Origin of the sequence: Jiangella ureilytica (genome assembly GCF_004348545.1) — a bacterium.
GTDB lineage: Bacteria > Actinomycetota > Actinomycetes > Jiangellales > Jiangellaceae > Jiangella > Jiangella ureilytica.
On record NZ_SMKL01000021.1, the window covers coordinates 1 to 54,721 of the forward strand.

Below are 54,721 nucleotides of genomic sequence, written 5' to 3' on the forward strand. Positions count from 1 at the left end.
GGCGACTACGGTGCGCTGGCCGGCGAACTGGTGGGGTGGGTGGGTGCGGCGCCGCTACGTGAGCGGCTGCGGGCGGCGCACGTGCGGGCGCTGTACGCCGCCGGCCGGCAGGGCGACGCGCTGGCGAGCCTGGCCGAACTGCGTGCGCTGCTGGCCGACGAGCTCGGCGTCGACCCGTCCCCCGCCCTGGCCGAGCTGCACGCCGCGGTGCTCGCGCACGACCCGGCCCTGATCGGCGACGGCATCCGCTCGGCAACCGCCGCCGTCGCGGAGCGGCCCGGCCACCTGCCGGTGCCGCTGACGCCGCTGGTCGGCCGGGCCGAGGCGGTCGCCGACGTCGCCGCCCGGCTCGCCGCACACCGGCTGGTCACGCTGACCGGCCCCGGCGGGGTCGGCAAGACCCGGCTGGCCCTCGAGGCGGCCCGCTCGGCCGCCGGCCACCGCGACGGCGGCTGGCTGGTCGAGCTGGCCGGCCTGCGCGCGAGTGGCCCGGCGGCCGTCGCCGAGGTCATCGCGGGGATCCTCGAGCTGCGCACCGAGGCGGGCCCCGACCCCGTCGCCCGGCTGGCCGGCGCACTGCGGACCCGCGAGCTGCTGCTGGTCCTGGACAACTGCGAGCACCTGGCCGACGTCGCCGACGTCGCCGCCGCGGTCCTGCGCGCCGCTCCGGGCGTGCGCGTCCTCGCCACCAGCCAGGTCCCGCTCGGCCTGCCCGGCGAGGTCGTCGCGCCGGTCGCGCCGCTCGATCCGGCCACCGACGCCGTCGACCTGTTCCTGGCCCGGGCCGGCGCCGCCGCGCCCGGCCGCGAGCTCGACCGCGACACCGTCGCCGAGATCTGCCGCCGCCTCGACGGGCTGCCGCTGGCGCTCGAGCTGGCCGCCACCCGGGTCCGGGCGCTGGGCGAGCGCGAGCTGCTGGCCCGGCTCGACCACCGGTTCGAGCTGCTCGCCGCGGGGCAGCGCGGCGTGCCCGAGCGGCAGCGGACGCTGCGGGCGATGATCGACTGGAGCTGGGAGCTGCTCACCGAGCCGGAGCGGACGGTGCTGCGGCGGCTCGCGGTGTCGGCCGACGGGTGCGACCTCGCCGGAGCCGAGGCCGTCGCGGCCGGCGACGACCTCGCCGCGACCAGTGTCGCCGGCCTCGTCGGCCGGCTCGCCGACCGGTCGCTGGTCACCGTCGTCCCCACCGCCACCGGCCCGCGCTACCGGCTGCTCGAGTCCGTCGCGGCGTACGCGGGCGAGCGGCTGCGCGCGGCCGGCGAGCTCGGCACCGTCGGGCGGCGGCACCGCGACCACCTGCTGGCCCTCGCCGCCCGGGCCGACCGCGGGCTGCGCGGGCCCGAACAGCGGCACTGGCTGGACGTGCTCGACGCGGAGTCGGCGAACCTGCGCGCCGTCCTCGACGACGCCGTGCGCACCGGCGCCGCGGACACCGCGTTGCGGCTGGTCGACGCGCTCGGCTGGTACTGGTTCCTGCGCGGCCGGCTGGGTGAGGGACGGCGGTCGGCGGCGGCCGCGCTCGCGGTCGAGCCGGCCGGCGGCGACGGCGTCGACGGCGGGCTGCGCGCCCGGGTCGGCGCGTGGGAGGCCGGGTTCGCCGTCCAGCTCGGCGCGGATCCCGGCCTGGCCGAGTACGCCGAGGCGGCGCTGGCCCGGTTCGCCGGCACCGGCGACGACGCCGGGCTGGCCTGGGCGCGCTGGTTCCTGAGCCTCGGACTGGTGGGCGTCGGTGACGTGCCGGCGCACGTCCGGCGGGTGGCGGCGGCGCTGACGGCGTTCCGGCGGCTCGGCGACCGGTGGGGCCAGGCGGCGGCGTTGAGCCTGAGTGCCGACCTCGCCCGCCCGCTCGGGTCCGCCGACGCCGGGCTGCGGTCCGCCGACGAAGCGGCCGCGCTCTTCGACGAGCTGGGCGATCGCTGGGGACTGCTGCGGGTCACCGATACGCTGGCCGCCCGCGCGGAGATCGAGGGCGACTACGACCGCGCCGCCGCCCTGCACGACCACGGCGTCCGCATCGCCACGGAGCTGGGACTGGCCACGGAGCTCTCCTACCAGCTGGCCGGGCAGGGCCGCGTCGCGCTGCTGCGCGGTGACCACGCGGCCGCCGACGACCTGCACGAGCGCGCCCGGCAGCTGGCCGCCCGGCACGCGCACCGCCGGGGTGAGCAGTTCGCCGAGGTCGGGCTCGCGCTCTCGGCCCGGCGGCAGGGCCGGCTCGACGACGCCGAACGGCACCTGCGGACCTGGCTGGACTGGTGCCTCGACGCCGACGGCGACCTCGGTGCCGCCCTCATCCTGGCCGAGCTGGGCTTCGTCGCCGAGCTGCGCGGCGACGCCGAGGCGGCCCGGGCGCTGCACCTCGACGGCCTGGCCGCGGCCCGGTCGGCCGGCGACCTGCGGGCCATCGCGCTCGCGCTCGAGGGGCTGGCCGGCGTGCACGCGCTGACCGGTGATGGCGCGGGCGCGGCCGAGCTGCTGGCCGCGGCGGCCGCCGCCCGCGAGGAGTCCGGGGTGCCGCTGCCGCCGGCCGAGCGCGGCGACGTCGACCGCATCGCCGCCGCGGCGGCCGCGCTCCTGAGCCGAGCCGGCGATGGTCAGGCGATCCGCCGCCAGAGCTCCGGGTAGTCGACCACCAGGCCGTCGGCGTCCACCGTCAGGTCGGCGGTGAAGTCGCCGGACGAGTAGCGGTAGAGGCTGTCGGCCAGCCGGACGTAGCGCTGACTCACCGCCTCGGTGGTCAGGCCGCGGTCCACCTGCACGTAGACGATCCGCAGGTCCGCCGACGCCTCTCCGACCGACAGGCCCAGGCGGCGGATCGGCAGGGTGTTGGTGAACGGCGTCAGCGCGATGTCGACGTCGACGCAGCCGGCGAGGTCGGCCCGCTCGGCGCCGGCGGCGTCGTACCAGCGCTGGCCGTCGCGCCGCTCCAGCACCAGGTCGGGCTCACCGTTCGTCGTCAGCGTCAGCCGTCGCACGGACCAGTCCGGGCCGGCCTCGATGCGGTACGCCACCCGGGTCGGCCGCCCGTCCAGCGCGACGATCACCCCGTCGGCCCGCACCCCGTCGGCGCCGGCCCGCAGCATCAGGTGCTCGGTGGCCGGCCAGCTCAGCGCCGACCACATCAGCTCGCGTTCCACTCCGTCCCCGGTCATCATGAGGTCCAGGTTAACCACTAAACTAGTTACGTGGTTAGCGACCAGGAAGCGCCGGGTGCACTCGAGGACGTGCGCGAGCTGCTGAACAGCTGGCTGATCCCCAACGACACCCGCCGGCCCGACGACCGGTTCGACGCGTGGGCCGCCGCGCACGCCGTCACCACACCGGCCTACCGCGCCGCCGTCCGCGACCTCCGCGACGACCTGCGTGCCGTCCTGGACGGCCGGGCCGCGGCCGACGCCGTCGTCAACCGGTGGATCGAGCGGACCGCCACGCACCCGCGGGTCGAGGACGGCGCCGTCCGGTACCGGCACGACGGTGGCCCGGCCGGAGACCTGCTGGTGACCGTCGTGACGGCGATCGCCGACGGCCGCTGGGCCCGGCTGAAGACCTGCCCCGACTGCCGCTGGGCGTTCTACGACCACACCCGCAACGGCAGCAAGCGCTGGTGCCTGATGACCGCCGGCGGGCCGGGCGGCCGGTCATGCGGCAGCATCGCCAAGGTCCGCGCCTACCGCGCGCGTCAGGCCTCGGGCGCCTCGGTGCCGGGGATGGGCCCGGCCGGCGCCGGATAGCGCCCGCCCCACCACGCACCCCACCGCCCGGCCAGTTCCGCGTACGCCGCCTCGTCCAGTCCGTACGTGCTGAGCAGCGCCATCGCGGTCCCGGCCGGCTTCTCGGCGGTCGGCTCCGTGTACGCGACCACCAGCAGCCCGTCGCCCCACGCATCGACGGTGACGCCGAACTGGTGCGCCGAGCGGAACCAGACCTCGCCCTTGACGTCCTGCCCGGCGAGCCTCGCCTCGAACGCGCTGCCCGCCGGCTGGACGGCGACGCCGTCGAGCCCCAGTTCCGGAAGGAGCGGCGGCGCTCCGGCCGTGGTGCCGGCCAGGAAGACGGTGCGACGCGGCGCGCCGGGCTGGCGCTCGAGGAAGAAGCGGAGCTGCTGGAGGAACGTGGTCCAGCCCTCGGTGATGTCGTCGTAGTAGGCGTCCCATTCGGGGCTGACGCCGCGCGGCGCCCTGGTCAGCGTGACCCGGGTGCCGTCGCCGTCGGGCTCGAGGACGATGTGGTCGCCCTCCTGGACGCCGAGCGTGCGGGCCCCTTCGTCCTCGACGAAGCTCTGGAAGTAGATGAGGTCGATCTCGGCGTCGAGACCGGGGTCGTCCCAGCCGTGCCAGTGCCGGATCTTGTCCTTCTCGCGCAGCGCGCGCCACACCTCGTCGACGGGCGCGGCGACGGTGACCCGGATGACGGGCCGGTCCTGCTCGGTCATGGGATGGTCTCCTCGGTGGTGTCGTCCGTGGGCTCTGTGGCGGCCGGCGCCGGGTAGCCGCCGGCGACCAGCCGGTACGGCCTGCCGTCGCCGGTGTCGAAACGGGCGACAGTGCGGCGCACCGCCTCGGTCAGCTCGTCGGTGAAGGCGTGGACGTCGCCGGGCGCGCCGAAGCGCACCTCGGCCTCGATGGTGAACGTGAGCAGCCGCTTGCCGGACTCGTCGGCCTTGGCCTGCATGCGGGCGACGTCGCGCACGGCGCCGGCCGCGACGCCGACGAGGTGCTCGGCGGCGTACTGGTCCTGGATCTGGCTGAAGCGGTCCCGGTGGTCGCCGTCGCCGGACATGACCGCGGGGTCGACGACGAGCGCGCCCGGCTTGGCGCGCAGGATCCGCTCGACGCAGCCGCGCCGCTGGCGTTCCTCGACCAGCTCGACCAGCCCGGCCGCCTCGAGCACGCGCAGGTGGTAGTTGACCCGCTGCCGCGGCAGCCCGAGCGCCGCCGCCAGCTGAGTGGCCGAGGCCGGCTCGCGCAGCGCCGTCAGCAACTCGCGCCGCGGCGGAGAGAGCGCGGCGCGCACCTCGGCCGGCTCCTCGAGGTAGGTGATCGCGGCCATGCGACCCATCATCGAATTGACAGTTCAATTTGTCAATACGCGGACGCCTCCCACTCGCAAGTCGATGGTGGAGAAAACGTGGAGTCGGCGGCCGATATGTCCGATCGATACCGCGGTCACTCCAAGATCAACCTGGAGTGGTGGTGGGACGGGTCAGCCGGCGGACAGCGGGGCGCGGTCCGGGACCACCCCGCCGAGGCCGCGCAGCCACTGGTCCGGTGGGTCGGGCCACCAGCGCCCGGAGTGGAGGCCGGCCAGCAGGTCGCGGACGGCGGCCGCCGACGGCGCGGCCGGCACGACCCGGTTCGGCGAGGCGCCCGCGAGCACGCCGAACCACCAGTGCTTGGCGGTGTCGCCGAGCCCGTCCGGGTCGAGGACGACGTAGTAGTCCGGCAGCGCGGAGGCCTCGGTGCGCAGTGCGCTCAGCGCGGCCTCGACGGCGACCTCGAGCGTGCCGGTCGGCGCGGTGCCGTCGAAGAACCCGGCCCACGCGGCGCCGACACCGGCGAGCGGATCGAGATCGTGTACGACGTAGGCGGCGTGCGACTGGGCGGCCGCCTCGCGGACCCGCCGGCCACCGTCGTCGCCGGCCGCGTGCGGGACCGCCCGCACGTTCGCCAGCCCGTCGAGCGCGGCCACCACCCGGCCCGCCTGCTCGCCGACGATCACGACCACCGTGCTGTTCGGGCGTCCCACGCCGTCCATAGTAGGAACCCGCGGGCTTAGGCTGCCGCTCGTGAAGTACATGATGCTCATCTACGGGACCGACGAGACGTGGCAGCGGATCTACGACGGCGACAAGGCCGGCGCCGAGCACATGCGCGCCCACCGCGAGCTGACCGAGCAGCTCATCGCCTCGGGTGAGTACGTCACCTCGCAAGGACTCACCGTCGAGGCGGCCCGGACCGTGCGGGTGCGCGACGGCGTGCCCGCGGTGACCGACGGGCCGTTCAGCGAGGCCAAAGAGGTGCTGGCCGGCTTCTACCTGGTCGAGTGCGCGAGCGTGGAGCGGGCGACGGAGATCGCGGCGCTGCTGCCCGAGGCGGCCCTGGACCTCGTGGAAGTGCGCCGGGTCGTGGACCCCGCCGACATGTAGCCGGACACGGGGTCGTCGGGCCGGGCGCGCCGATGTACGGTCGCGCGCTCCCGCCGTCCCCGCACCGACTCCTCGGGGAGGCCGTCGGCCCCAGCTCGTCGCCGGTCATGCCCGGCTCCTCGTGTGTCACGCGGGTGCCTCCGGATCGAGCCCGAGTGCCGCACGCCCGCCGTCGACCGGCACCGTCGCGCCGTTGACGAACGAGGCGTCGTCGGAGAGCAGGTGGGCGACCACGGCGGCCACCTCGTCGACCCGGCCGACGCGCCCGACGGGATGCAGCTGGCGCAGCTGCGCCTCGACCTCGGCGGCCGCTGCCGGCGACAGCCCGGCGAGGTAGGCGTCGTAGCGCTCGGTAGCGATGGACCCCAGCGCGACCGCGTTGACCCGGACGCCCCGCGCGCCGTACTCGACCGCGAGCGCCCTGGTCAGCCCCTCAACCGCCGCCTTCGCCGTGGCGTACGGCAGCGACCCCGGCACCGCCCGCTGCGCCTGGTGCGACGACACGTTGACGATGGCCCCGCCCTGACCGTGCGCGAGGAACCGCCGGACCGCGGTGGTGCAGCCGACGAGCACGGGGTCGAGGTTCAGGGCGATGAGCCGCGACGTCTCGGCGGCGTCGGTGGTGTGGACGGACGCGTCGCGGAACACCGCCGCGTTGTTGACCCAGCCGGCCAGCGGCGCCGCGGACTCGGCGAGGTCGGCGGCATGCCAGGCGACGCCGGGGTCGGCGGCGCTGCCCGCCACCGCCAGCGCGCGCAGGCCGGCCGGATGGTCGCGCAGCCAGTGCAGCGCCGTCGGGTCGAGGTCGAGCGCCACCACCGTGGCGCCGGCGCCGAGCAGCCGCTCGACCACGGCCCGGCCGACCCCGCGGCCGCCGCCCGTGACCACATACGAACGATCCATACCCCCACCTTGCCACGGGGGTCCGACCGACTCAGGGCGGCGACGGCGGGTGCAGCAGCACCACCGGGATGACGCGGTCGGTGTTGGACTCGTAGAGCCGATAGCCCTTGTACGCGGCGAGCACGCGCGGCCACCACACCGCGCGCTCGTCCGGGTCGGCGGTGCGCGCCCTGGCCGGCCAGCGGCGGCCGCGCACCTGCACGATGACGTCGGGGTGCGCGACCAGGTTGGTGTACCACTGCGGGTGCCGGGGCCGGCCGCCCCACGACGCGATGACGACCAGGTGCTCGTCGTCGCGCAGGTAGAGCAGCGGGACGGTGTGCCGCCGCCCGGTCCGCGCGCCCGTGGTGGTCAGCAGCAGCATGTCGTTGCGCACCAGCCGCCGGCCGAGCAGCCCTCGGGTCGCCCGGTACAGGGCGATGTGCAGGCGGGACAGCCGGCGGGCGGTCTGGTCGCGCACGGCAGCTCCTAGGTGGGCAGGACGTCCTCGAGCGGCACGTCGGTGTCGGTGAGCCGGGCGACGTCGACCGGCTCGCCGGAGCGGATCAGCGCCTTGATCGGCTCGCCGACGTCCCAGACGTTGACGTTCATACCGGCGACGACCCGGCCGTCGCGCAGCCAGAACGAGACGAACTCGCGCGCCGCGACGTCGCCGCGGTACACGACCTCGTCATAGTGGTCCTTCGTCACCAGGCCGTGGAACTCCATGCCGAGGTCGTACTGGTCGGTGAAGAAGTAGGGCAGCTCGTCGTAGACGGCGTCGCCGCCCAGCATGGTCGACGCCGCGACCGCCGGTTGGTTCAGCGCGTTGGCCCAGTGCTCGACCCGGATGCCCGGACCCAGCAGCGGGTGGTCGGCCTCGGCGATGTCGCCCGCGACGACGATGGCGGGGTCGCTGCTCTGCAGCCGCGCGTCGGTGACGACGCCCGAGTGCACGCGCAGGCCGGCGCCGGCGGCCAGCTGCAGGTTCGGCGCCGCGCCGATGCCGACCACGACGGCGTCGGCCGCGAGCCGGGTGCCGTCGGCGAGGACCGCGCCGCTGACGCCGTCGGCGCCCACGGTGAACCGCTCGACGCCGCTGCGCGTGAGCAGGGTGACGCCGTGCTCGGTGTGCAGGCGGGCGAAGACCGTGGCCAGCTCCGGACCCAGCGGGCCGATGAGCGGCAGTTCCTGCGACTCGACGATGGTGACCTCGACGCCGGCCTCGCGTGCGGCCGCGGTGACCTCGAGACCGATCCAGCCGCCGCCCACGACGAGCAGCTTCCGGCTCGACCCGATGGTCGCCTTGATGGCGTCGGAGTCGGGGAGCTTGCGCAGGTAGTGCACGCGCTCGGCGTCGGCGCCCGGGAGGGTGAGCCGGCGCGGGCTGGACCCCGTGGCGAGCAGCAGCTTCGCGTAGCGGACGGTGCCGCCGTCGTCCTGGACGACGGTGCGCGTGCGAGGGTCGATCTCGATCACCCGGGTGCCCAGCCGCAGGTCGACGTCGTGTTCGGCGTACCAGCCCTCGTCGTGGACGAACGCGGCGTCGCGTTCGGCCTTGCCGAGGAGGTAGTCCTTGGACAGCGGCGGACGTTCGTAGGGGCGGTCCGGCTCGTCGCCGATGAGCACCAGCGGACCGGTGTATCCCTGGTCGCGCAGTGCCTCGGCGCCTTTGGCGCCGGCGAGCCCGGCGCCGACGATGACGAATGGCTGCTCGGTCACGACCCCACGCTAACGCCCTCTCCGGACGGCGGCGGCAGTACGGCGGCATCGACGGCGAGAAACCGCCAGACGTTGTCGGACCCGGCTGGTTGGATGCGGGACATGACCACTGCGTACGACACCGCCGCCGCCTTCACCGCGCTGCACCGCCCGGGTACGCCGCTGCTGCTGCCCAACGCCTGGGACCCGCTCAGCGCCCGCATCGTCGAGGCCGCCGGCGCGCCCGCCGTCGCCACCACCAGCGCCGGCGTGGCCTGGGCCCTCGGCGCCGCCGACGGCGACCACATCGACCGCGACAGCATGCTCGCCCTGACCGCGCGGGTCGTGGCGGCGGTGCGCGTGCCGGTGACGGCCGACATCGAGAGCGGGTTCGGCGCCACGCCGGCCGAGGTCGGGGTCACGGCCGGCGGCGTCCTGGCCGCGGGCGCCGCCGGGGCGAACATCGAGGACGTCCACCCCGGCGACCCGGCCGCGCTGCGCGACCCGAAGGAGCAGGCCGAGCGGCTGGCCGCCGCGCGTTCCGCCGCTGACGCGGCCGGCGTGCCGTTCTACGTCAACGCGCGCATCGACACCTACCTGCGCGCCGTGGGCGACCCCGACTCCCGGTTCGCCGACACCGTCGCCCGGGCGCAGGCCTACCTCCAGGCCGGCGCCTCCGGCGTCTTCGTCCCCGGCGTCGTCGACGCGCCGACGGTGACGCGGCTCGCAGCAGAGATCGACGGCCCGCTGAACGTTCTGGCCGGGCCGGGCGCTCCTCCGGTCGCCGAGCTCGCGGCCGCCGGTGTCGCCCGCGTCAGTCTCGGCTCGTCCGTCGCGGCCGCGGCCTATGCCGTCGCCCAGCGCGCCGCGAACGAGCTGTTCGAGCAGGGCACCTACACCGCGGTCGAGGGAGGGCTCGCCTACGGCGACCTCAACGCGCTGATGTCCTGACGGCCGATGTGCCGGCCGATGTGCCGGCCGTCGTCGCGCTCAGCGCCGGTAGAGCACCGGGTTCAGCGGGCCGGCCGCCGGCTCGCCGGGCCTGACGTCCGGCAGCGACGCGGCGAGGTTGCCCGCCTGGTGCTCGTTGACGGGCTCGGCGGCCACCATGTCCGCGTCGATGTAGATGACGGTCATCACCCGCCGCGGACCGGCCGCCGTGTTCGGGCCGGCGTGGTGGAAGGTCCAGCCCAGGTGGACGCTGGCGTCGCCCAGGGCGAACGGCTCGGTCACGACCGGCAGGTCCTGCTCGGCCAGCGCCACCTGCAGCGCCGCCTCGGACTCGTCGCTGATCGGGAGGTCGCGGCCGAACTCGAACCGGTGACTGCCGGCGGCGAACTCGAGCGGCCCCATCTCGAGCGGGGTCTCCTGCAACGGCAGCCAGATGGTGCAGCACCGGTCGGTCGCCAGCGGCCAGTAGTACTGGTCGGCGTGCCAGGGCGTGACACCGCCGCCGGGCTCCTTGTAGAGCGCCTGGTCGTGGTACAGCCGCACGCCGTCGACTCCCAGCAGCTCGGCGGCGATCCGGGCCAGCCGGCGCGAGTGAACCAGCTCCCGTACCAGGTCGCTGTGCTGCCAGAGGTTGCCGACCTGCAGGAATGCCTTGTCGTAGGTGGACCGCTCGGCCATCGGCAGGTGCATGGTGTTGAGCTCGATCACCTTCGCGGTGATCTCGGGCTCGTAGCCGGCGACGACGGACGGGTCGAGCACGCCGCCGAGATGGACGAAGCCGTCGCGCTCGAAGGCGGCGATCCGGCCGGGAGCGAGGTCGTAGGGGGTGTCGAGGGCGGTCGGCGAGGTGGTGGTCATCGGTCCTCCTGGGACGAGGGGTCTCGGCAGGGCGCCCACGTCCATGCTGCTGGCGCCGGCCCGCCGGCCACCACGCCGCCGGCACCGACTTCCGGTACTCTCCTGACCTCTCCGTCGGCCGATACGGTCGGCGGGTGATCGTCGGGTACTGCGACCGGCCGGGCGGCTGCGACGAGCTGCGCGCCGCCGCCACGGGTGTACCGGATCACGACGCACGACCAGCGCCACCGCGACGAGGTGCCGATCGAGCTCCACGACCCGTTCTGGTCGTGCCGAACAGCCGCGCGGCGATGAATGCAGGGGTACCCGCGGTGCGCCCGCGGCGCCGTATCGTCGAGGGATGCGCCCGGCCCTCGAGCACATCGGCACCACGGGCGGGCTCTCGTGGAAGCGGCACCTGTTCCGCAGCACCGCCTTCGCGTTCAGCTGGCACTTCCACCCGGAGGTCGAGCTGACGCTGATCACCGCGGGCACCGGGACGCGCTACGCGGGCGACAGCATCGAGCCGTACGAGCCCGGTCAGCTCACCCTCCTCGGCGCCGGTGTGCCGCACGCCTTCGTGTCGGCGGCGCCAGGACGGCACGAGGCGGTGGTCGTGCACTTCCGGGCGGACTTCCTCGGGCCCGGGCTGTTCGACGCGACGGAGTTCGCGGCGGCCGGGCGGCTGATCACCGCCGCCGGGCGCGGGCTGGAGCTGCCCGCGCCGGAGCCGACCGTCCGCCGGCTGACCGAGCTGGCGGCACGGACCGGCGCCGACGGCACGCTCGGTCTGCTCGACGCCCTGGTCCGGCTGGCCGACGGCGCGCCGGGACGGCCACTGGTCAGCGCCGGCTACCGCCCGCCCGGCCGCCCGAACAGCCGGCGCATGGACGACGTCTTCGGCTACCTGCACGCCCACTACGCCGAGCCGGTCGCCGTCGACGACGTCGCCGCCGTCGCCCACCTGTCCCCCACCGCGTTCAGCCGGTTCTTCCGCCGCGCCACCGGCCGCACGTTCACCGCGTACCTCACCGAGCTGCGCATCGGCGCCGCCTGCCGGTTGCTCGCCGACGGCGACCGCGCGGTCTCGGACATCGCCGCCTCGTGCGGGTTCGGCAACCTCTCGAACTTCAACCGGCGCTTCCGCGAGCTCAAGGCGATGACGCCGCGCGAATACCGCGCCCGGTTCCGCTGACCGGCGCGCGAGGGTGGGCCGACCACCACGATCACCCGGGCTCCACCACGACTGCAGGCGTAGGGCGACACGGGATCTCGTGCAGCACGTGATCATCTCGGACCGGGCTGTCGGAGCCGGGTGGCAGAGTGGAAACATGTACCGCGAACGCCCTTCGCGCATCCCGCACGCGGTGCTCTGGTCGTCGACGGTGCAGGTCGCCGAGACGCATCGGGTGCTGCCCGACGGCTGCCTCGACCTGCTGTGGACGGGCGGCCGGCTGACGGTCGCCGGGCCCGACACCGTCGCGCACATCGCGTTGTGGCAGCCGGGCACGCCGTTCGTCGGGCTGCGGTTCGGGTCCGGGGTGGGGCCGCGAGTGCTGGGCCTGCCCGCACACGAGCTGCGCGACCAGCGGGTCCCGCTCGACCAGCTCTGGCCGGCCGCGCAGGTGCGCCGGCTGACCGAGCGGCTGGCCGAGGCGCCCGGCCCGGGCGGCCTGATCGAGGCGTTCGCCCACGACCGGCTGGGCGCGGCGCCGCAGGCCGACCCCGTCGTCGAACGGGTGGCCGAGCGGCTGGGCCAGGGCGCCGCGGTCGGCGAGGTCGCACGCGAGGTGGGGCTGAGCGCGCGGCAGCTGCACCGCCGCAGCCTCGACGCGTTCGGGTACGGCCCGAAGACGCTGGCCCGCATCCTGCGGCTGCACCGGGCGCTCGAGCTGGGCCGCTCCGGCACGGCGGCGGCCGAGGCGGCCTACGCGGCCGGGTACGCCGACCAGGCGCACCTCTCGCGCGAGGTGCGGTCGCTGACCGGCGTCACCCTGACGTCGCTGGTGGCGTGAGCGGCGGCGCCGGCCGTCAGTCCGCCGGCAGCGCCGCGTACAGGTCGACGCCGTTGCCGTCCGGGTCGTGCACGACGGCGTAGCGCTGCCCCCAGAACGCGTCCCACGGGGCGAGATGGGACTCGTACCCGGCTGCGGTGAGCTTCTCGTGCATGGCGTCGACGCCGGCGGGGTCGCCGCAGTCGAACGCGAGGCTGGCGCTGCCGCCGTCGGGCGGGGTGAAGCCGGAGTCGAACGAGGCGATGGTCGCATGGGTGTCGAGGAGCAGCTTGACGCCCGGCGCGAGCGCGATCTCGACGTGCGGCGTGTCCTCGGCGCCGTCCGGCACGTCGAGGCCGAGGGCGCGGTAGAACTCCAGCGAGCGCGCCATGTCGGCGACGGGGAACCCGATGGCCGCGAAACGTGGCTGTGTCATGACGACGACGCTACGGCGCGGTCCGCGGACCGGTCTTGAAGGAATCGGACGCCGCTACGCTGGCGGCGTGGCCCACCCGCGGATGTACAGCGACGACGACCCCTACCTGGCCGAGCTGCGCGCCGCCTGCCTGCGCTTCCCCGAGGCGGCCGAGGTCGAGGCGTGGGGCCGGCCGACTTTCCGCGCGGGGAAGAGGATCTTCGCCGTCTTCGAGGGCAACGACGACCACCCGTTCGCGGTGATCTTCAAGCCCGAACCCGCCGAGCGGGCCGCGCTGCTGCAGGACCCGCGCTTCTACGTGCCCGCCTACTACGGCCCGAGCGGCTGGCTCTCCTTCGACTTCACGGCCGCCGACGTCGACTGGGCCGAGGTGGGCGAGCTTCTCGACGGCTCGTATCGGCAGGTCGCGCTCAAGCGCATGCTGAAGGCGCTGGACGGCCGCTGACGCGCACGACCGTGAGCGGCGTCAGCCGAGCTGGAAGCGCCAGAAGATCGCGATCGGCAGATCGCGATGGGCCGCATGCGTGGCCTTCGGCGCCCGGCCGTGCAGAAGCCACGGATCGGCGACGGTCCCGGCCGGGATCGGCTCGGGTGGGCTGCCGGGATCGGCCACGTCACCGAATCGCGGTTCGACGCAGCTTCGCACCTGGAGCCCCACGGGCAGCGCAGCGACCAGGTCGTCGCTGGTGTGGTGGCTCCACTGCGGAATGTAGCCCGGCATGCCGTCCGGCCTCACTGTGACCAGCGGGAAGCCGCGCACGCTGATCCGGGACGGCATCGCGTGCAGCGTCAGTCATGTGTCTCCTGTGCCGGCGGGTCATTCGCCGCGGTGTCAGTGACGGGGGCCCGCGGCGTTCAACCCGTTGTCGGTTCGCGCCGCCGCGCGCCCGCGCCATCCGTGGTCACCCCGGTCATGGCCGGGCGCCGGAGGTAATGTCGAAGGCGTGGCAGTACGCATCGAGCAGGTCGACCTGCCCGGCATCGGGGTACGGCACGACGTGCTCACCGAGACCGGCCGCCGCGTCAGTGTCCTGACCCACCGCTCCGGCGAGCGCACGCTCGCCGTCTTCGAGGTCGACGACCCCGACTCCTGCCGCGACCCGGTCACCCTCACCGAAGGCGAGGCCGAGGCGCTGGCCGAGCTGCTCGGCGCGTCGGTCATGCTCGGCCAGCTCTCGGCGCTGCGCGACGCCGCCGGCGTGTTCACCGAGCAGATCGTCATCGCCGCGGACTCCCCGTACGTCGACCGGGCGCTCGGCGACACCCGGGCCCGCACCCGCACCGGCGCCTCCATCGTGGCGCTGCTGCGCGACGGCAGCGTGGTTGCGTCGCCGGGCCCCGAGACGCGGCTGCGCGCCGGCGACACCGTGGTCGCGGTCGGCACCCGCTCCGGCCTCGACGAGCTGACGCGGATCATCGCCGACGGCGCGAACTGACCGCCCGCGGCACCGATGGCCGAGACCACCACGCTGCTGATCGAGATCGGCGCGCTCCTGCTGGGCATGGGGCTGCTGGGCCGCATCGCCGGTCGCGCCGGGCTCTCGCCGATCCCGCTGTATCTGCTGGCCGGGCTGGCGTTCGGGCACGGCGGGCTGCTGCCGCTGTCGGCGAGTGAGGAGTTCTTCGAGGTCGGCTCCGAGGTCGGCGTCATCCTGCTGCTGGTCATGCTGGGCCTGGAGTACTCCGCCGGTGAGCTGCTGACGAGCATCCGCCGGTCGGCGTGGGCCGGCGTGTTCGATGCGCTGCTCAACGCACTGCCGGGCGCGGCGTTCGCGCTGCTGCTCGGCTGGGGCCCCGTGGCCGCCGTCACGATGGCCGGCGTCACCTGGGTGTCGTCGTCGGGCGTCATCGCCAAGGTGCTGCGCGACCTGGGCCGGCTGAACAACCGCGAGACGCCGGTGGTGCTGTCGATCCTGGTCATCGAGGACCTCGCGATGGCGTTCTACCTGCCGCTGCTCTCGGCCCTGGTGGTCGGCGCCGGCCTGGCCGAGGGCGCCCGGACCATGGCCATCGCCGTCACCGCGGCGCTGGTCATCCTCTATGGCGCGCTGCGCTACGGCCGGGTCATCTCGACGCTGTTCTCACCGCGGCAGCGCGAGGCTCTGCTGCTCGGCGTGCTGGGGCTGACGATGCTGGTCGCCGGCGTGGCCGAGCAGGTGAACGTGTCGGCGGCCGTGGGTGCGTTCCTCGTCGGCATCGCGATCTCCGGCCCGGTCGCCGAGCATGCGTCGGAGCTGCTGACCCCGCTGCGCGACGTGTTCGCGGCGATCTTCTTCGTGTTCTTCGGGCTGCGGACCGACCCCGCCGACATCGGGCCGGTGCTGCTGCCCGCGCTCGCACTCGCCGTCGTCACCATCGGGACGAAGCTGCTGACCGGCTATCTCGCCGCCCGGCGGGCCGGGATCGGCGAGCCCGGACGGTGGCGGGCCGGGCTGGCGCTGGCGCCGCGCGGCGAGTTCTCCGTGGTCATCGCGGGGCTGGCGGTGAGTGCCGGCATCGAGCCCACGCTGGCGCCACTGGTGACGACGTACGTGCTGATCACCGTCGTGACCGGGCCGCTGCTGGCGCGGCTGCCGGAGACCCCGCGGTTCCGGGCGGCGCTGCGACGGCGGGCGCTCAGCCGAGACCGGGGAGCAGTACCGCCGCACCCGTGACCGCGTCGCCCGCGAGGTCCGCCAGGGCTTGGTCGGCGCACCCCAGCGGGTACGGCGTCGTGGTCACGTGCAGCCGGTGCTCGCCGGCGAGACGGAGGAACGCCCGGGCGTCGTCGCGGGTGTTGGCGGTGACGCTGCGCAGCTGCCGCTCCTGGAACAGGTGCCGCTCGTAGTTCAGCGGCGGGATGTCGGTGAGGTGGATGCCGGCGACGGCGAGCGTGCCGCCCCGGTCGAGGGCCGCGAGCGCCGGCAGGACCAGGTCGCCGACCGGTGCGAACAGGATCGCGGCGTCGAGAGGCTCCGGCGGCGGGTCGGCGGCGTCGCCGGCCGAGGCGGCACCCAGCTCGAGCGCCAGGGCCTGGGCGGCCGGGCTGCGCGTCATGACGTGGACGGTGGCGCCCCGGGCCAGCGCGACCTGCGCGGCCAGGTGGGCGCTGGCGCCGAACCCGTAGACGCCGAGGCGCCCGCCGGGCGGCAGCTCGGCACGCAGCAGCGCGCGGTAGCCGATGATGCCGGCGCACAGCAGCGGCGCGAGCTCGACGTCGTCGTACCCGGCGGGCAGCGCCAGCGCGTAGGCGGCCGGAACGGTGGCGTACTCGGCGTACCCGCCGTCGGCGTCCCAGCCGGTGTAGACCGACGCCGGGCAGAGGTTCTCCGCACCCCGGCGGCAGGAGGCGCAGGTGCCGTCGGTGCCGCGCAGCCAGGCGATCCCGACACGGTCGCCGACGGCGAACCCGCCGTCGGCGCCGCTCACCACCTCGCCGACGACCTCGTGGCCGGGCACGACGTGCGGGCGGTGCACCGGCAGGTCGCCCTCGGCGACGTGCAGGTCGGTGCGGCAGACGCCGCAGGCCAGGACCCGGACCAGCAGTTCACCGGGGCCGGGCTCGGGGACCGTCTCGTCGACGAGCGTCAGCGGCCGGGTCGCCATCGGCCCGGGCGCCGTGACCCGCCACGCGCGCATCGCGTCAGTCGAAGGTCAGCAACGCATCGACGTCGACGGACACCGGGAACGGCCGTTCGAGTGTGATGACGCCGGAGCCGCGGGCGACCTCTTTGTACGTGCCACCGACCAGCTCGTACGCGACGAACCGGCCGTCGTCGACCGCCGCCGGGTCGATCCGCGGCACATTCAGGTGCGCCTGCGCCCGCGGGAACATGACGACGTCCGGGCAACGCTCCGTCGGTGGGAACTGCGCCTCGATGGTCACGCCGATGTGCTGAAGGGCGACCAGGCCGTCGGGTGGCTGCGCGTCCAACCGGTTGGCGTCGGTCTCCTCGATCGCATCCCACTCCTCGACGGTCAGGAGCTCGTTGGGCACCGTGACAGTCGTCACCGGTTCCTCCTTCGCTCGATGTCGTTCTGACCGTCGATTCATACCGCCACGATACGCGGATCGGCACCTTCACGCGTGTGCCCGAATCCGCCGGCCCGGTTGCCCGGACCGGCAGATTCGTGGTTCAGAAACGTGCCCTACCGATCAGTTCCCCAGGCCGACGTGCGAACCGGGCAGCAGGACGTCCGCCTTCACCGGCAGGTGGTCCGAGGCGTCGGTCGTCACCACCGCGGCCGTCCGGGTGATCACGTCTTCGGACGTGAGGACGTAGTCGATGCGGGCGTTCGGGTCCTCGACCGGGTAGGTGTAGCCGTCGCCGACGCCGGCCTCCTCCCAGGTGTCGACCAGCTCGTCGACGAGTGTCCGGATCTCCGGCGTGTCCGGCCTGGCGTTGAGGTCGCCGAGCAGGACCACCGATTCCGACGGCTCGCCCATGAGCTCCTCGATGGCCGCGACCTGCTCCAGCCGCTCGTTGGCGTCGTTGTGCTGCAGGTGGGTGTTGTAGACCGTCACCCACACGCCGCGCACGTTGATGCGGGCGCGCAGCAGGCCGCGCTGCTCGTGTCCCTCGTACCGGGGCAGGAACGTGTTGTCCCACTCGCGGATGGGCCGCTCGCTCAGGATGGCGGTGCCGTACTGCCGCCGCGGCTGGCCGGGCTGGAGCGGGTCGAGGTCGAGGTTGGCGCCGTAGACGACGTGCATGTCCAGTTCGTCGGCCAGCCAGGCGGCCTGGTCGACGAAATCACTGCGCTCGCCCCAGTGCCGGTCGACCTCCTGCAGGCCGACGACGTCGACGCCCTCGGTCTTGATGACGTCGGCGACCCGCTGCAGGTTCAGCAGGCCGTCCGTTCCGACGCCGTGGTGGATGTTGAAGCTCATGACCGTCAGCGGCCGGTCGCGCGGCGACGGGCCGGCCGACGACGAGGCGGGCTGTGCGGTCGCTGCCATCAGTCCCAAGACTGCCAGAGCGGCGGTCAGTGCGGTGCGGAGCATGCGCATGGGGGATCCCTTCGACGTCACGGGGCACGTGCCGCCGAGCTTTCCCGCCGCGGATGACGTGTAGACGAACCTCCAGGAAACGGTCAGTCGATGAGCCCGTCGATCGGCGCGCCGGACCGCACCTGCCACGTCGGCACCCGCAGCACCTTCGTCACCGGCGGCAGCCCCGACTCCGGCACCAGGCCGGTCAGCAGCCGGCGCCGGCGCAGCAGCAGCCGCAGGTGGCGGGCGGCGTCCTCACCCGGCCAGCCGCGGTCGAGCAGCACGGCGATGCTCCCCGACGGCGTGCGCACCAGCACGTCGACGCGGTAGCCGTCGACGACGGCGTTCGGCTCGACCTCGGTGTGGCCGGCGGCCGCGAGCCGCTCGCAGAGCGCCTCGACGAGCGGGTCGGTGAAGACCGCGGACTCGATGGGCGCCGGCGGGTTCGGCCGCACGTGGAAGGACCGGACCGACGACATCCGGGCGAGCAGCGCCGGCAGCCCGGCCTGCCGCGACCAGAACCCGTGCTGCCCGACGGTGACGACGTGCGCCCGGGTGCGGGCGACGGCGCCGCTCCACAGCGCGGCCTGGCCCTGCGCCCAGCGGACCGTCTGGGCCGGCATGTCCTCGCCGGCCACCAGCGACAGCACGACGGCGTCGCAGTCGATTGGCTCGCCGTCGCCCACGCAGGCCACCGGCACCGGCTCGAACCGGAACAGCGACCGCAGCTCGTCGGCCTGTGCCCGGAACGGCGTGACCACGGTGACGGTGGCGTCGTCGGGGAGCTGCTCGCGCAGTTCCTTGACCGCCCACACGACGCGGTCGATCTCGGCCTGGTTGCGCCACGAGCCGCCGTTGGCGCCGCGCTCGGGCGTGCCGGTGACGTCCTCCCAGAGCAGCAGGGTGGCGTCGCCGGTCTCGGGGTCGAGCGCCCGGGGCAGCGCGCCGACGTCGGTGACGACGGTGAGCCGCCCCCCGTAGCAGTGCTCGTCGACGATCCGCGCGATGCCGGGGTGCGAGCCGTCGTGCTCGTCGAGCAGCAGCGGCTCCTCGACATTGGGCAACGCGGCGTCGTAGACGGAGTCGCCGCGGAACGACAGCCGCCGCTCGGCGAGGAACCCGGCGGAGAGACCGGCGGCCCGGCGGGCGCGGCGCAGCCGGTGGTCGCTGAGGCCGGGCGCGCGCAGCTGCTGGCGCGGGTCGCCGATGACCAGCGCCCGGCGCGCGCGGAACAGCAGCGGCAGCGCGGCCGGCACCGGCGCGCGGTGCGCGTCGTGGAGGACCACGAGGTCGAACATGCCGGCCTCGAGCGCCAGCTGCCCGGCGTCCTCGAGCGTGACGGCCCAGCCGCCCAGGTGACTGAGCAGATCGCGGTGGCTGGCCTGCCGGTTCCGGCCGCCCGGCTCCAGCGCGATGCGCCGTGCCTCGAGCCGCTCGCGGGCGGTCGCGGCCTGCTCGCCGACGACCACGGAGACCAGCTCGGCCGACAGCTCCGCCACCCGGGCCGCCAGCTCGCGGCCCTCGCGGTCGAGCGCGTCGTCGGTGACGGCGAGCACCTCGCGCTTGTCCTCGCGCAGCCGCTCCTCGGCCCGCGCGAACAGCAGCAGGGTGTCGTAGGCGGCCGGGTCGAGCAGCGCCTCGCGGATGGTGTCGCCGTCGGCACCGGCCTCGCTGACCGCGTGCACGAACGCGAGCACCAGGTTGCGCCGGCGCAGCCCGCTCATGAGGTGGGTCTCGGTGAGGGTGCGCGCGCGGTCGATCCAGTCGCTCAGCCCGGCGTCGTCGGTGCGCCACGCCGCGGCCAGCACGTCGGCCGGCACGCCGAGCCGCTCGGCCGCCGTCGCCCGCGCCGTCGTGGTTTTGCGCATGAGGATCTCGAGGTCGTTGCGCTCGTTCAGCCGGTAGCGCCAGGCCTTGACCTGGGCCTGCGTGGCGGCCAGCTCGGTGGCGACGGTGCCCCGGGCGCGGCCGCGCCGCTCGTCCTTGGTGGAGCGCAGCAGCTCGCGGACCACCTGCTTCTCCTCGGCCCGCGCCTGCGCGTCGCCGGTCTTGATGAGCAGGCCGGTGGTGAGGTCGCCGCACCGGCCGGCCAGCCGCTGCAGCGCGGCGTCGTCGGCCGAGGCCACCAGCACCTTCTGCCCGGCGGCGACCGCGGTGGCGACGACGTCGACGATGACGTCGTCGGCCCCGGTGCCGGGCGGCGCGGTGACGACGGTGAGCGGCCGCGACATGGCCGCGGCGACCACGGCCTCCTGGCTCTCGTTCAGCTCGGCCGGGAGCACGGGCGCGACGGCGGAGCGGGTGGTGGTGCGCATCCCGACCGGCTTGCCCAGAAACTCCAGCGCCGTGCCCGGCACGTCGTCCAGCCGCTCGGCCAACTCGCCCAGCTCGGCGCCGACGGCCTGCTGGGCGGCGCGGTCGGACTCGACGTACAGCACGCCGGCGGTGTTGTGCACGCCCGTGCGATTCGCGGCCTTCGGCTCGATGCCGCCCAGCGCGGCCGGGTCCAGCTCGTCCAGCTCGGCCAGCCCGAGCCGCTTGACCAGCTGGCGGATCGCCACCAGCATCTGGTCGCGGTCGCCGGCCTTCCAGCTCTGCCGCCAGGCCGCCAGCACGCCGGCCGCCTCTTGGTCGTCGAGGCAGGCCTGCAGCACCCCGGCGTGCGGCAGCACCGGGCCGGTGGGGCGCAGTGCCGCTGCCCCGCGGGCGTCGACGGTGACCTCGGCGCGGCGGACCAGCAGCGGCGCGACGGTCGACGTGGCGAGCGGATCGCCGGAGTTGCGGCGGCCGGCGCCCGCGAGCGTGACGAGCGGGTACCCGTACCAGACGTCGCGCTCCTTCCAGTCGAACGTGTCGACGCCGGCGGGCGCGAGGGCGGTCGTTTCGGCGCCGCTGAGCAGCAGCTCGGCGCCGTCGGACATGGGGAACCAGTCGGCGGCCTCGCCGGTGCGGCTGGGCATCGCCTCGGGCGACGGAGCCTCGGCGAGGCAGGCGCGGTAGTACGCGATGACCTCGCGCCAGCCCGGGTCGGCGACCTGGTCGCCGTGCTCGCCGTCGGACGCGCCGGCGCCGCCGGCGCCCGCGGCGGCGGGTGGCGCGATGGTCGCGGTGGCGCCGCCGCCCTTGCCGCCCTCGGGACCGCCGCCGCGCACGCCGTCGCCGTCGCCGTCGAGCAGGCTGAGCGCCCGCACCGCGGACCGCGCGATGACGTGGTTGCCGGCGACCGCGAGCGTCGACGTGGCCGGCAGCTGCTCGGCCGGGACGCCCTGATCGGTGAGCCGGGCCGTCAGGTACGTCGCGAGGTCGTCGGCGGTGACCCACGGGCCGAGGCCGCGCTTGACCCGTCCGGTGCGCAGCCCTTCGACGATCTCGCCGGTGAACCGCGACGTACCCAGCTGCGTGACCGGCTCCGCCATGGCGGCCGCCGGCTGCGGCACCTGCGAGGCCGAGATCACGTAGACGCCGGCCGGCTCGAGCATGACCTGGCGGCGTTGGACGGCGAACCGGTCGGTCTCGGCGCCCGGCAGGCAGGCGTCGAGGAGCACGACCTTGCTGGCGGCGCGCGACTCCTGCAGCTGGTCGCGCAGGAAGTCGGCCGGGACGGCGGTGCGCTCGAGATCGGCCGGGTCGGTGTCGGCGGCGGCCAGGTAGAGCCGGCCGTCGGCGGCGGACACCTGCGCGTACCCGGTGAGGTACACGATGACGGTGTCGGCCAGCGCACGCTCGTCGAGGAACGTCTCGACGGCCCGCATGATCTCGCCGCGGCTGCCGTCGGGGACCACCTGGCACGTGTCGACCATGCCCACGTCGGCACGCTCCAGGACCTGGCGCAGCTGCCGCAGCCCGGCCGCCGCCGTGGGCAGCAGCGGGTAGCCCGCGTGGTCGTACACCGCGGTGCCGATGAGCAGGGCCGCGCGGTCGCCCGCGGGCAGCTGACGGCGGTCCGGCACGACCGGCGCGACGGCGGAGTCGGCCGCCGACGGGAACCGCAGCGAGGCGTCCGGGGTGCGCCGCGACGACGCCGGGAGCGTGACGGTGGCCGGTCGGACTGCGACGAATCGATTGCGGGCATGATCGGTTCGCACATTCATCGACAGCTCGTTCATCAGGCTCCCTCGCGTCTGGCCTGCTTGGCGGCGAACACCCCGTTCACCTGCGGTTCTTCGCAGACTAAGTACGCATCGCGACGTATGTCGGATCTTGGAGCAATATGGTCCGAACACCCGATGGAGTACTCGGACGAGAGGATCGTGGTGATCTAGAAGGCGATCCCGTATAACCCTGCCGGTTATTCGATCATGGGAATTCGGGGCTGTCATCCCGAGCGGGGACCGTCAGTTCCGCGGTGAGCACTCCGGCCTGCAACCGGGTCCTGGCGCGAGCAGCTCCATGAGCGCCCACCGGCGACGTGCGCGCCCCCTCGCCGGCGACGCGTTCTCGGCGCACCTGCCGAACCGCCCTCGCGCGGGCCCCGCCAAGGCACGCTGGACACCATCCTCGAGGTGCGGTCAGCGCCGGCCCGGCTGCGCCAGCCAGTCGAGGGTCACCGCGGCGGTCCAGGACTGGTGCAGGCTGCCCAGCGGCTCGCCGGTGAACGGCTCGTAGTACTCGCCGAAGTCGCCCGCGGCGAGCTGCCGGAGCGAGGCCTCGCGCAGCCGGCCGGCGCCGTCGTGATCGCCTTGGCGTTCGAAGGCCCAGCCGAACAGCCACGACACGATCGGCCAGACCGGGCCGCGCCAGTACGCGCGCGGCTGCAGGCCGGGGTCCGACGGCGACACCGTCGGCGGGAGCGGGTGGGCCAGCGCGGGGTGGCCGCACCAGCGCTCGCCCCAGAACAGCTCGCGCTGGCGTTCGTCGGGGCCGCACAGCAGCGGCGCGAAGCCGGCCACCGTCTCGGTCTCGATCCACTCCCCGGAGCGGCGGTCGAGGTCGCGGGCGAGCCCCGTCGACGGCGACACCGTCGACAGCACGCCGGCGCGGAACCGGGCGGCCAGCTCGCGCAGCTCGGCCACGTCGCCGGCGGTGCCGGCCCCGAGCTCCTCACCGAGAACGGCCAGCTCGTCGCTGGCCACCGCGAGGATGGCCGAGGTGAACACATCGGCGACCCGGAAGCCGACCACGTCGCGGGCGGCGTCGTCGTCGTAGTCGACCCGGCGCAGCTGCTCGACCAGCCACAGGTAGCGGCCGTATTCGGCATCGGTGGGCCGCTCGCCCGCATCGCCGACGTGGTCGACGTCGGTGCGGACGAACGAGGGCAGCTCCGCACCGGGGACGACGGCGGCGTACGGCCGGTCCCAGCGCGGCGAGTTGTCCATGCCGCTCTCCCAGCCGTGGTAGATCTCGACCAGGCCGCGGCGGTCGGGGTCGCGCGCCGTCGCGAGCCAGCGGTGCCAGGCCAGCCAGGCCCCGAACGTGTCGCGGACGAACGCCTCGGCCTCCTCGCGCGCCGCTCCGCCGGCACGACGGCCGGCGTCGACGATGCGGCGCACCGCGACGGCGTGCACCGGCGGCTGGCAGATGCCCGACGTCCGGACGGAGCCGGGCGCGGCCGCCGCGGCCTGGGTGCCCCACCGCTCCGGGCCGGGGAAGTAGCCGTCGCCCTCGGAGAACACGATGTGCGGGATCATCCCCGTGGACCACTGGGCGCGCAGCAGCGTGCGCAGCTCGGTGACGGCGCGCGGCACCGACAGCTGGGCCAGCCCGACGGCGATGAGCGCGGAGTCCCAGCTCCACATGTGCGGGTAGAGCCGCGGCGCGGCCGCCGTCATGGAGCCGAGGTCGTTGCGGCGCAGCACCTCGGCCGCGCGGTCGCCGAGCCCCACGTCGCTGACCGGGACCAGCACCGCGCCTCCTTCACGCCACATCAGGGATGTCCGACCCGACCAGGTTTCGGTATCGTCCTGGTTTTGTCAACTCGCTGGACGTAAGGGGATGGCCCGTGACGGCGCTGCGCACCACCGGCCGGCCGGCGGCGACGCCCGGCAGCTCACCCGGCCGGCTGCTGCAGGTCATCCGGTCGCGCGACGACTGGACCCGCCAGCAGCTGCTGGCCGAGACCGGGCTGTCGCGCATGACGCTGTTCGAGCGGCTCGACCCACTGTTCCGGGCCGGACTCGTGCACGAGGCGGGCCCGGCCGGACCGACCGGTGGCCGCCCGGCGGCCCTGATCCGCTTCGCCGACCAGGGCCGCGTGGTCCTCGTCCTCGACCTCGACCACCACACCGCCCGGGTCGCCGTCACCGACCTCGCCGGGCGGAGCCTGCGCGAGCGCGAGCTGGCGGTCGACGTCGCCGGGCCACCGGACTCGGTGCTGACGACGGCGTGCGACGCGGGCGACGCGCTGCTGGCGGCGGGTGCGGCCGAGACGCTGGTCGGCGTGGGCGTCGCGCTGCCCGGACCCGTCTCGCCCGTCACGGGGCTGCTCCGCCCGGCGACGGTCATGCCCGGCTGGGACGGCTTCCCCATCGCCGCCGCCATCGCCGCCCGGTGGCCGGTGCCCGTACTGCTCGAGAACGACGCCCGGGCGCACGCCCTCGGCGAGGCCGCCGACCGCCCCGGCACGACGCCGCTGGTCGCGGTGAAGTACGCGCACGGCATCGGCGCCGGGGTCGTGCTCGACGGGGCACTGCTGTGCGGGTTCGACGGCGCGGCCGGCGACATCGGCCACATCCGGGTGACAGGTGATGACGCCGCTCCGCTCTGCCGGTGCGGGCGCACGGGGTGCCTGGCGGCGTTCGCGTCGGGCTATGCGCTGCTGCGGCGCCGCGGCGTCACACCGTCGTCGTCGGACGACCTGGCCGCGCGGCTGGCGGCGTCCGGCGACCTCCGCGACGGCGCCCGGCTGCTGGGCCGGACGCTGGCCGGGCTCGTGGCACTGGTGAACCCGCAGACCATCGTGCTCGGCGGATCGCTGGGACGGCTGCCGGTGGTGGTCGACGAGGTGACGGCGGCCGTGCGGGCCGACGCGCTGGAGCGGCTGACCGGCGACCTCGAGATCGTCGCGAGCACGGCCCGCCACCCTGCTGCCGTCGGCATGGCCGCGCTGGTCACCGGGCACGTCTACGCGCCGGCAGCCGTCGACGCGCTGCTCGCGTGAGCCGGAGGGGTCAGAGGGCGGAGCGGCGCCGGCGGGTCTGGCGCGCGGCCCAGTGGTCGATGACCGGCCGGGTCCAGAGCGGCAGCCGGTTGTTCAGCGTCGCGACGGGCGGGGGCATCTGGTGCCGGGCGTGGTAGGCGTTGACGGTGCTGCGGCTGACGCCGAGCAGCCGGGCGATCGCCGACGCCGTCAGCAGGGCCTCCGGGTCGAGCTCCGGCGCCGACAGCCCGACGACGACGGCGGACCGCGCCGCGATCTCGTCGATCGGCACCGCCAGGGGTTCGGCGGGGTTCAGCGAGAGCGTGCCCAGCGGGATGCACCAGCGCAGTTCCGGCCGCGCCTCGGGGCCCTCCAGCCAGGCCCGGTCCAGCAGGACGAACTCGCCGTCGTCGCGGGCGACGCGCAGGGCGCCCGCATAGCGCCGTCCGAACGTGACGTCCGTCGCACCGGGAACGGGCTGGCGAGAGGCGGTATAGATCCAGGATCCAGAGGTTCTCAAGTAGTTGCCGCCACCGGCCATGAGTTCGGCATCTGGCCAGGTCAGAGGCCGCAAGGCCACCTCGAGCTCGGCCCCTGCGTCGAGCATGAGAGCTCCCTCGGATTACAGCTATTGGTTGTAAAACCGGGCAAAGCCCGCTTACAGTAGCCGCCGATGACCGCAGACAGGAAGGGCCCCGAGTGACGAGACAATCACTGGGGCCGGTCGTGGCTGTAGCCGTCACCGCTTGTTGCCTCGCTTGGGGCATCACGGCGTCGACGGCCGCACCCGACCTCCGTGCCGAGTCCACGCCCTCCGTCGCGGAGGCGCAGGCCGACTTGGAGGCGGCGCAGGCTGCCTTCGAACAGGCCCAGCAGACGCGGCGGGCGGCCGAGCAGCGGGCCGAGCAGGCCAGCCAGGCCGCCGTCGACGCCCAGGCGGCCGCGGAGCAGGCCACGGCCCGCGCCGACCGCGCCCGCGGCGAGAGCACCGACGCCGCCGCGGCGGCCACGTCCGCCCGCGAGACGCTGGGCCGGCTAGCCGCGCACGCCTACATGACCAACACCGAGCTCAGCAGCATCATGCAGCTCGGCATCGGCGACCCCGAGGAGTTCCAGGCCCGGGCGGCCGGTGTCCAGGACCTCATGCGGGTCCAGGACGGCGTGCTCGCCGAGGCGGCCGAGTCGCAGGCCAACGCCACCGACGCCACCGCGCGCGCCGATGGCCACGCCGCCGCCGCGCAGGTGGCGGCCGACTCCGCCGCCCAGCTGAACGCCCAGGCCCAGGCCGCCCTCGACGAAGCCGCGACCGCCATGGACGAGGCCAGCGAGCAGCTGCGCACGATGCGCGACATCCATGCGGCCGCCGAGCAGGCGGCCGAGGAGCGCGAAGAGGCGCAGAACCAGCCCGACCGCGGCGAGGGCAGCGGCGGCGGTGGCGGCTCCACCGACAGCCCGCCGCCGTCGGGCAGCGGCGTCTTCCAGTACCCGTCGAGCGGCCGCATCACGTCGCCGTACGGCATGCGGGTGCACCCCGTGACCGGCGTGTACAAGCTGCACAGCGGCACCGACTTCGGCGCCGCCTGCGGCTCGCCGGTCTACGCGGCCTACCCCGGCACCGTCGAGTCGACCGGCTACGAGGGCGCCTACGGCAACCGCATCGAGGTCTCCCACGGCACCATCGACGGCATGGACGTCACCACGACGTACAACCACCTGTCGGCCTTCAGCTCCAGCCCCGGGCAGTCGGTGGCCGCCGGCGATCTCATCGGGCGGGTCGGCACCACCGGGTCCTCGACGGGCTGCCACCTGCACTTCGAGGTGCTGGTGAACGGCGACTTCACCGACCCGATGGCGTGGTTGCAGTAGATCCTCGTCGGTGGGGCTAGCCTCACCTCCGGGCACTGGTCAGCCCCATGGGGCCCGGCCGCGAACCTCCGTAGCGTCCTCACCATGCAGCAGCAACCACCCGGGCACCGAACCGGGAGCGTGAGGAATGTACGCGCTCCCACTGCGTAGTCTCCGCTCTCGCCGAGGGGGCTTCGCGGGCACCCTAGTGGCGCTCGCCTTCGGCGTCGCCATGATCATCGCCTGCGGCGGGCTGATGGAGACCGGGGATCCGCGCCGACGTCACGGCGCAGCGCCTGGCCGCGACCCAGCTGGTGATCACCGGCGAGGTCTGGTTCGCCACCAGGGGCCGCGCGGTGCGGGCGGTGGTCGCCGCCGGACTGACCGGAGGGGCGCTCAGAGCTCGCGCAGCGCGTCGCCGATGCCGCGGTGGATGGTCGGGTAGGCGTAGATCATGTGCTTCAGCTGCTCGACCGGGACGCGGCCGTGCACCGCGACGGCCAGCGCGCCGAGCACCTCGCCGCCGGTGGGCCCGGCCGACGTGGCACCCACCAGCACGCCCTGGTCGGTGTCGGCGACGAGCTTGATGAAGCCGTCGTTGCCGGCCTTGTGGATCCAGCCGCGCGAGGTGGACGGCACCTGCGTGCTGCCGGTGCGCACGGTGAGTCCGGAGTCGCGCGCCTGCGCCTCGGTGAGGCCGACGGCGCCGATCTCGGGATCGGTGAACGTCACCCGGGGCAGCGCGCGGTAGTCGGCCGGCGGGCCGTCCTGGCCGAGGATGTCGCGGATGACGATGTCGCCCTGGTACATGGCCAGGTGCGTGAACGCGCCGTGCCCGGCGACGTCGCCGACCGCCCACAGCCCGTCGCCGGCCCTCAGGCGGTCGTCGACCTCGACGAACTTCGCCGACGGGTCCAGCCCCACGGTGTCGGCCCCGATGGCCCCGAGGTCGCAGTAGCGGCCGACCGCCACCAGCAGCCGCTCGGCGCCGACCTCGGTGCCGTCGGCGAGCGTGACGGTGAACCGCTCGCCGTCGTGGCGCACCGACTCAGCACCCGAGCCCACCCGTACGTCGATGCCCTCGGCCTCGAGCACGCGGGCCGCCAGCTCGCCGGACTCGGGCTCCTCGCTGGGCAGCAGCCGCTCGGCCATCTCGACGACGGTGACCCGCACGCCGAACCGGGCGAACGCCTGCGTCAGCTCGAGCCCGACGGGGCCGCCGCCGAGCACGACCATCGACTCGGGCAGCTCCTTGATCTGGACGGCGTCGCGGTTGGTCCAGTACGGCGTGCCCTCGATGCCGTCGATGGGCGGGACGAGCGGCGCCGACCCGGTGCCGATGACCACCCCGCGGCTCGCCTCGTACACCGTCCCGTCGACCTCGACCCGGCCCGGACCGGCGAGACGCCCCCAGCCCCGGACGAAGCGTGCGCCCTTGCCGACGAGGCGGTCGACGGCGACCTGGTCGTTCCAGTCGTCGGTGGCCTCGTCGCGGATGCGCGCGGCGACCGGCGCCCAGTCGGGCGTGACCTCGGCGTGCCCGGCCATGCCGTCGACCCGCCGCGTCTCGGCCAGCAGGTCGGCCGCCCGCACCATCATCTTGGTGGGGACGCAGGCGTAGTAGGGGCACTCGCCGCCCACCAGCCGGCCCTCGATGCCGACCACGTTCAGCCCGTTCTCGGCCAGTGTTCCAGCGACGTGCTCGCCGCCCACGCCGAGCCCCAGAACGACCACATCGACCTGCTCGCTCATCGCACCTCCAGTCGTTGCCGCCGAGCCTATGTCGATTCGGGGACGCCTCGTTCGTCAAGGGTGATAGACAGCCACCGAGAGGGAAGGACGAGGCGTCATGAGGTACATGCTCATGCTGTTCGAACAGGACACCGACTGGGACGCGGTGCCCGAGGCCGAGCGCACGGCGGCCCTGGACGAGCACGCGGCGTTCATCGCCTATCTGAACAGCCGCGGCATCGAGCACTACGGCGCGGCGCTGCGGCCGTCGACGACGGCCACCACGCTGCGGCCGGCCGGCCCGGACCGGGACATGCTCGTCACGGACGGCCCGTACGTCGAGCTCAAGGAGAACCTGGCCGGCTTCTACATCGTCGAGGCGGCCGATCTCGACGACGCCGTCGAGATCGCCCGGCACTGCCCCACCGGCACCGGCACGGAGATCCGGCCGCTGTGGGACGCGACGAGCTGACGGACGCGGTCGCCGACGCGCACCGCCGGGGCTGGGGACGGGTCCTGGCGACGGTGGTGCGCGTCACCCGAGACCTCGATGCCGCGGAGGACGCCGTCCAGGAGGCATTCGCCGCGGCCCTCGAGCTCTGGCCGGATCAGGGCGTGCCGGCCGACACGACCGCCTGGCTGACCACGGTCGCCCGCAACCGTGCCCTGGACGCGCTGCGGCGGGAGCGGACGCTGGCCCGCAAGCTGCCGCTGCTCATCGTGCCCGGCGACGACGCACCGGCGGACGTGGAGCCGATCGAGGACGAACGGCTGCGGCTGATCTTCACCTGCTGCCACCCGGCGCTCGCCCTGCCGGCCCGGGTCGCACTGACGCTGCGGCTGGTCTGCGGCGTGCCGACGCCGGACGTCGCCCGGCTCTTCCTGGTGACTCAGCCGACCATGGCGGCCCGGCTGACCCGGGCGAAGAAGAAGATCCAGGCCGCGGGCATCCCGTACCGCGTGCCGGCGGCGCACGAGCTGCCCGACCGCTTGCCCGCGGCGCTCGCCGTCGTGTCGCTGCTGCTCACCGAGGGCCACACGGCCTCGCGCGGCGATTCGCTGCGGCGCCCGGAGCTGGTGCGGACGGCGACGGAACTGGCCGAGGTGCTGGCGGAGCTGATGCCGGACGAGGCGGAGGTGCTGGGCCTGCTCGCGACGGTGCGGCTGGCGGCGGCCCGGAGCGCGGCCCGGCTGGACACCGAGGGTGGTCTGATGCCGCTGTCCGCACAAGACCGTTCGCTCTGGGACCCGGCGCTGATCGAGGACGGGTGTGCGCTGGCCGGGCGGGCCATGCGGCGATCGTCGCCGGGACGGGCCGGTCCGTACGCGCTGCACGCCGCGATCGCCGCGGTGCACTCGGAGGCGCCGTCCTACGAGGCGACGGACTGGACGCAGGTCGTGGCGCTCTACGACCTGCTGCTGGCCGTGGCGCCGTCACCCGTGACGGCGTTGGCGCGGGCGGCCGCGTGGTCGCACGTCGCCGGGCCGGCCGCGGCTCTGGACGAGGTGACGGCGCTGGCCGCCGACCCGCGGCTGCACGGGTACTACGGCGTGCCGGCGGTCCGCGCCGACCTGCTGCGGCGGCTGGGCCGGAACGCCGAGGCGGCGGCCTCCTTTGCGGAAGCCGCCGCCTCGACCGCCAACGACGTGGAGCGCTCCTACCTGCTCGCTCGGGCCGCCGACCCGGCGCTGTAGCGCCGCCGGAACTTCTCGACCTGGCCCGCGGAGTCCAGGACTCGCGCCTTGCCCGTGTAGAACGGGTGGCTGGCCGACGAGATCTGCACGTCGACGACGGGGTAGGTGTTCCCGTCCTCCCACGCGACGGTCTGCTCGGTACGCGCGGTCGAGCGGGTCAGGAACGCGAGGCCCGCCTCGGCGTCGCGGTAGACCACCGGCCGGTACTCGGGGTGGATGTTCTTCTTCACGACGACCTCCTTCTGAATGTCATTCTCAACAACGCCACGGCGGGCCGCGGCATTCCCCGAGGCCGGGGCTCGGCCGGTATCCTCGAACCGTGCCGACCTACGAGTTCCGCTGCCGCGCCTGCGGCTCGACCTTCGACGTCGTCCGGCCCATGGCCGCGGCGAGCGCCCCGGCGCCCTGCCCGGCCGGCCACGCCGACACCGTCAAGCTGCTCACCACCGTGGGGCTGTCCGGCCGCGCCGGTGCCGCTCCGGCCGGTGGCGGCGGCGGATGCTGCGGCGGCGCCTGCGGCTGCGGCTGACCCGCCGGGCCGCCACGATTCTTGCGTGGCACGCATAATGGCTTCCCCCGTCGCTCTGCGCGTGCTTGACTGAGAGTGATTCTCAGGCAAGGGCGTCGAGGGGGCCGCGCCATGAACCACCAGACCATCGTCATCAACTGGGCCGAAGAGGCCGACCGGCTGTGCGCCGCCGTCGCCGACGACGCCGCCTGGTACGCGTCCGTCGCCCGCGAGCTGGCCAGACCCAGCGACCGGCTGGCCGTCGACATCGGCTGCGGCGGCGCCGGCATGGCCGTCGCACTGGGTGCGGCGCTACCGCCCGCGGCGTTCGTCGTCGGCGTCGACGTGGACGGCAACGTGCTCGACGCCGCCCGGCGGCGCATCACCGAGACCGGCGTCGACGACGGCCACATCCGGCTGCTCCGCGCCGATCTCGACACCGACCTCAACGTACTGCCGGCGGTCGCGCACGGCGCGGACATCGTCTGGGCGTCGTCGTCGATCCATCACCTCGCCGACCAGCAGGCCGCGATCGACGCGCTGGCCGCTCTGCTGGCGCCGGGCGGCCGGCTGGCGCTGGCCGAGGGCGGGCTCTCCGCCCGCCACCTGCCCTGGGACGTCGGGGTCGGCGAGCCGGGCCTGGAGGTGCGGCTGGAGGCCGCCGAGGACCGCTGGTTCACCCGCATGCGCGCCGGCGTGCCGGGCAGCGTGCCGATGCCGTACGGCTGGCCGACGGCCCTGCGCCGCGCCGGCCTCGTCGACGTCGCCACCCGGACGTTCACGTTCGAGCGCCCGCTCCCGCTGAGCGATCAGGACCTCGGCTCGGTGCTGCAGAGCCTGCGTCACCGCGTCGACCGCGCACACGCAGACGGCGAGCTGCGACCGCCCGACAAGGCGGCCTGGGACCGGCTGCTCGACCCCGGCGACGACGCCTGGCTCGGTCGCCGCGACGACGTGTACTCGCTCAGCGCGAGGAGCGTCCACCTCGGCCACCGCGCGGCGGCGTAGACCCGAGCCATCGGCCACCCGCCGCGCGCACCCGAGCCGCCGACCACCCCACCGAGTCGAAGCACGGGCGCCGGCGGTCACCCCCGAGACGAGCACGGGCGCCGCCGCCGACGACCTCACCGCGGCAAGCAGGGGAGCCGACGGTCACCCGCCGCTGCGCGCCCGAGCCGCTGCGCTCGTCGCGAGGGACTTTCACCCGCCAGAGCGGGGAAAACTCCCTCCCGGCGCCGCATCGAGGCCCGGCGAACCTCGAATGCGCAGGCGGGCCACGCTCCGCTCGTCCCGGTCACCTGCCGCGCAGCGACGCCGCCGCATCGGCGCTGTCGGCGCCCGCCCGTAGGGTGGGTTCCCTCCCAACCGGGCGGGGACCAGAACCCGCCATCGAGGACTCGACCTGCGGCGGATCGCCCACGGCGAACGACGGGAATTGAGCGAGGTCGACTCAAGTTATGCGTGTCAGACCTGGTGATCCCAGGTACTCGATCACGAAGGAGAGTCGCCATGAGCACCACACTCGTACCGTTCGCCGACGTCGACCGGCTGTTCCGCACGTTCTGGGACGCCCCCGTCACCGCCGGCTCCGCCAAGGGCTTCGCGCCCGCCGCCGACGTCGCTCGCGAGGGCGACGACCTGGTGGCCCGCTTCGACCTGCCGGGCATCGACCCGGAGAAGGACGTCACCGTCGAGGTCGAGGGGCGGCGGCTGGTCGTTCGCGGCGAGCGCCAGGACACCCGCGACGAGAAGACCGCCGGCCGCCGGGTCCGTGAGGTCCGGTACGGCAACTTCCGCCGCACCGTCGCCCTGCCGGTCACCGTCGACCCGAGCGCCGTCAGCGCGAGCTACGACGCCGGCGTCCTGACCGTCACCGTGGCGGGCGTCTACGCGGGCACCTCGCCCACGCGCATCGAGGTGCAGCGCGCCGCCTGATCCGCGTCGCGGATGAGCACATGAGAACGGCCGGGGCGGTCCACACGGACCGCCCCGGCCGTTCGCTGTCCCCGGGTCCCGTCGGGGTCAGCTGGAGGGCTCGATGCCCACGACACTGTCGACGCGGAACGGCGTGCCCTGCTGGCAGGTGGTCATGAGGGTCTCGTCGACGGTCCCGGTGACCTGCACCTCGCGGCCCGACGCGATGAGCTCCTGGTCGCCGCCGAGCAGGAGGTAGCCGTCGAGCAGCCAGCAGCCGGACTCGACCCCGGCCTCGGGGAAGCCGGTCAGCTCGGTGGAGCCGGGCAGCGTGGTGGGCTGCGGCACGGGCGCCTCGGTGCCGGACGGGTTCGGCTGCGGCTCGCCGCCGGGGGTGGTGGGGTCGCCGGACGGACCGGTCGGGTCGCCCTGGCCGGGTTCGGTGGGGCCGTCAGTGGGCAGGCCCGGGTCGTCGGTGGGCAGCCCCGGCGACGCACTCGGCCCGCCGGTCGGTGTCACCTCCGACGTCGGATCGTCGCCGCCCGTCGCCGGGACGTCGCTGCCGCAGCCCGCGAGCAGCAGGACCGCCGCGGCAGCGACGGTCGTGAACAGCCGATCCATCCTCACGATGATCAGACGTCCGACGCCGGCTCCCGGTTCCGACGCCCGCCACTGCCCTCCTTTCCCTCGCGGGACTCGCGGCCACCTGGGACCATGCGGTCGGCTGCCTCTAAGCTGGGACGGGTGATCTGGACCGTCGCCACCGACTACGGCCCCATCGTCGTGCGCGAACAGATCGAGCCCGACGACGAGCCCGGCATCCTCGAGCTCTTCGCCGCGTGCGACGACTGGTTCGAGGCGGTCACCGGCGGGCCGTCGGGCCACGGCGACGTACAGGGCCTGTTCTACTCGCTGCCTGAAGGCCGCTCGTTCGAGGACAAGCGGCTGTTCACCGTCCGCGACGGCGACAAGATCGTCGGGCTGGTCGACGCCGTGCTGGGGCACCCGCACCGCAACGCCGTCGCCGTCGGCCAGTTCCTCGTCGCCCCGTCGCACCGCGGCCGCGGCCTCGGCACCGCCGTCGCGTCCGTCCTGGTCGGCGAGGCACGCGCGGCCGGCCTCGAGGAGGTCACGGCGACGGCGCACGACGCCTGGCCGGCGGGTCAGGCGTTCCTGCGCGCGCTCGGCTTCGCCATCGGCCCGGTCACCGAGCCGGCCGGCAACCGCGCGACGACGTCGGGCGAGCCGGCGGTCCGCCGCGCCACGCTGTCCCTCGGGGCCTGAACCCGTCACCCCCCTTCCGGGTGCGGGCCGGCGGTTCGTAGCCTGGACGCCCATGAAGTGGTTGACCTCCCACCGGCAGACGACCCGCGCCCGTCAGGAGCTCGCGTCGCTCGCGGCCTCCATCGGCATGGAGACGATGCCGGCGTGGGCGCCGGGACTGCTGGCCGAGGTCGACCAGCACGCCGCAGCGGTCCGGGACATCCTCATCCTCGGCAACGGCGGCCTGGGGCCGGTGGAGCTGGCCGGGTACGCGGGCGGCGTCGAGGACGTCGCCCGCGAGCGCGGGTGGCGGCCCGGCGGCCACGACTGGGTGTCGCTCCGGCTGGCCGGCGTCTGCCTGCTGGCCATGACCCCGGGGGCCACGGCCAGCATCGAGGACGGTGACGCCGCGCTCTCCTGAGCGCCGCGCCCGATCTACGGATACTCCTCCCGCGGCGGGCCCGAGTACGGGGCGTCCGATCCCGTCGCCGGCCTGCTGGTGCCGGTCGGCGAGGTGGCCGCCGGAGGGACGGCGGTCGCCGGCGGCATGTCGCGCGGCTCCGACGGCGGCATCCCTGCCGGCGTCTCGTGGGCACGCAGCGCGTCCTCGCGGCCGCGCTGGTAGGCCTCGCCGCGGGTCCGCGCCTCCGGGATCTCGCGTTCCGCACGACTCAGCCAGCGTTCCCAGCGCTGCTCCATCGGCCGCAGCATCCCGCCGCCGACCCCGACGATGATCACGCCGGCGACGGTGGCGAGCACGGCGATCAGCACCGGGGTGGTGACGGCCGTGGCCACGCCGATCTGGTTCAGCGCCGCGATCACACCGAGCGCGATGACGAAGACCTGCACGATCCGAGCGACCAGACGGCCGTAGCTCAGCCCGCTCAGCGCGCTGCCGACGAGATCGCCGAGCGCGCTCGCCACCGCCGTCGCGACCACCACGATCACCACGGCGACGACCGCCTGGGGCAGCCAGGCCACGATGTCGGAGAGCAGGTCGCTCACCGGGTTGGGCCCGAAGATTCCGAAGGCCATCTGCAGGGCCAGCAGCAGCACCGCGTAGTACACCAGCGTCGCGATCAGGCCACTGGCGTCGTACCTCGACTGCGCCAGGGCCCGCCGGACGCCGCCGCGCTCCACCGCGCGATCGAAGCCGACCCGCTCGAGAACCACATCGACCAGCTTGCGCAGCGCCTTCGCGACCAGCCAGCCGATCAGCAGGATCGCCAGGAACGCCACGAACCTCGGCAGCCAGGTGATCACGGCGTCGAGCGCGTTGTTCCAGGACTGTTCGATGTCCATCCGGCTCACATCCTTCCGGGCCGGGCCTGCCCACCGCCCTTCGGCGGCCGGACCCGTGCCCTCCGGCTCGGGACGCCGATACCCCGACGGCGCGATCCCAACCGAACCGGTCCGGACGGGTGCGCTAGAGCCGCAGCGCCCGCGGCGGCGACGCCAGCAGGTCCGCGTCGTCCCAGTCCATGCCGGGCACGTCGACGTAGAGCTCGATCTCGTTGCCGTCCGGGTCGGCGATGTACAGGCTGTGCGTCACCACGTGGTCGGTGGCGCCGAGCACCGTCGCACCGGCTTCCTGCAGCGTCCGCAGCGCCTCGCGCAACTCCTCGTCGGATGTGCCGATCTTGAGGCCGAAGTGGTACATGCCGACCCGGCGACCGGCCGGTAGCGTCGCGGCGTCGGGGCCGACCTCGATGAGCAGCAGCTCGTGGTGCGTGCGGCCGGACGGCGCGTTGAACATCGCGAACGGCGCCGGCAGCGGGCCGGACCCGTCGCCGCCGGGCTTCGGCAGCACCTGCCGCCAGCCCAGCACGTCGCGGTAGAACGTCACCGAGCGCTGGATGTCGCGCACGTAGAGCACGACGTGCCCGAGTTCCTTGACCTCCATGACCCACTCCTCGTCCGCCTGCGCCGGGCACGTCCCCTCGTCCGCGCCCGACGCAGAAATTTGAACTCTCAACTATCATCGTATGCTGGTGGCGTGAAGGCAACACGGTGGCTGAGTGACGATGAACAGAGGGTGTGGCGGAGCTACCTGCTCGCGAACCAGCTGCTGTGGGCGTCGCTCGACCGGCAACTGCAGCGCGACGCCGGCATGCCGCACGCGTACTACATCATCCTCGCGATGCTCTCCGAGGCGCCGAACCGCGAGCTGACCATGTCGCAACTGGCCAAGGTGGTCATCTCGTCCCCGAGCCGGCTGTCGCACGCCGTCGCCAAGCTCGAGCAGGCCGGTTGGGTACGCCGCCGCAAGCACGAGACCGACGGCCGCACGACCCTCGCCTCGCTCACCGACGACGGGTTCGCCGTACTGGCCGCGGCCGCGCCCGGCCACGTCGAGGAGGTCCGCAGCATCCTCTTCGACCCGCTCACGCCCGAACAGGTGGACCAGCTGGGCGCGATCGTCTCGGCGATCGTCGCCGGCCAGGACGGCCGCCCTCCGCACCTGTGAGAATGCTTCCGAACGGCGGCAGCCGCAGCCGGCCGACGACGCCCCCGAACCACGCCGACACGACGCGAGAGAGGGCCTGAGACCATGCGCGACATCGCCGTCTTCAGCGGAAGTGCCCACCCCGACCTGGCCGCGGAGATCTGCACCCAGCTCGGAGCCGCCCTCAACCCCGTCCGCATCCAGCGCTTCGCCAACGACTGTCTCGAGGTGCAGCTGCAGGCCAACTGCCGCGAGCACGACGTGTTCCTGATCCAGCCCATCGTGCCGCCGGTGCAGGAGCACCTGGTCGAGCTGTTCCTCATGCTCGACGCCGCCCGGGGCGCCTCGGCCGCGCGCATCACCGTCGTCATGCCGCACTACGCCTACGCCCGCTCGGACAAGAAGGACGCGCCGCGCATCTCGATCGGCGGCCGGCTCATGGCCGACCTGCTGACCACGGCCGGCGCCAACCGCGTGCTCGCGATGACGCTGCACTCGCCGCAGGTGCACGGGTTCTTCAGCGTCCCGGTCGACCAGCTGCACGCGCTGCGCGAGCTGGCGGCGCACTTCCAGGCGCACGACCTCTCCAACACCGTCGTCGTCTCGCCCGACCTCGGCAACGCCAAACCGGCGTCGGCGTTCGCGCGCATGCTGGGCGTCCCGGTGGCGGCCGGGGCGAAGCAGCGGTTCGCCGACGACAACGTCACCATCAGCGCGATCATCGGCGAGGTCGCCGGCTGCGACATCATCGTGCTCGACGACGAGATCGCCAAGGGCAGCACGCTGATCGAGCTGATGGACCGGCTGCGCGAGCGCGACGCGCGGTCCATCCGGATCGCCTGCACGCACGGGCTGTTCGCCGGCGACGCGCTGCGCCGGCTCGGCGACCAGCCCGACGTCGAGGAGATCGTGTGCACCAACACCGTGCCGCTGGCGAACGGCACGACGCACCCGAAGCTGACGGTGCTCTCGGTGGCGCCGCTGCTCGCCGAGGCGATCCGGCGGATCCACAACGGTGAGTCGGTCAGCGCGCTCTTCCACGACGCGTGAGAGCTAGGTCACCCGCGGCAGTGGGACCAATCCGGGCAATTACCGGACGAGGTCCGGAACCGCACCCCATACTCGGTGCTCATGACGAGGAGTCAGTTCGAGACCATGTCGGACTTCGCCGACCCGCTCACCGCCGTCACTCGCCGCGGCACGCTCGTCCCCGCCCAGCGCGAGGGGTTCATCGAGCTCGACGCCTCCGGTGAACGGTTCGAGCTGCTCGGACCGTTCGACAACGCCGCCGAGCTCGGCGACGACGTCGAGATCACCGGCGTCGTGGCGCCCCAGGGCCGCGGGAAGCGCGGCACGCCGGCCATGCTCGTGCGGCACGTCCGCCGGCTCTGACCTCACCCTCTCGTCACCGGGGAACGACGAAGCGGGCGGCCGCACGGCCGCCCGCTCCTCGATGTCTCCGAGCGCGCCTGCTACTGCGGCAGGCCGGTCTCGACCGGGTGCCCGGCGCGGATCCAGGCGTTGGTGCCACCGGCGACGTTGCGGACGTCATAGCCCTGGGCGTCGAGGTAGTCGGCCACCTGCCCGCTGCGCCCGCCGACCGCGCAGACCACGTAGACAGTGCGGTCGCGGGGGATGTCGTCGATCTGCTCGATGACCGAGCCCATGGGGATCAACTGCACGCCCGGGATGTGCGCCTCGACGTACTCACCCGGCTCACGGACGTCGACGATGGTGGCGCCGTCCTTCCACTGCGCCACGAGCTCGTCGACCGTGACCTCGCCGGCGCTCACGGGACGCTCACGAAGATGTGCGCGGCGTCGGCCGCCGACAGCTCGACGGTCTCGGTGCTGCGCACCTGGATGCCGTTGTCGGTGGTGGTGGCGCGTACCGTGCGGCCCGGCACGATCTCGGCCTCGCGCAGGCTGGCCAGCAGCTTCTCGTCGACCTGCAGCGGCTCGCCGATGTGGCGGACGGTGACCTCGGCGCCGTCAGTGGTGCCGGCCTGGCGCAGTTGCCGGACACCGGCGCGGAAGTCTTCGACCACCGTGGCGCTGCCCAGCTCGGCCAGGCCCGGGATGGGGTTGCCGTAGGGGTCGGCCGACGGCTCGTGCAGGAGGTCGACCAGACGCCGCTCGACCGCCTCGGAGACGACGTGCTCCCAGCGGCAGGCCTCGTTGTGCACCAGCTCCCAGTCGAGCCCGATGACGTCGACCAGCAGCCGCTCGACCAGGCGATGCTTGCGCATGACGCGCATGGCCAGCAGGCGGCCCTTCTCGGAGAGCTCGAGGTGGCGGTCTTCGTCGACGTGGAGCAGGCCGTCGCGCTCCATGCGGGCGACGGTCTGGCTGACGGTGGGCCCGGACTGGTGCAGCCGCTCGGCGATGCGCGCCCGGAGAGGGACGATGCCTTCCTCTTCGAGCTCGAAGATCGTCTTGAGGTACATCTCTGTCGTATCGATGAGGTCGCTCACCGGACGGCTCTCCTCGCATCACTCAGAAGTCGAAATGACCTAGGGCCTCGTGGTGCCATCGGTCGCGCGCAACTTGCCGGGGTCGGGTTGATACCTCCGAGCTTATCGCGACCGCGTCTCGTTTTCCGGCTCCGCTCAGGTCAGCGGCCCTGAGGCCGCTGACGGCGGGTGCTCGATCGTGGGAGGATCACCGGGTGCAGGTCGTGAGCGTGCTGAGCCTCAAGGGCGGCGTCGGGAAGACGTCAGTCACCCTCGGGCTGGCCGGGGCGGCCGCGGCCCAGCACCTGCGCTGCGTCGTCGTCGACCTCGACCCTCAGGCCAACGCCACCACGGTGCTCTCGCCGGGCGAGGTGATGTTCACAGCCAACGACGTCCTGGCCGGCGACCACGCGGTGTCCATCAGCGACGCCCTCGCCGTCAGCGGCTGGGGCGAGCCGGTCAGCGTCCTCGCCGGCGAACCTGCGCTCGAGCGGCGCAACCATCCGCCCGACGGCGTACCGGGCCGCCACCACGTGCGCACCGCGCTCGCCGGCCTGCGCGACACCGACCTCGTCCTGCTCGACTGCCCGCCGAGCCTCGCCGAGCTGACCCGCAACGCGCTGGCCGCCAGCGACGCCGCGCTCGTGGTCACGGAGCCGACGGCGTTCGCCCTCGCCGGTGCCCAGCAGGCCCTCGACGCCGTCGACGCCGTCCGCCGGTCGCACAACCTGCGGCTGCGCCCGGCCGGCATCGTCGTCAACCGCTTCCGCGCCGGCTCCGCCGAGCACCGGTTCCGTCTCGACGAGCTCATCGCCGCCTACCGCGAGCTCGTCATCGACCCCGTCCTGCCGGAGCGCTCGGCCGTCTCGCGCGCACAGGGCGCCGGGCTGCCGGTCCAGCGCTGGCCGTCGCCAGGCGCCCGCGAGGTGGCCCGCATCTTCGCCGGCTACCTCGGGCTCGTCATGAGCGCCGCCGGGTCCGGTGCCGGCCCGTTCTCGAAGGGGGCGTCGCGATGAGCGGCTCCATGCCCGCGCCGCGGCCGGCGCTGGTCCGTCAGCCCGACGGCACCGTCCGCGCCACGGCCACGCACCTGTCGTCGCTCGCCGTCGACGAGACCGCCGTCGCCAAGGCGGTCAAGAAACACAAGAAGAAGGCACATGCGGGCGACGACGGCGCCGAACTGCTGGTCCCGCTGTCCAAGCGCGACCGCAAGCGGCTGCGGCGCAAGGCCGATGCCTACGGCTGGACGGCCGAGGAGGCCGCGGCGCACGTGCTGCGCGCCTGGGCCGACGACTGAGCCCCGCGCCGACCGCGAGATCCCGAGCGGCGGCGAGTCCCACGAGGGAGAGGGAACCAGCCGGGGATTCACGGTCCTGCAGGTCCCCGTGCCGGCCGTGGAGTCGTTCGTCCGGGACCGCTACGAGCACTACGACCGCGCCTACCTGTCGGCCGACCCCGCCTTCACGCACGCGCACATCACCGTCCTGGCGCCGTTCCTGCCGGCACCGGACCCGGCGGCCCTCGGCGTGGTGGGGGCGATCCTGGCCGGGACCGAGCCGATCACGTTCGAGCTGCGCCGCCTCGAGACGTTCCCGAACGGCGTCATCTACCTCGCGCCGGAACCGGCCGAGCCGTTCCGCCGGCTCACCGAACGGTTCGTCGCGGCGTTCCCGCAGTGCCTGCCGTACGGCGGCGCGTTCGCCGACATCGTCCCGCACGTCACCCTCGACCAGCGCTCGGCCGAGGTCTCGGTGGAGTCGACCCGGGACCGGCTCGGGACCACCGTGCCGGTGACCTGCGTGGCCGACAGGGTCGACCTCGCGTGGTACGAGCCGCACCGGTGCCGGGTGCTGACGAGCTGGCCTCTGGGAGGCCCGAGCCGACCCGGCTACAGCTAGGCCTCGCTCCACTCCCCTCGGGCCATGACGGCCTCGACGGTCAGGTCCGGGGCGAGCACGACGAGGTCGGCGTCGAGCCCCGGGGCGAGCGCGCCGGTGCGGTCGTCGATGCCCAGCAGCCGCGCCGGGATCGCCGACGACGCCCGCACCGCCTCGGGCACGGTGAACCCGGCCCGCTCGACGGCGAACCGGAACGCGCGGTCCATGGTCAGCGTGCTGCCGGCGATGGAGCCGCCCTCGACCAGCCGGGCGACGCCGTCCTCGACCCGCACCGCGAGCCCGCCGAGCACGTAGTCGCCGTCGCCGATGTCCGTGGCGTCCATGGCGTCGGTGACGAAGGCGACCCGCCCCGGACCGGATGCTGACGCCGTCGCCGATCGGACCAGGCCGGCCACCGCGGGGTGCAGGTGGACGCCGTCGAGGATGAGCTCGACGGTGACCCGCTCGTCCTCGAGCAGCGCGACGATGGGCCCGGGGTCGCGGTGGTGCACCGGCGCCATGGCATTGAACAGGTGCGTCGCGACGGTGGCGCCCGCGTCGATGGCCGCGCGGGCGGTGTCGTAGGTCGCGTCGGTGTGCCCGACGGCGGCGACGGCGCCCGCCGCGGCGACCGCGCGGACCGCGTCGAGGCCATGCTCGAGCTCCGGCGCGACGGTGACCATGCGGACGGTGCCGTGCCCGGCGGTGAGCAGGCGCTCGACGGCGGCCGGCTCCGGCGCGCGCAGCGTCCGCTCGTCGTGGGCGCCCTTGCGGGCCGGCGAGATCCACGGCCCCTCGAGGTGGACGCCGGCGAGCAGGCCGTCGTCGGTGAGCTCGGCCAGCGCCCGGACGTCACGCTCGAGCGCGTCGTACTCGCCGCTGACCAGGCTCGCGACGACGGAGGTGGTGCCGTGGCGGCGATGGGTGGCGACGAACGTGTGGATCGCCTCGGGGTCGGCGCCCACGACGGTGCCGCCACCACCGCCGTGCGTGTGCATGTCGACGAAGCCGGGGATCAGCCAGCTTCCGGCCAGATCGCGGTCGGCTGGGGTGGGCGACGGGCCGTGGCCCAGCGCGGCGATGCGGCCGCCGTCGACCCGCAGCCAGCCGTGCTCCACCACGCCGTCGGGCGTGACCATCCTCGCGCCGGCGATCACCGACATCCGCGTTCCTCCCGGTTCGATCCGTGTCGGACCGCACCGTATCGCGTGGCGGCCCCAGGAGGCCGGTGTGTGGAGCGGGCTCGGGTGGCTGTGCAGCGGCTTGCCCGGGCACGACGACTCCCTTGTCCTAGGCTGGGGCCGCATGACGCTGACGGTGCAGTCGCGGTTCCGCGGCCCCACGACATCGGGCAACGGCGGCTACGTCGCCGGTTTGCTGGCCGCGACGTTCCCGGGCGGCGAGGGGCCGGTCACCGTCACGCTGCGGACGCCGCCGCCGCTGGAGACGCCACTGTCGGTCGCGCCCTCCCCGGAGGGTGAGGGTGTGTCGCTGCTTCACGGGCCGACGCTGGTCGCCGTCGCCGCTGGCGGTGCGCCCGAGGGTGACCTGGTCGCCGTCGAGCCGGTCGCCGCGTCGGAGGTGGCCGCGATCTCGGCGCGGTACCCGGGGTTCTCGGCGCACCCGTTCCCGGAGTGCTTCGTCTGCGGCCCGGACCGCTCCCCCGGCGACGGGCTGCGGCTGTTTCCCGGCCGGGTGGGCGACGGCCGGACGGCGTGCGCCTGGTCTGTGGGCGCCGATGTCGCGGGTGCGCCGGAGTTCGTGTGGGCGGCGCTCGACTGCCCCGGCGGCTGGGCCGCGCCCATCGAGGGCCGCCCGATGGTGCTCGGCCGCATCACGGCTCTGGTGTCGGATGTGCCGTTGCCCGGCGAGACGTGCCTGGTCATGGGCGCACTCGTCGGCACCGAAGGCCGCAAGACCTGGACCGACTCGACGGTCTACGGCTCCGACGGGCGCGTGCTCGGCCAGGCCCGGTCGACGTGGATCGCGCTGCCGTGACTCGTGCCCGGTTTGTTCCCGTGTTCACCGGGCGGAAAAGACGTTGCCGGAGGGCGGGGGCGTTGCTTAACGTTGGGGGCACACGGAGAGGAGGTGGTCCAGTAGATGAATAGCTATCGGACTTGTGAGGTGGCTGCTCGCTAGCAGCCCTGCTCGACGCAGGACTTGGGGGTGACCCCCGCGTTCGCCGGCCTGGTTGCTGGCACTACCGAGCAGTCACCCGACCCGTGGGCTCCCGGCGCTGGTCCGTCCGGGCCACGTCCGCCGACCGTGTTGGTCAGCGGAGTGGAAGCAGCCCACGGGTCGTCCCATTTCCGGGCCCGTTCTGCCGGTTGGCCGGGGGTTCGAGGTTCGCCGGGGTGATGAGGTGGGCTCCCGTCCCCCTGCTGCCCATTCTCTTAACCCCGGGCACCCGCCTCAAGCCGGCGCCCTCTGTGGTCACCTCGCCGCTGCGCTTGCGGGGCTTCGGCTTGACCCGGGCACCCGGGGCCTAAGAACGGGCAGCTATCAGGGGGACGGGGAGACCCTGGGCACGCCTCGCGGCCCGCGTCCCCGTTCGCGTCCCCGTTCGCGTCCCCGTTCGCGCCCCCGTTTCGCGCCCCCGTATCGCGCGCCCGTTTCGCCCGGTTGGCCCGGTTCGCCGGACTCTGCACCGCGATGATCATCGGCGATCCGCTACATCACCAGGCGTTCTGCCGCTTCACCAGGCGTTCTGCCGCTTCACCAGGCATGCAGGCCTCGTGAAGCGGCAGAGAACCTCGTGATGGCCCCGCGAAACGCGCCAAATCCCACATCGCGGACGCACCAAGGCCCGCCGACCCCGCGCCCGTCGCCAGACTCGCCCCGTCCCCCTGATAGCTGCCCGTTCTTAGGCCCCGGACGGGCGGGTCAAGCGGACCCCCACGGCGCGAAGCGCCACCAGGGTCCGCTTGAGGCGACCGTCCGGGGCTAAGAGAATGGGCAGCAGGGGGACGGGGAACCCCACGCAACCCCACGCACCAAGGACGCTCAGGGGGCCAGGCGCTCCACGATCCATTCCTGCTCCGGACCGCGGCGGTAGCGAAGGCGGTCGTGCAGGCGGGCGACGCCGCCTTGCCAGAACTCGACCGTGTCGGGCACGACCCGGAAGCCGCTCCAGAAGTCGGGCAGCGGAACCTCGTCGGGGTAGCGCTCGGACATCTCGGCGGCCAGCGCCTCCAGTTCCTCCCGCGTCGCGATGACGCTGGACTGGCGGCTGGCCCAGGCGCCGATCTGCGACTCCCGCGGCCGGGTGCGCCAGTAGGCCCGCGTGGCCTCACGTGACACCGTCGACGCCGAGCCGCAGACCAGGACCTGGCGTTCCATGGCGATCCAGGGGAAGCACAGCGAGACGCGCGGGTTGCCGGCGATCTCGGCGGCCTTGCGCGAGCCGGTGTTGGTGAAGAAGACGAAGGCGCCGTCGTCGATCCCTTTGAGGAGCACGGATCGGCTGCTCGGCTGGCCGCCGGGGCCGACGGTGCCGAGGACCATGGCGTTCGGTTCGGCGATGCCCACGGTGACGGCGTCGTGCAGCCAGGCCCGGAACTCGTCGAACGGATCGGGAGCGAGGTCGCGCTCGAGTAGGCGTCCGGCGGTGTAGCGCCGGCGCATCCGGGACAGTCCTTCCTCCACGGCGTCCACTCTGTCACCTCGACCAGACCGAACGCCCGCCGCAGCCGGTCGACCAGGGGCGATCACAGGAACGTGGGCAAGGCCACTGTGGGAAACCGCACATTCACATTGTCGCAACTTGTGGAGTGCCACCAGTTGCGGGGCATGATGGGGTGGGGGCCCGCGAGCGCACCACGAATGGAGATGTCAATGACCGAGGTCAAGCATGGCCTTGAGGGTGTCGTAGCGTTCGAGACGCAGATCGCCGAGCCCGACAAGGAGGGTGGCGCGCTCCGCTACCGAGGGGTCGACATCGACGACCTCGTCGGCCGGGTGCCGTTCGGCAACGTCTGGGGGCTCCTGGTCGACGGGAGTTTCGACCCCGGCCTGCCGCCCGCCGAGCCCCTGGACCTGCTCATTCGCACCGGCGATGTCCGGGTCGACGTACAGAGCTCCCTCGCCGCACTGGCTCCGCTGTGGGGCTTCAAGCCGCTGCTCGACACCAGCGACGAGGACGCCCGCGACCAGCTGGCCCGGTCGGCGTCGACGGCGCTCAGCTTCGTCGCCCAGTCGGCCCGGCACATCGCCGGCGAGGCGCCGGTGCCCGACGACGTCGTCGCTCAGGCCGGCAGCATCGTCGAGCAGTTCATGGTGCGCTGGCGCGGCGAGCCCGACCCCCGCCACACCGCCGCCGTCGATGCCTACCTCACCTCGGCCGCCGAGCACGGCATGAACGCGTCGACGTTCACCGGCCGGGTGGTCGCGTCCACCGGTGCCGACGTCGGCGCCTCGCTGTCCGCCGCCGTCGGCGCCATGAGCGGCCCGCTGCACGGCGGCGCGCCCTCGCGGGTGCTGGCCATGATCGAAGAGATCGAGCGCACCGGCGACCCCCTCGGCTACGTCAAGGGCGTCCTCGACCGCGGCGAGCGGATGATGGGCTTCGGCCACCGGGTCTACCGCGCCGAGGACCCGCGAGCCCGCACACTGCGCCGGGTCGCCCGCGAGCTGGGCGCGCCGCGCTACGAGGTCGCCGAGGCGTTCGAGAAGGCCGCGCTGTCCGAGCTGCACGAACGCAAGCCCGACCGCGTGCTCGCTACCAACGTGGAGTTCTGGGCCGCCATCGTGCTCGACTTCGCCGAGGTCCCCGCCAGCATGTTCACCTCGATGTTCACGTGCGCTCGTACCGCCGGCTGGTGCGCGCACATCCTCGAGCAGAAGAAGACCGGCCGCCTGGTCCGCCCGTCGGCCATGTACACCGGGCCGGGCGCACGCACGCCCGACACCGTCGCCGGCTGGAACCTCTCCTGGGCCGCCTGAGCAGCACACTCGTACGCCGCCACGCGCCGGTCCGTGTCAGGTGACGGACCGGCGCTCGCATGTCCGGTGACATGCGGCACAATGGCCCACTGACAGTGTCGTCACACTTCCGTAACCCGCCGGACACCCGACACGGAGCGCACCCATGACCGACGCTGTGCAGATCCCCGACGACCTCAAGCCCGCCGACGGCCGGTTCGGCTCGGGCCCCAGCAAGGTCCGTCCCGAGGCGCTGTCCGCCCTCGCCGCCCAGGGCGCCGAGGTCATGGGCACCTCGCACCGGCAGGCGCCGGTCAAGAACCTGGTCCGCCGCGTCCGCGAGGGCGTCGCGGCCCTGCTGGACCTGCCCGACGGCTACGAGGTCGTCCTGAGCAACGGCGGCACAACGGCGTTCTGGGACGCCGCCGCGTTCGGCCTGGTCCGGCAGAAGGCGCAGCACCTGTCGTTCGGCGAGTTCTCGTCGAAGTTCGGCACCGTCACCAAGACCGCGCCGTGGCTCGATGAGCCCAGCATCGTCAAGGCCGACCCGGGCTCGCTGCCCGTGCCGGTGGCCGAGGACGGCGTCGACGTCTACGCGTGGCCGCACAACGAGACCTCGACCGGTGTCATGGCCCCGGTACGCCGAGTCGCGGGCGCCGCCGACGACGCTCTCGTGCTGGTCGACGCCACCAGCGGCGCGGGCGGCCTGCCGGTCGATGCCTCGCAGGCCGACGTGTACTACTTCGCGCCGCAGAAGAACCTCGGCTCCGACGGCGGGCTGTGGATCGCCGCGTTCTCGCCGGCCGCGCTGGCCCGGGTCGAGGAGATCGCCGCCACGGACCGCTATGTCCCGGCCTTCCTCGACCTGCCGACGGCCGTCGACAACTCCAGCAAGGACCAGACGTACAACACCCCGGCCGTGGCGACGCTGTTCCTGCTGGCCGAGCAGCTCGACTGGCTCAACGGCAACGGCGGCCTCGAGTTCGCCGTCGGCCGCACCACGGCGTCCTCGAGCCACCTGTACAGCTGGGCCGAGAAGACTCCGTACACCACGCCGTACGTCGCCGACCCCGCTGCCCGCTCGCTGGTGGTCGGCACCATCGACTTCGACGACAGCGTCGACGCCGCCGCCGTCGCCAAGGTGCTGCGGGCCAACGGCATCGTCGATGTCGAGCCGTACCGCAAGCTCGGCCGCAACCAGCTGCGCGTTGCGATGTTCCCGGCGGTCGACCCCGCCGACGTCGAGGCGCTGACGGCGAGCATCGACTTCGTGGTGGAGAAGCTCGGCGCCTAGGTCAGGACTTCTTGTCAATAACAACGCCCGGCCGCGATTCGTGTCAGCGGCCGGGCGCGTTGTTGGTTCCTCTCACTGCAGGAACCGCATTCCCCCGTCGTGGTTCCTGGGACAACCATAGAGCTCGGCGATCATCCTGGGGATCATCCGTTCGGTCGGCTGCCGATCATCCGCGCGGTCAGCCTTTCACCGCAGTAGCGGGACGATTTGCGCAGGCCGCGCCCATGATCAACCGGTGGCCGATATGGCTTCCATGGTCATTGATCGACTAGTCACGATGGCGGTCACAACCGAGTGAATTCCGAGTGACGACGGCGGCGGCTCGGCTGCGTGGGGCGGCGCGTAGGCTGAGCGTCGGGCGCCGCCGACGGCGTCGGCGAAGGAGGCGACACGGTGCGGCCGAAGACCACCCGGCACCTGGTGACCGCCGCCCTGGTCGTGATGCTGATCATCGTGGCGATCGCGGCGGCGTTCTGACGCCTCCCGCTCAGCGGGCGCCGCGCAGCGGGAACGTCGCGAGCGGCTCGTACCGCGGCCCGCGGCCGGGTCCGCCCGGGTGCGACCGCAGCAGCCTCACGGTGTCGGCCGCCCACTCCGGGCCCTCGTAGCCGGCCAGCCGCTCGACGTATGGCCGCAGGTCAGCGGCGCCGCGGGCTCGGGCCAGCGTGACGTGCGGGCGGAACCGCTGCGTGTCCTCGTGGCCGACGCCGGTGCGTCGCCCGGCGGCCCGAACGGACCCGGCCAGGGCACGCAGAACGACGCCGTCGCCGTCGACACCCGCCCACAGGACCGCGGTGCCGAACCGGCCCGCCCCGGCGATGCGCGCGCGGGTCGGCGGGTGCCGTCGGGCGGCCCGCTCCAGCCGCTCGGTGAGTTCCGGCACCTTGTCCTCGGCGACCTGGCCGTAGAACGCGAGCGTGAGGTGCCAGCCGGCCGGCTCGGACCAGCGCAACGCACCGTCACGCACCCCGGCGACGACGGCGTCCAGGTGCGTCACCGCCTCCGCTGGCGGCTCGACGGCGGCGAACAGTCGCACACGGCAACCATTCCACGGCAGGCATCGGCGCGTGGGCCGAGAGAGCGCGACGTTCAGGCGGCACTGACGGCGTCGCGGGTGCCGGGGCGGACGCTCTCGGGCTCGTCGGCCGGCATCGGCGCGGGGGCGGTGGTGACGACGACGAGGCCGGGCCGGGGGCGCAGACGCGTGCGCACGACCACGCCGCTCCTCGGGGCCAGGATCAGCAGTGCACCGATGGCGAACGCGGCGGTGAGGATGCCGCCGCCGAGCAGCGACCAGCGGGCGCCGAACGCGTCGGCGACGAAGCCGATGACGGGCGCGCCGAACGGCGTGCCGCCCATGAAGATCATCATGTAGAGCGACATGACCCGGCCTCGGACGTACTGCGGCACCGTCGTCTGCACGTAGGCGTTGGCCGCCGTGAGCACCGTCATCGCGATGATGCCCACCGGCACCAGCGAGATGGCGAACAGGAGGTACGACGGCATCAGCCCGGCTGCGATCTCGAACACGCCGAAGACCACCGCCCCGCCGACGATGAGCCGTCGGCGCGGCACCCGGCGCCGGGCCGCGACGAGCGCGCCCGACAGGGTCCCGATGGCCATGATCGAGCCGAGCAGGCCGTACTCGCTCGGGCCCTTGTCGTAGACGTCGGTGGCCATGAGGGCCATGGTCATCTGGAAGTTCATGCCGAACGTGCCGAGCCCGAACATGATGGTGACGACCATCAGCAGGTCGGGCCGCGACCACAGGTAGGCCACCCCTTCGCGCAGCTGCGAGACCGCGCCCGGCCGCTCCTCGCCGCGCTTCGGCCGGCCGGGGACGCCGCGGAGCAGCAGCAGGGCGAGGATCGGCGACACGAACGAGGCGCCGTTGAGGATGAACACCCAGCCGGTCCCGATGACGCCGATCAGAATGCCGGCGACGCCCGGCCCGATCAGGCGCGCAGCGTTGAACGACGCGCTGTTGAGGGCGACGGCGTTGGTGAGGTCGTCCTTGGCCACCAGCTCCGACACGAACGCCTGCCGCGCGGGGTTGTCCAGCGCACTGCCGACGCCGAGCAGGAACGCCAGCACGTAGACGTGCCAGATCTCGGCCAGCCCGGTGAGCGTCAGCACGCCGAGGGTCAGCCCGACGAGGCCGAGGAAACTGTTGGTGAGGATCAGCAGCTTGCGCTTGTCGAACCGGTCGGCCAGCAGCCCGCCGAACGGCGCCACCAGCAGGAACGGCAGGAACTGCAGGCCGGTGGTGATGCCCACCGCCTGCGCGCCACCGCCCAGCACGACCAGCACCAGCCAGTCCTGCGCGATGCGCTGCATCCAGGTGCCGACGTTGGACAGGAACATGCCCGACCAATAGAGCCGATAGTTGCGGTGGCGGAGGGAGTGGAACGTGGGGCTCACAGGCCCGCCAGCTTCTCGAGAACGGGCAGCGCCGCGCGCAGCCGCTCGCGCTCGTCAGGGGTGAGGTCGCGCAGCTTGTGCGTCAGCCAGGCGTCGCGGCGCTTGCGGTCGGCGACGGTGCGGGCCCGGCCGGCCTCGGTGATGCGGACGTTCGTGACCCGCCGGTCGACGGCGTCGGGCTCGCGGACCGCGAGGCCCAGCTCCTCGAGCCCGGACACGATGCGCGTCATGGACGGCGGCCGGATGCGCTCGCACGCGGCCAGCTCGCCCACGGGCAGCGGGCCCTTGCGCTCGAGGATGCCCAGAGCGGACAGCTGGTTCAGGGTGAGGGAGTCGTCCTCGCGCTGGTTGCGCAGCCGGCGGTTCAGCCGCCCGACGGCGATGCGGAGGGAGCTGGCCAGCCCGGCCTGGGTACGCGGCTGCGCCGAGCCCGAGCGCGCCGGCTGGCCCTGGGACGCGGTGTTCTGAGGAATCTTCGTGGCTGGCACTTTCCTTAGTCTAACTCATTACCTTTGCTAACGGCCAGCGGCGTCGGGTGACATGGGTGCTGGCAGCGGATTCGTGGTGGTCGCGCGCCCGGCAACAGAGTTGATCTTGGAGAATCTGCGGAGCTGCCGGGCGAAATGTCCGATCGGTCCCGCGCTTACTCCAAGATCAACCCCCGCGTCGGGGTGAACGAGGGGCGCGGCCGGCGGGACGAGGGGCGCGGCCGGCGGCACGAGGGGCGCGGCCGGGGTGCGGCCGGCGCGACGCGGGTCAGGCGGTGTCGGAGCGGCGCGCGCGGCGGCCGCGGTACTGGCTGCCGCCCTCGGTGGTGTCGTCGGCGTCCGAGGCGGCCGGGGGCTCCTCGGCCGGAGCCGGCCGGCGCCCGCCGAACGTGGTGTCGAGCAGCGGCTCGTCGTCGTCGAGGGGAGCGGCGGGACGGCTGAGCGGCTCGCCGAACAGCTCCGACGCGGGCGGCGTGGCTCGGCGGGCCGGGCGCTCGGCCTGCGGCGGTGGAGTGGCGGCGGGGCGCGGCGCCGCCGGGGTCTCGCCGGAGCGGGGTCGCGGTGCGGCAGCCGGGCGCTCGGGCGTGGCCGGGCGCTGCGACGGCGCGGCCGGGCGGTCCCCCGCCGCGGGCCGTGGGTCGGGCGCGGTCGGGCGCTGCGACGGCGCGGCCGGGCTCTCGGCCGGGCCGGGCCGCTGGGCGGCAGCCGGGCGGTGCGGCGCGGCAGGGGTCTCGTCGGCACGAGGTCGCGGTGCGGCGGCTGGACGCTCCGGAGCGGCCCCCGGGCGCGGCGAGCCGGCGCCGGGTCGCTGTGCGCCGGCCGGTCCCGCACCCGCGTCGGTGCGCGAGCCGGCACCAGGTCGCGGCGAGCCGACCCCGGGACGCTGTGGTCCGGCCGGGCTCTCACCCGCGCCGGGCCGCTGAACGGCGGCCGGCCGCTCGGCCGGAGGGGCCGGACGATCGCCCGGCCCGGATCGCGGCGGCAGGTCGGCGGCGGGCCGCTGCGGCGTGGCGGCCGGACGCTCGCCGGCGCCGGTGCGCGACGGCGCGACCGGGCGCTCGGCCGCACCGGGCACCTGGGCAGGGCCGCCCGGCAGGCCGCCGGCCTGCTCGCGATCGCCGGACCAGCTCGGCCGGCCGTGGGTCGTCGTGTCGGGGCGGGCGCCACGCGGATCGGAACCCGGTCGCGTGGGCGGCGGGTCGACGCGGGCGCCGTCGACCCGGGTGCCGTCGATCCGGGTGCCGTCGATCCGGGTGCCGTCGACGCGAGTGGTGTCGGTGCGGGTGGTCTCGGGCCGGACGGGCGGAAGGTCGTCGCCGGTGTCGATGGGCCGGGTGACGGAGTCGGGCGCACTCTGCGGACGGGCCGCCACGTCGGTGTCGCGGGCGATGACCTCGCCGCGGGTGAGCACCTCGCCGGCCGGGCCGTCAGCGGCGCCGGCGGCCTCGGCCGCCGCGAGCTCGGCCTCTTCACGCTCGAACTCGATGGCGTCGCGGCGCTTGCGGGTGTACTCGAGGCCGAGCAGCCCGAGCCCGACGCCGGCGAGGCAGGTCCAGACCCACCAGCCGCGCCCCTCGGCCTGCAAGGAGTCCATGCGCAGGGCCAGCAGCACGAAGGCGACGGCCCACAGGACGGTGACGACGGCGACCGTGCGAACGCCGTCGACGTCGAGCGGCTGAACCTCGTGGGGCTCGACCGCCTCGACCTCGGGCTCCCCGGGGGACCGCCGCCGACGCTTCGCCATGAACCCCAGGCTAGCCCGCCTGGATACATCGCGGCGAGCCGATCCACAGCCCGCCGTCTTCGTCCGCGGACGATCTTCTGGCATCCTCACGGCGAAACCCGGCTGCGTCCGTCCCCCGCCGAGCCGCCCGGAGGGCATCATGAGCGATCCCGGCACGACCACCACCGAGCCCACCGAACCGACCGCGATCCATCGTTACTTCAAGATCACCGAGCGCGGCTCGACCGTCGGCCGCGAGGTGCGCGGCGGCCTGGTCACGTTCTTCACGATGGCCTACATCATCGTGCTGAACCCGCTGATCATCGGCACGGTCGCCGACGTCGACGGCGACTATCTGGGCGGCGGCGACGTCCCCGACCTGGCCGCGGTCGCGGCGACGACCGCCCTGGTCGCGGGCGTGCTGACCATCGCCATGGGCGTGGTCGCGAACTTCCCGCTGGCGCTGGCAGCGGGCCTCGGGCTGAACGCGTTCGTCGCGTTCGGACTGGCGGCCCAGATGACCTGGGCCGACGCCATGGGCCTGGTGGTCATGGAGGGCCTGGTCATCCTGGTCCTGGTGCTGACGGGATTCCGCCAGGCCGTGTTCGGGGCGGTCCCCCGCCAGCTCAAGACCGCGATCAGCGTCGGCATCGGCCTGTTCATCACGCTGGTCGGGTTCGTGAACGCCGGGTTCGTGCGGTCGACGGGGAACCCGTCGCCGCCGGTGGGCCTGGGCGAGGGCGGCTCGCTGACGACCTGGCCGGTCGCGGTGTTCTGCGCCGGCCTGATCGCCGTCATCGTGCTGTACGCGCTGAAGATCCGCGGCGCGATCCTGTGGACGATCATCGGGACGACGGTGCTCGCGGTGGTCGTCGAGACGGTGGCGGACCTGGGCACGTCGTCGGAGAACCCGGGCGGCTGGAACCTCAACGCACCGCAGTGGCCCGACCAGATCGTCGATCTGCCGGACTTCTCGCTGATCGGCGACTTCAGCCTGCTCGGCTCGTGGGAGTCCGTCGGCGTCGTGAGCGTGCTGCTGTTCGTGTTCACGCTGATGCTGGCCGACTTCTTCGACACCATGGGGACCATGGTCGCCGTCGGCGCCGAGGGCGAGCTGCTCGACGAGGACGGCAACCCGCCGAGGACCACGCAGATCCTGCTGGTCGACTCCGTCGCCGCGGCGGCGGGCGGCGCGGCGTCGGTGTCGAGCAACACCTCCTACATCGAGTCCGCCTCGGGCGTCGGCGAGGGCGCGCGCACCGGCCTGGCCAGCGTCGTGACGGGGATCTGCTTCCTGCTGGCGACGTTCCTGGCGCCGCTGGTCGCCATGGTGCCGAACGAGGCGGCCGCCCCGGCGCTGGTGCTGGTCGGCTTCCTGATGATGGGCCAGGTCCGCGAGATCGCCTGGGACGACGCCGAGATCGCCATCCCGGCGTTCCTCACGCTGGCGCTGATGCCGTTCACGTACTCCATCAGCACCGGCATCGGCGCCGGCTTCCTCTCGTACGTGATCATCAAGATCGCGAAGGGAAAGGCCCGCGAGCTGCACCCGCTGCTGTGGATCGTGGCGGCGCTGTTCGTGGTCTACTTCGCGATCACGCCGATCGAGGACCTGCTCGGCGTGCGCTGACTCGTGTCGCCCCGACATTGTCGGTGCCGTCCGGTACACCTTGAGACCATGACCGAGATCGTGCTGTTCCACTCCGTCCTGGGGCTGCGTCCCGGCGTGCTCGAGACCGCGGAGCAGTGGCGGGCGGCGGGCCACGCCGTCCACGTGCCCGACCTCTACGGCGGCGCGGTCTTCGACGGCTACGACGAGGCGTTCGAGTTCCTCGACAAGTACGGCGGCCAGGGCGAGCTGCTGCGCCGCACCGACGCCGCGGTCGACGGCGTCCGGCCCGGGGTGGTCTACGCGGGATACTCCAACGGCGTCATCTCCGTCGTGCACCTGGTCACCTCGCGGCCGGGCGCGCTGGGGGCACTGTCGTTCCACGGGTCGGTGCCGGTGCGGGCGGTCGGCGCCGAGCTGTGGCCGTCGTCGGTCCCGGTGCAGGTGCACGAGGCCGAGCTCGACCCGTTCCGCGAGGACGACGCCAACCGCGAGTTCGCCGAGACCGTCAGCGCGTCCGGCGCCTCCTACCACTATTACGGCTACCCGGGCGTGTCGGCGCACCTGTTCGCCGACTCCTCGCTGACCAGCGAGTACGACCGGCAGGCCGCCGAGACCATGCACGGGCGCGCGCTGGAGTTCATCGCGGCGTGTGAGGATCGGGGGCGCTGACCGACGCACCCACCCGGCGAGGAGACCCATGCGGCTGACGTTCCGAGCGGTCGCCTTGCTGGTGGCGGCCGTGTCCGGATGGGCGGGCACGACGGCGGCAGCCGGCGGCGCCACCGTGGTCACCGCTGAGGCCGGCACCGAGGCGCCGGTGGAGGGGCTCGCGGCCGACGTCGCGGCCGCCTGGGAGTCCGGGCCGGTCTACGTCGACGAGACTCAGGACGGCATCGTGCCCGCCGACGAGGCCGAGCGGCTCGCCGAACGGGTCGAGGGTCACCATCCCGCCACCTTCATCGCCGTCGTCCCGGCCACCGCGCTGTCGGACATGCCCGGCGAGGACGACGACGCCCGCGGCGCGGCCTTCCTCGACGCCATCGACGCCGCGGGCGGCCCCGTCGGCGCCTACCTGGTCGTCTTCGGCGGAGCGGCCACGTACGGCGGCGGCTTCGGCATCGAGGCGCCGGTGCACGAGGCGGTCGAGGCCGCCGTCGACCGGCACACCCGGTCGCAGCAGGTCGCCATCATCGACGACGCGCTCACCGAGCTCGGCGTGCCGGGCGCACCGGCCGAACCCGGCGGCACCGGCTGGGTGCCGCCTGTGGTCGTCGTCCTCGTCGTGCTGGCCCTCGCCGCCGGGGCGCTGGCCTGGTGGCGCCGCCGCCGGCGGACGGCCGGCGACGGCGCCGCGGGACCGGCCGCCTACCGTCCGTCGTTCGAGGTGCTCGACGACGAGGCCGACTCGGTGGGTGAGCGCCGGCAGCTGGCCCGCGAGGACGTCACCCGGTTCGGCGAAGAGCTCGACGCCGCCGATCTCGACGTCACCGATCCCTCCGTCGCCGCCGACGTCCAGGCCGCCATGGACGCCTACGC

Annotated in this window: 59 protein-coding genes (1 of these 59 cut by a window edge); 30 read left to right on the plus strand and 29 right to left on the minus strand. The window is 73.9% G+C overall.

The window, feature by feature from the left end; translation table 11 throughout:
* Positions 1-2,625: ATP-binding protein (locus E1212_RS11325; protein WP_131982396.1), on the plus strand; the 2,625-nt coding region annotated here is incomplete at its 5' end.
* On the opposite strand, the gene E1212_RS11330 is transcribed toward E1212_RS11325, so the two are convergent.
* Positions 2,595-3,155: a putative glycolipid-binding domain-containing protein gene (locus E1212_RS11330; protein ID WP_131982398.1), complete on the minus strand. Its 561-nt coding sequence runs from the start codon at positions 3,153-3,155 to the stop codon at positions 2,595-2,597. The genes E1212_RS11325 and E1212_RS11330 overlap by 31 nt on opposite strands.
* A gap of 30 nt (positions 3,156-3,185) precedes the next feature.
* Between E1212_RS11330 and E1212_RS11335 the strand changes: the two genes are divergently transcribed.
* Positions 3,186-3,731 carry a CGNR zinc finger domain-containing protein gene (locus E1212_RS11335; RefSeq protein WP_131982400.1) on the plus strand — a complete coding sequence of 182 codons (546 nt, stop codon included), beginning with the start codon at positions 3,186-3,188 and terminating at the stop codon, positions 3,729-3,731.
* Here the strand turns inward: E1212_RS11335 and E1212_RS11340 are convergent.
* From E1212_RS11340 to E1212_RS11350, 3 genes are all read right to left on the minus strand, one after another.
* Complete coding sequence (locus E1212_RS11340; protein WP_131982403.1) at positions 3,680-4,432, minus strand: SRPBCC family protein; 753 nt, start codon at positions 4,430-4,432, stop codon at positions 3,680-3,682. The two genes, E1212_RS11335 and E1212_RS11340, sit on opposite strands and share 52 nt — an antisense overlap.
* Positions 4,429-5,049 (minus strand): winged helix-turn-helix domain-containing protein, encoded by a 621-nt coding sequence (locus E1212_RS11345; protein WP_203416756.1) that lies wholly within the window; start codon positions 5,047-5,049, stop codon positions 4,429-4,431. The genes E1212_RS11340 and E1212_RS11345 overlap by 4 nt, the downstream gene beginning before the upstream one ends.
* A 153-nt stretch (positions 5,050-5,202) precedes the next feature.
* Positions 5,203-5,745, minus strand: a complete 543-nt coding sequence (locus E1212_RS11350; RefSeq protein WP_131982405.1) for a hypothetical protein — start codon at positions 5,743-5,745, stop codon at positions 5,203-5,205.
* A gap of 49 nt (positions 5,746-5,794) precedes the next feature.
* On the opposite strand from E1212_RS11350, the gene E1212_RS11355 reads away from it, so the two are divergent.
* Positions 5,795-6,145, plus strand: coding sequence for a YciI family protein (locus E1212_RS11355; RefSeq protein ID WP_203416764.1), 351 nt, complete (start codon positions 5,795-5,797; stop codon positions 6,143-6,145).
* 126 nt (positions 6,146-6,271) lie between these two features.
* On the opposite strand, the gene E1212_RS11360 is transcribed toward E1212_RS11355, so the two are convergent.
* From E1212_RS11360 to E1212_RS11370, 3 genes are read right to left on the minus strand one after another with little or no spacing between them, the layout of a single operon-like run.
* Positions 6,272-7,048 (minus strand): SDR family NAD(P)-dependent oxidoreductase, encoded by a 777-nt coding sequence (locus E1212_RS11360; protein ID WP_131982409.1) that lies wholly within the window; start codon positions 7,046-7,048, stop codon positions 6,272-6,274.
* A 31-nt stretch (positions 7,049-7,079) separates the two neighbouring features.
* A complete protein-coding gene (locus tag E1212_RS11365) occupies positions 7,080-7,508 on the minus strand; it encodes a nitroreductase family deazaflavin-dependent oxidoreductase (RefSeq protein ID WP_162605425.1) in 429 nt (142 codons plus the stop codon).
* A gap of 8 nt (positions 7,509-7,516) precedes the next feature.
* A complete protein-coding gene (locus tag E1212_RS11370; protein ID WP_131982413.1) occupies positions 7,517-8,749 on the minus strand; it encodes an NAD(P)/FAD-dependent oxidoreductase in 1,233 nt (410 codons plus the stop codon).
* Positions 8,750-8,851: 102 nt separating this feature from the next.
* Between E1212_RS11370 and E1212_RS11375 the strand changes: the two genes are divergently transcribed.
* The gene (locus E1212_RS11375; protein WP_131982415.1) at positions 8,852-9,679 is read left to right on the plus strand and encodes an isocitrate lyase/PEP mutase family protein; all 828 of its coding nucleotides are present in this window, start codon (positions 8,852-8,854) and stop codon (positions 9,677-9,679) included.
* Positions 9,680-9,718: 39 nt separating this feature from the next.
* Here E1212_RS11375 and E1212_RS11380 read toward each other — a convergent pair whose 3' ends face one another.
* Complete coding sequence (locus E1212_RS11380) at positions 9,719-10,537, minus strand: phytanoyl-CoA dioxygenase family protein (RefSeq protein WP_131982417.1); 819 nt, start codon at positions 10,535-10,537, stop codon at positions 9,719-9,721.
* A 340-nt stretch (positions 10,538-10,877) separates the two neighbouring features.
* Between E1212_RS11380 and E1212_RS11385 the strand changes: the two genes are divergently transcribed.
* Positions 10,878-11,711, plus strand: coding sequence for an AraC family transcriptional regulator (locus E1212_RS11385; RefSeq protein ID WP_131982419.1), 834 nt, complete (start codon positions 10,878-10,880; stop codon positions 11,709-11,711).
* Positions 11,712-11,847: 136 nt separating this feature from the next.
* A complete protein-coding gene (locus E1212_RS11390; protein WP_131982421.1) occupies positions 11,848-12,531 on the plus strand; it encodes a helix-turn-helix domain-containing protein in 684 nt (227 codons plus the stop codon).
* 16 nt (positions 12,532-12,547) lie between these two features.
* On the opposite strand, the gene E1212_RS11395 is transcribed toward E1212_RS11390, so the two are convergent.
* Entirely contained in the window at positions 12,548-12,946 is a 399-nt protein-coding gene (locus E1212_RS11395) for a VOC family protein (protein ID WP_131982423.1), read from the minus strand.
* 82 nt (positions 12,947-13,028) lie between these two features.
* Here E1212_RS11395 and E1212_RS11400 point away from each other — a divergent pair, with 82 nt between their 5' ends.
* Entirely contained in the window at positions 13,029-13,391 is a 363-nt protein-coding gene (locus tag E1212_RS11400; protein WP_131982542.1) for an MmcQ/YjbR family DNA-binding protein, read from the plus strand.
* Positions 13,392-13,412: 21 nt separating this feature from the next.
* Here the strand turns inward: E1212_RS11400 and E1212_RS11405 are convergent, their stop codons facing one another.
* Positions 13,413-13,724: a hypothetical protein gene (locus E1212_RS11405; protein WP_131982425.1), complete on the minus strand. Its 312-nt coding sequence runs from the start codon at positions 13,722-13,724 to the stop codon at positions 13,413-13,415.
* A gap of 166 nt (positions 13,725-13,890) precedes the next feature.
* Between E1212_RS11405 and E1212_RS11410 the strand changes: the two genes are divergently transcribed.
* Positions 13,891-14,382 (plus strand): cation:proton antiporter regulatory subunit, encoded by a 492-nt coding sequence (locus tag E1212_RS11410; RefSeq protein ID WP_131982427.1) that lies wholly within the window; start codon positions 13,891-13,893, stop codon positions 14,380-14,382.
* Between the two features lie 15 nt (positions 14,383-14,397).
* Positions 14,398-15,600, plus strand: a complete 1,203-nt coding sequence (locus E1212_RS11415; RefSeq protein WP_131982429.1) for a cation:proton antiporter — start codon at positions 14,398-14,400, stop codon at positions 15,598-15,600.
* Here E1212_RS11415 and E1212_RS11420 read toward each other — a convergent pair.
* The 5 genes from E1212_RS11420 to ggh form a co-directional block, all read right to left on the minus strand.
* Complete coding sequence (locus E1212_RS11420) at positions 15,563-16,564, minus strand: zinc-binding alcohol dehydrogenase family protein (protein ID WP_131982431.1); 1,002 nt, start codon at positions 16,562-16,564, stop codon at positions 15,563-15,565. The genes E1212_RS11415 and E1212_RS11420 overlap by 38 nt on opposite strands.
* A gap of 4 nt (positions 16,565-16,568) precedes the next feature.
* A complete protein-coding gene (locus tag E1212_RS11425) occupies positions 16,569-16,937 on the minus strand; it encodes a hypothetical protein (RefSeq protein WP_131982433.1) in 369 nt (122 codons plus the stop codon).
* A gap of 144 nt (positions 16,938-17,081) precedes the next feature.
* Positions 17,082-17,885: an endonuclease/exonuclease/phosphatase family protein gene (locus E1212_RS11430; RefSeq protein WP_203416758.1), complete on the minus strand. Its 804-nt coding sequence runs from the start codon at positions 17,883-17,885 to the stop codon at positions 17,082-17,084.
* Positions 17,886-18,019: 134 nt separating this feature from the next.
* Positions 18,020-22,009, minus strand: coding sequence for an AAA domain-containing protein (locus E1212_RS11435; RefSeq protein WP_131982437.1), 3,990 nt, complete (start codon positions 22,007-22,009; stop codon positions 18,020-18,022).
* A gap of 417 nt (positions 22,010-22,426) precedes the next feature.
* Positions 22,427-23,782 carry a glucosylglycerate hydrolase gene (gene ggh, locus E1212_RS11440; protein ID WP_131982439.1) on the minus strand — a complete coding sequence of 452 codons (1,356 nt, stop codon included), beginning with the start codon at positions 23,780-23,782 and terminating at the stop codon, positions 22,427-22,429.
* 74 nt (positions 23,783-23,856) lie between these two features.
* Here ggh and E1212_RS11445 point away from each other — a divergent pair, with 74 nt between their 5' ends.
* Complete coding sequence (locus E1212_RS11445; protein ID WP_162605426.1) at positions 23,857-25,014, plus strand: ROK family transcriptional regulator; 1,158 nt, start codon at positions 23,857-23,859, stop codon at positions 25,012-25,014.
* 10 nt (positions 25,015-25,024) lie between these two features.
* Here the strand turns inward: E1212_RS11445 and E1212_RS11450 are convergent, their stop codons facing one another.
* Positions 25,025-25,600 carry a helix-turn-helix transcriptional regulator gene (locus E1212_RS11450; RefSeq protein WP_131982443.1) on the minus strand — a complete coding sequence of 192 codons (576 nt, stop codon included), beginning with the start codon at positions 25,598-25,600 and terminating at the stop codon, positions 25,025-25,027.
* 119 nt (positions 25,601-25,719) lie between these two features.
* Between E1212_RS11450 and E1212_RS11455 the strand changes: the two genes are divergently transcribed.
* Entirely contained in the window at positions 25,720-26,859 is a 1,140-nt protein-coding gene (locus tag E1212_RS11455; protein WP_131982445.1) for a M23 family metallopeptidase, read from the plus strand.
* 375 nt (positions 26,860-27,234) lie between these two features.
* Here the strand turns inward: E1212_RS11455 and E1212_RS11460 are convergent, their stop codons facing one another.
* Entirely contained in the window at positions 27,235-28,590 is a 1,356-nt protein-coding gene (locus tag E1212_RS11460; RefSeq protein WP_131982447.1) for a dihydrolipoyl dehydrogenase family protein, read from the minus strand.
* A gap of 97 nt (positions 28,591-28,687) precedes the next feature.
* On the opposite strand from E1212_RS11460, the gene E1212_RS11465 reads away from it, so the two are divergent.
* Positions 28,688-29,041, plus strand: a complete 354-nt coding sequence (locus tag E1212_RS11465; protein ID WP_131982449.1) for a YciI family protein — start codon at positions 28,688-28,690, stop codon at positions 29,039-29,041.
* Positions 29,023-30,264, plus strand: a complete 1,242-nt coding sequence (locus E1212_RS11470) for an RNA polymerase sigma factor (RefSeq protein ID WP_131982451.1) — start codon at positions 29,023-29,025, stop codon at positions 30,262-30,264. The genes E1212_RS11465 and E1212_RS11470 overlap by 19 nt, the downstream gene beginning before the upstream one ends.
* Here E1212_RS11470 and E1212_RS11475 read toward each other — a convergent pair.
* Entirely contained in the window at positions 30,228-30,494 is a 267-nt protein-coding gene (locus E1212_RS11475; protein WP_131982453.1) for a type B 50S ribosomal protein L31, read from the minus strand. The two genes, E1212_RS11470 and E1212_RS11475, sit on opposite strands and share 37 nt — an antisense overlap.
* A gap of 89 nt (positions 30,495-30,583) precedes the next feature.
* Between E1212_RS11475 and E1212_RS11480 the strand changes: the two genes are divergently transcribed.
* The 3 genes from E1212_RS11480 to E1212_RS11490 all read left to right on the plus strand — a co-directional run bounded on the left by E1212_RS11480 (position 30,584) and on the right by E1212_RS11490 (position 32,707).
* Positions 30,584-30,793, plus strand: coding sequence for an FmdB family zinc ribbon protein (locus tag E1212_RS11480; RefSeq protein ID WP_131982455.1), 210 nt, complete (start codon positions 30,584-30,586; stop codon positions 30,791-30,793).
* A 111-nt stretch (positions 30,794-30,904) separates the two neighbouring features.
* Positions 30,905-31,780, plus strand: coding sequence for a methyltransferase (locus E1212_RS11485; RefSeq protein WP_131982457.1), 876 nt, complete (start codon positions 30,905-30,907; stop codon positions 31,778-31,780).
* A 501-nt stretch (positions 31,781-32,281) separates the two neighbouring features.
* Positions 32,282-32,707: an Hsp20/alpha crystallin family protein gene (locus E1212_RS11490; RefSeq protein ID WP_131982459.1), complete on the plus strand. Its 426-nt coding sequence runs from the start codon at positions 32,282-32,284 to the stop codon at positions 32,705-32,707.
* 87 nt (positions 32,708-32,794) lie between these two features.
* Here the strand turns inward: E1212_RS11490 and E1212_RS11495 are convergent, their stop codons facing one another.
* Entirely contained in the window at positions 32,795-33,307 is a 513-nt protein-coding gene (locus tag E1212_RS11495; RefSeq protein ID WP_131982461.1) for a hypothetical protein, read from the minus strand.
* A gap of 123 nt (positions 33,308-33,430) precedes the next feature.
* Between E1212_RS11495 and E1212_RS11500 the strand changes: the two genes are divergently transcribed.
* Both E1212_RS11500 and E1212_RS11505 read left to right on the plus strand, forming a co-directional pair.
* Positions 33,431-33,970 (plus strand): GNAT family N-acetyltransferase, encoded by a 540-nt coding sequence (locus E1212_RS11500; RefSeq protein WP_162605427.1) that lies wholly within the window; start codon positions 33,431-33,433, stop codon positions 33,968-33,970.
* 52 nt (positions 33,971-34,022) lie between these two features.
* Complete coding sequence (locus E1212_RS11505) at positions 34,023-34,370, plus strand: DUF6401 family natural product biosynthesis protein (protein WP_131982465.1); 348 nt, start codon at positions 34,023-34,025, stop codon at positions 34,368-34,370.
* A 14-nt stretch (positions 34,371-34,384) separates the two neighbouring features.
* Here E1212_RS11505 and E1212_RS11510 read toward each other — a convergent pair whose 3' ends face one another.
* Both E1212_RS11510 and E1212_RS11515 read right to left on the minus strand, forming a co-directional pair.
* Positions 34,385-35,251 carry a mechanosensitive ion channel family protein gene (locus E1212_RS11510; protein WP_131982467.1) on the minus strand — a complete coding sequence of 289 codons (867 nt, stop codon included), beginning with the start codon at positions 35,249-35,251 and terminating at the stop codon, positions 34,385-34,387.
* Between the two features lie 124 nt (positions 35,252-35,375).
* Complete coding sequence (locus tag E1212_RS11515) at positions 35,376-35,852, minus strand: VOC family protein (RefSeq protein ID WP_131982469.1); 477 nt, start codon at positions 35,850-35,852, stop codon at positions 35,376-35,378.
* Positions 35,853-35,945: 93 nt separating this feature from the next.
* Here E1212_RS11515 and E1212_RS11520 point away from each other — a divergent pair, with 93 nt between their 5' ends.
* The 3 genes from E1212_RS11520 (at position 35,946) to E1212_RS11530 (ending at position 37,787) form a co-directional block, all read left to right on the plus strand.
* Complete coding sequence (locus E1212_RS11520) at positions 35,946-36,416, plus strand: MarR family winged helix-turn-helix transcriptional regulator (protein WP_131982471.1); 471 nt, start codon at positions 35,946-35,948, stop codon at positions 36,414-36,416.
* An 84-nt stretch (positions 36,417-36,500) separates the two neighbouring features.
* On the plus strand, positions 36,501-37,445 hold the full coding sequence (locus E1212_RS11525; RefSeq protein ID WP_131982473.1) for a ribose-phosphate diphosphokinase: 945 nt from the start codon (positions 36,501-36,503) through the stop codon (positions 37,443-37,445).
* Between the two features lie 81 nt (positions 37,446-37,526).
* Positions 37,527-37,787: a hypothetical protein gene (locus tag E1212_RS11530; RefSeq protein WP_131982475.1), complete on the plus strand. Its 261-nt coding sequence runs from the start codon at positions 37,527-37,529 to the stop codon at positions 37,785-37,787.
* Between the two features lie 80 nt (positions 37,788-37,867).
* On the opposite strand, the gene E1212_RS11535 is transcribed toward E1212_RS11530, so the two are convergent.
* The gene (locus tag E1212_RS11535; RefSeq protein ID WP_131982477.1) at positions 37,868-38,188 is read right to left on the minus strand and encodes a rhodanese-like domain-containing protein; all 321 of its coding nucleotides are present in this window, start codon (positions 38,186-38,188) and stop codon (positions 37,868-37,870) included.
* A complete protein-coding gene (locus tag E1212_RS11540; protein WP_131982479.1) occupies positions 38,185-38,868 on the minus strand; it encodes an iron-dependent transcriptional repressor DtxR in 684 nt (227 codons plus the stop codon). Before E1212_RS11540 ends, E1212_RS11535 begins: the two co-directional genes overlap by 4 nt.
* A gap of 194 nt (positions 38,869-39,062) precedes the next feature.
* On the opposite strand from E1212_RS11540, the gene E1212_RS11545 reads away from it, so the two are divergent.
* The 3 genes from E1212_RS11545 to E1212_RS11555 all read left to right on the plus strand — a co-directional run bounded on the left by E1212_RS11545 (position 39,063) and on the right by E1212_RS11555 (position 40,745).
* Positions 39,063-39,863: a ParA family protein gene (locus E1212_RS11545; RefSeq protein ID WP_203416759.1), complete on the plus strand. Its 801-nt coding sequence runs from the start codon at positions 39,063-39,065 to the stop codon at positions 39,861-39,863.
* Positions 39,860-40,144, plus strand: coding sequence for a hypothetical protein (locus E1212_RS11550; protein ID WP_131982481.1), 285 nt, complete (start codon positions 39,860-39,862; stop codon positions 40,142-40,144). Before E1212_RS11545 ends, E1212_RS11550 begins: the two co-directional genes overlap by 4 nt.
* A 97-nt stretch (positions 40,145-40,241) precedes the next feature.
* Positions 40,242-40,745 carry a 2'-5' RNA ligase family protein gene (locus E1212_RS11555; RefSeq protein ID WP_203416760.1) on the plus strand — a complete coding sequence of 168 codons (504 nt, stop codon included), beginning with the start codon at positions 40,242-40,244 and terminating at the stop codon, positions 40,743-40,745.
* Here the strand turns inward: E1212_RS11555 and nagA are convergent.
* Positions 40,742-41,887 carry an N-acetylglucosamine-6-phosphate deacetylase gene (gene nagA, locus E1212_RS11560; RefSeq protein WP_131982485.1) on the minus strand — a complete coding sequence of 382 codons (1,146 nt, stop codon included), beginning with the start codon at positions 41,885-41,887 and terminating at the stop codon, positions 40,742-40,744. The genes E1212_RS11555 and nagA overlap by 4 nt on opposite strands.
* 142 nt (positions 41,888-42,029) lie before the next feature.
* Between nagA and E1212_RS11565 the strand changes: the two genes are divergently transcribed.
* On the plus strand, positions 42,030-42,722 hold the full coding sequence (locus tag E1212_RS11565; protein ID WP_131982488.1) for a hypothetical protein: 693 nt from the start codon (positions 42,030-42,032) through the stop codon (positions 42,720-42,722).
* 1,008 nt (positions 42,723-43,730) lie between these two features.
* On the opposite strand, the gene pdxH is transcribed toward E1212_RS11565, so the two are convergent.
* Positions 43,731-44,381 (minus strand): pyridoxamine 5'-phosphate oxidase, encoded by a 651-nt coding sequence (gene pdxH / locus E1212_RS11570; protein ID WP_238992316.1) that lies wholly within the window; start codon positions 44,379-44,381, stop codon positions 43,731-43,733.
* 180 nt (positions 44,382-44,561) lie between these two features.
* On the opposite strand from pdxH, the gene E1212_RS11575 reads away from it, so the two are divergent.
* The gene (locus E1212_RS11575) at positions 44,562-45,668 is read left to right on the plus strand and encodes a citrate synthase 2 (protein WP_131982490.1); all 1,107 of its coding nucleotides are present in this window, start codon (positions 44,562-44,564) and stop codon (positions 45,666-45,668) included.
* A 145-nt stretch (positions 45,669-45,813) separates the two neighbouring features.
* On the plus strand, positions 45,814-46,941 hold the full coding sequence (gene serC / locus E1212_RS11580; protein ID WP_131982492.1) for a phosphoserine transaminase: 1,128 nt from the start codon (positions 45,814-45,816) through the stop codon (positions 46,939-46,941).
* Positions 46,942-47,428: 487 nt separating this feature from the next.
* On the opposite strand, the gene thpR is transcribed toward serC, so the two are convergent.
* From thpR to E1212_RS11600, 4 genes are all read right to left on the minus strand, one after another.
* On the minus strand, positions 47,429-47,977 hold the full coding sequence (gene thpR, locus E1212_RS11585) for an RNA 2',3'-cyclic phosphodiesterase (RefSeq protein WP_131982494.1): 549 nt from the start codon (positions 47,975-47,977) through the stop codon (positions 47,429-47,431).
* A gap of 53 nt (positions 47,978-48,030) precedes the next feature.
* On the minus strand, positions 48,031-49,362 hold the full coding sequence (locus E1212_RS11590) for an MFS transporter (RefSeq protein WP_131982496.1): 1,332 nt from the start codon (positions 49,360-49,362) through the stop codon (positions 48,031-48,033).
* Positions 49,359-49,850, minus strand: a complete 492-nt coding sequence (locus E1212_RS11595; protein WP_238992317.1) for a MarR family winged helix-turn-helix transcriptional regulator — start codon at positions 49,848-49,850, stop codon at positions 49,359-49,361. Before E1212_RS11595 ends, E1212_RS11590 begins: the two co-directional genes overlap by 4 nt.
* 268 nt (positions 49,851-50,118) lie before the next feature.
* Complete coding sequence (locus E1212_RS11600; protein ID WP_162605428.1) at positions 50,119-51,594, minus strand: DUF2530 domain-containing protein; 1,476 nt, start codon at positions 51,592-51,594, stop codon at positions 50,119-50,121.
* A gap of 139 nt (positions 51,595-51,733) precedes the next feature.
* On the opposite strand from E1212_RS11600, the gene E1212_RS11605 reads away from it, so the two are divergent.
* The 3 genes in view from E1212_RS11605 to E1212_RS11615 are tightly spaced (at most 48 nt apart) and all read left to right on the plus strand, a layout consistent with a single transcriptional unit that may run on beyond the window.
* Complete coding sequence (locus tag E1212_RS11605; protein ID WP_131982500.1) at positions 51,734-53,203, plus strand: NCS2 family permease; 1,470 nt, start codon at positions 51,734-51,736, stop codon at positions 53,201-53,203.
* Positions 53,204-53,251: 48 nt separating this feature from the next.
* A complete protein-coding gene (locus E1212_RS11610; protein ID WP_131982502.1) occupies positions 53,252-53,854 on the plus strand; it encodes a dienelactone hydrolase family protein in 603 nt (200 codons plus the stop codon).
* Positions 53,855-53,882: 28 nt separating this feature from the next.
* On the plus strand, positions 53,883-54,721 hold the 5' portion of the coding sequence (locus tag E1212_RS11615) for a hypothetical protein (RefSeq protein WP_131982504.1). Its footprint extends 268 nt past the window's final position; the window shows 839 of its 1,107 coding nt (coding positions 1-839); its start codon is at positions 53,883-53,885; its stop codon lies off the right edge, out of view.

Excerpts from the sequence above, each read along its gene's own strand:
- E1212_RS11330 (WP_131982398.1), bottom strand. The coding sequence starts at position 3,155 with ATGATGACCGGGGACGGAGTGGAACGCGAGCTGATGTGGTCGGCGCTG.
- E1212_RS11340 (WP_131982403.1), bottom strand. The coding sequence starts at position 4,432 with ATGACCGAGCAGGACCGGCCCGTCATCCGGGTCACCGTCGCCGCGCCC.
- E1212_RS11345 (WP_203416756.1), bottom strand. The coding sequence starts at position 5,049 with ATGGCCGCGATCACCTACCTCGAGGAGCCGGCCGAGGTGCGCGCCGCG.
- E1212_RS11355 (WP_203416764.1), top strand. The coding sequence starts at position 5,795 with ATGATGCTCATCTACGGGACCGACGAGACGTGGCAGCGGATCTACGAC.
- E1212_RS11360 (WP_131982409.1), bottom strand. The coding sequence starts at position 7,048 with ATGGATCGTTCGTATGTGGTCACGGGCGGCGGCCGCGGGGTCGGCCGG.
- E1212_RS11375 (WP_131982415.1), top strand. The coding sequence starts at position 8,852 with ATGACCACTGCGTACGACACCGCCGCCGCCTTCACCGCGCTGCACCGC.
- E1212_RS11380 (WP_131982417.1), bottom strand. The coding sequence starts at position 10,537 with ATGACCACCACCTCGCCGACCGCCCTCGACACCCCCTACGACCTCGCT.
- E1212_RS11385 (WP_131982419.1), top strand. The coding sequence starts at position 10,878 with ATGCGCCCGGCCCTCGAGCACATCGGCACCACGGGCGGGCTCTCGTGG.
- E1212_RS11390 (WP_131982421.1), top strand. The coding sequence starts at position 11,848 with ATGTACCGCGAACGCCCTTCGCGCATCCCGCACGCGGTGCTCTGGTCG.
- E1212_RS11395 (WP_131982423.1), bottom strand. The coding sequence starts at position 12,946 with ATGACACAGCCACGTTTCGCGGCCATCGGGTTCCCCGTCGCCGACATG.
- E1212_RS11400 (WP_131982542.1), top strand. The coding sequence starts at position 13,029 with ATGTACAGCGACGACGACCCCTACCTGGCCGAGCTGCGCGCCGCCTGC.
- E1212_RS11405 (WP_131982425.1), bottom strand. The coding sequence starts at position 13,724 with ATGCCGTCCCGGATCAGCGTGCGCGGCTTCCCGCTGGTCACAGTGAGG.
- E1212_RS11415 (WP_131982429.1), top strand. The coding sequence starts at position 14,398 with ATGGCCGAGACCACCACGCTGCTGATCGAGATCGGCGCGCTCCTGCTG.
- E1212_RS11420 (WP_131982431.1), bottom strand. The coding sequence starts at position 16,564 with ATGCGCGCGTGGCGGGTCACGGCGCCCGGGCCGATGGCGACCCGGCCG.
- E1212_RS11430 (WP_203416758.1), bottom strand. The coding sequence starts at position 17,885 with ATGGCAGCGACCGCACAGCCCGCCTCGTCGTCGGCCGGCCCGTCGCCG.
- E1212_RS11435 (WP_131982437.1), bottom strand. The coding sequence starts at position 22,009 with ATGAATGTGCGAACCGATCATGCCCGCAATCGATTCGTCGCAGTCCGA.
- ggh (WP_131982439.1), bottom strand. The coding sequence starts at position 23,782 with ATGTGGCGTGAAGGAGGCGCGGTGCTGGTCCCGGTCAGCGACGTGGGG.
- E1212_RS11450 (WP_131982443.1), bottom strand. The coding sequence starts at position 25,600 with ATGCTCGACGCAGGGGCCGAGCTCGAGGTGGCCTTGCGGCCTCTGACC.
- E1212_RS11460 (WP_131982447.1), bottom strand. The coding sequence starts at position 28,590 with ATGAGCGAGCAGGTCGATGTGGTCGTTCTGGGGCTCGGCGTGGGCGGC.
- E1212_RS11465 (WP_131982449.1), top strand. The coding sequence starts at position 28,688 with ATGAGGTACATGCTCATGCTGTTCGAACAGGACACCGACTGGGACGCG.
- E1212_RS11485 (WP_131982457.1), top strand. The coding sequence starts at position 30,905 with ATGAACCACCAGACCATCGTCATCAACTGGGCCGAAGAGGCCGACCGG.
- E1212_RS11490 (WP_131982459.1), top strand. The coding sequence starts at position 32,282 with ATGAGCACCACACTCGTACCGTTCGCCGACGTCGACCGGCTGTTCCGC.
- E1212_RS11495 (WP_131982461.1), bottom strand. The coding sequence starts at position 33,307 with ATGGATCGGCTGTTCACGACCGTCGCTGCCGCGGCGGTCCTGCTGCTC.
- E1212_RS11505 (WP_131982465.1), top strand. The coding sequence starts at position 34,023 with ATGAAGTGGTTGACCTCCCACCGGCAGACGACCCGCGCCCGTCAGGAG.
- E1212_RS11510 (WP_131982467.1), bottom strand. The coding sequence starts at position 35,251 with ATGGACATCGAACAGTCCTGGAACAACGCGCTCGACGCCGTGATCACC.
- E1212_RS11515 (WP_131982469.1), bottom strand. The coding sequence starts at position 35,852 with ATGGAGGTCAAGGAACTCGGGCACGTCGTGCTCTACGTGCGCGACATC.
- E1212_RS11525 (WP_131982473.1), top strand. The coding sequence starts at position 36,501 with ATGCGCGACATCGCCGTCTTCAGCGGAAGTGCCCACCCCGACCTGGCC.
- E1212_RS11530 (WP_131982475.1), top strand. The coding sequence starts at position 37,527 with ATGACGAGGAGTCAGTTCGAGACCATGTCGGACTTCGCCGACCCGCTC.
- E1212_RS11550 (WP_131982481.1), top strand. The coding sequence starts at position 39,860 with ATGAGCGGCTCCATGCCCGCGCCGCGGCCGGCGCTGGTCCGTCAGCCC.
- nagA (WP_131982485.1), bottom strand. The coding sequence starts at position 41,887 with ATGTCGGTGATCGCCGGCGCGAGGATGGTCACGCCCGACGGCGTGGTG.
- E1212_RS11565 (WP_131982488.1), top strand. The coding sequence starts at position 42,030 with ATGACGCTGACGGTGCAGTCGCGGTTCCGCGGCCCCACGACATCGGGC.
- E1212_RS11575 (WP_131982490.1), top strand. The coding sequence starts at position 44,562 with ATGACCGAGGTCAAGCATGGCCTTGAGGGTGTCGTAGCGTTCGAGACG.
- serC (WP_131982492.1), top strand. The coding sequence starts at position 45,814 with ATGACCGACGCTGTGCAGATCCCCGACGACCTCAAGCCCGCCGACGGC.
- E1212_RS11600 (WP_162605428.1), bottom strand. The coding sequence starts at position 51,594 with ATGGCGAAGCGTCGGCGGCGGTCCCCCGGGGAGCCCGAGGTCGAGGCG.
- E1212_RS11605 (WP_131982500.1), top strand. The coding sequence starts at position 51,734 with ATGAGCGATCCCGGCACGACCACCACCGAGCCCACCGAACCGACCGCG.
- E1212_RS11610 (WP_131982502.1), top strand. The coding sequence starts at position 53,252 with ATGACCGAGATCGTGCTGTTCCACTCCGTCCTGGGGCTGCGTCCCGGC.